Raw genomic sequence first — 57,671 nt, 5'->3', positions numbered from 1 at the left:
TTTTTTTGCCGAATCCTTTTTTGAGCATTCTCTAAAAGTTCATGTTGCTCTAAATCTAATTTGGGGGTATTTTTATTTTTGGAAAACATCGCTCTTCCTATCTTTGATTCAAAGATACAGGAAATGTGTTTTACTCAATAAACTATGGAAAAATTTAGAAAGGAATTTCCCGTTTTAAGAAAAGGTATTTATGCAAATACAGCAGTTTACGGTTTGTTGTATGAATCGTTATTAGATTGGAGACAAGAACACGATCTTGACTTTCTGATTCACGGTAGCGATATGCGAGATAAAACATTAAAATTGTTGTCTGATACAAGAACAGTTATAGGTGCGTTTTTTCACTGCAAACGTGAGAATGTAGCATTGGTCAATAATTTTTCTACGGGGCTAAATGTCTTGTTAGAAGGTTTACATCCGAAGAAAAAAATACTTCTTATTGAAAATGATTACCCTTCTCTTAATTGGGGTTTTGAGAACCGTGGTTTTGATATTCATTATCTTAAAATGGTCTCTGATTTAGAAGACCGCATTCAAGAAACAATTGAGAAGGAACATATAGATGTACTAGCTCTAAGTCTAGTGCAATGGTTAGATGGTTTTTCTATTGAATTAGAGTTCTTAAAGCGATTAAAAAGTAAGTTTCCAAATATATTGATTATTGCAGATGGCACTCAGTTTTGTGGTAGTATGCAATTTGATTTTGATAACTCAGGTATCGATGTGTTAGGAGCAAGTGCGTATAAATGGTTGTTAGCTGGTTATGGTAACGGATTTATGCTTTTTTCTGACCGTGTTAAAGAGGAGATTTCTATTAAAAATATTGGCTTTAATGCTGCAAATGGAGATTTAGATAAAAGGAATTCAATACGGTTTGCTAAATTATTTGAACCAGGTCATTTGTCCTCCTTGAACTTTGGAAGTTTGAAATTTTCATTGGAACATTTAACAAAAATAGGGATGGACAAAATAACGGACCAAAACCGAAAATTATCAGAAAACGCAAAAAGTGAATTTCAGGCATTAGGACTTTTAGATGAGAAATTTAAAGAAAGAAAATCCCATAGCACAATCTTTAATATTAGAGCGGATGATTCAATCTTTCAACATTTATTGGCTAATGATGTCTATTGTGCGCAAAGAGGGCAAGGTGTACGTTTAAGTTTCCATTTTTACAATACCGAAAATGAAATCGATTCTATTGTAAAAATCTTAAAAACAACTAGATAGCTATTCTTAAAAATCATTTTTAGTAGGGTTTAATTCTAAAGCAACTATAAAAAGGCCTCATTTTTTATCAATTTCATAAAAATGCCTTAAGTGTTGGAAATGAGTATTTTATTGTACTAGTTTTGCAGTAAATTTTAAAATTAATATCATGGCAATTGCAAAACAATATTTAAAAACAAAACCTGTGTGTAAGGTAACTTTTACAGTTCCTGCAGAGGAAGCAAAAAAAGTAGCCGTAGTCGGTGACTTTAATAACTGGAGCCCAAAAGCTAGTGCATTGAAAAAATTAAAAAACGGAACTTTTAAAGGAACTTTTGATCTTCCTAAAGAAAATTCTTTTGAGTTTAAATACTTGGTAGATGGTAACTTCATAAACGAGACTGAAGCTGATCGTTATCAGTGGAATGATTATGCAGGTTCTGAGAACGCTGTTTTAGAATTATAGTATATTGGTTATCTAAATATAATCAAAAAGGCGCGTTATTTCATGTAGTGCGCCTTTTTTTATTTTTATAATTGACTGATTTTCAGTGTAAACTATTATCGATTTGCTTTTAACAATCTTAGATAAGATTCTGTTAATGTAAAAAAATAAACAGAAATATCGTTTTGAAAAAATCAGAAAGAGGTATTAGGTATAACAATAATTTAATCTTTTATATAGCAACAATCCCTTTTATATGAGGGTGTGGGTTATAGTCAACTAATGTGAAATCTTCAAACTTGAAATCAAAAATATCTTTTACTTCAGGGTTTATTTTCATTTTTGGTAAAGGTCTAGGTTCTCTGCTTAATTGTAATTCAACCTGTTCCATATGATTATTATAAATATGAGCATCTCCAAAGGTGTGTATGAAATCACCCGCTTTAAGTCCGCAAACTTGAGCCATCATCATTGTGAATAGGGCATAAGAAGCAATGTTGAATGGCACGCCTAGGAAAATATCTGCGCTTCTTTGATATAATTGACAGGAGAGTTTTCCGTCTGAAACATAGAATTGAAAAAAGGCATGACATGGAGGTAGGGCGGCTTTTCCATTCGCTACATTTTCTGAAAAAGATTTTGAGGTGTCAGGCAGTACACTAGGGTTCCAAGCAGAAACCAACATTCTTCTGCTGTTTGGGTTTGTTTTTAATGAATGAACAACTTCTTTTATTTGATCAATTTCATCATCGTTCCAATTACGCCATTGGTGTCCATATACAGGTCCGAGATTTCCATTTTCATCTGCCCATTCATTCCAAATTCGTACACCATTCTCTTGTAGGTATTCTATATTAGTATCCCCTTTTAAGAACCACAGCAATTCATATACAATAGATTTTAAATGTAATTTCTTGGTAGTAACCATAGGGAAACCTTCACTTAAATCGAATCGCATTTGATAACCAAATACACTTTTAGTTCCAGTTCCTGTGCGGTCACCTTTTTGGTTGCCTTCTTCAAGAACATGTTTTAAAAGGTCGTGGTATTGTTTCATATAATCGTTTGTATTAGCATCAAAAATGAATTTTCGATATCACAAAAATACAGTTAACGTAAATTTTCGAAAAAGAATTATTGAACGGGTTATAAGAATTTATTAACCAAATCAAGAATAAAGATTTATAGCTTAATTATTTTATGAGTTCCAATTACGTCTTCCTGACTAATAATTTCAACAAAATAAACGCCTGAAGCTAGAGTTGATAAATCAATAGTTAAAAAGCGCTGGCCTTGAAAGTTTTTGGTAAGCACTAATTTTTTCGAAGAATTCACCAATGTTAATTCAATGCTGGATTTAATCTCTCCAAGGTCAATTATTATAGTTTCTGTTGTGGGATTAGGATATGCAATGATTTTATCGGAAATAGAATAGGGCACAAGAATATTATTGGTAAATAAAGCACCAGGAGATATGCAATCAACTATGAATTCTTCATTATCTGCTGTACCATCGTCGTCAGCATCTAATCGCCAAATTGTTTCCGGGTTTATTTGTTCATTTTCGTCATCGCAGTCAATTTTATCAGAAGGTGTAAGGATATAGTCAATACCGGGACTTTTGCAACTTTCAATAGTTTCGGAAGTGGTATAGCCGTCACCATCGGCATCCGAATACCAAGTAGAAACTTCAAATACATTTGGGTCGTTATCGTCACAGTCCGTTAAAGGCTGTATATTTTGAGTATATCCGATTCCGGGAGAATTACAGCTTTGTATTGTTGGTGCAACAGCGTAACCATCACCATCTTCATCAAGATACCAAGTAGAAACCTCAAATACATTTGGATTGGTATCGTCACAATCGTTTTGAGAGGTCACCATCTGGACATATCCAGTTCCTGGGCTTGCACAACTTTGTACAGAGATTCCAGTTGCATGTCCATCCCCATCTGCATCCAAGTACCATGTCGATACTTCAAATACATTTGGGTCGTTATCGTCACAGTCCGTTAAAGGAAGTATATTTTGAGTATATCCAGACCCTGGGGAATTACAGCTTTGTATTGTTGGTGCAACAGCGTAACCATCACCATCTTGATCAAGATACCAAGTAGAAACTTCAAATACATTTGGATTGGTATCGTCACAATCGTTTTGAAAGGTCACCATCTGGACATATCCGGTTCCTGGGCTTGCACAACTTTGTGCAGAGATTCCGGTCGCATGTCCATCCCCATCGGCATCCAAATACCAAGTAGAAACTTCAAATATATTTGGATTGGTATCGTCACAGTCCGTTAAAGGAAGTATATTTTGAGTATATCCAGACCCTGGTGAATTACAGCTTTGTATTGTTGGTGCAACAGCGTAACCATCACCATCTTGATCAAGATACCAAGTAGAAACTTCAAATACATTTGGATTGGTATCGTCACAGTCCGTTAAAGGGAGTACATTTTGCGTGTATCCAGGCCCTGGTGAGTTGCAGCTTTGCATTGTTGGTGCAACAGCGTAACCATCACCATCTGCATCCAAGTACCATGTCAATACTTCAAATACATTAGGATTGGTATCGTCACAATCGTTTTGAGAGGTCACCATCTGGACATATCCGGTTCCTGGGCTTGTACAACTTTGTACAGAGATTCCGGTCGCATGTCCATCCCCATCTGCATCCAAGTACCATGTCGAAACTTCGAACACGTTAGGGTCGTTATCGTCACAGTCCGTTAAAGGCAGTATATTTTGATTGTATCCTATTCCGGGAGAATTACAGCTTTGTATCGTTGGTGCAACAGCGAAACCATCACCATCTGCATCTAAGTACCATGTCGATACTTCAAATACATTTGGATTGGTATCGTCACAGTCGGTTAATGGGAGTATGGTTTTTGTATATCCGGTTCCTGGGGAGTCACAACTTTCTACTGTTGGGGCAACGGCATAGTTGTCACCATCGGCATCCATGTACCAAGTTGAAACTTCAAATATATTAGGATTGGTGTCGTCACAATCGTTTTGAGAGGTCACTATCTGGACATATCCAGTTCCTGGGCTTGTACAACTTTGCACAGAGATTCCGGTCGCATGTCCATCCCCATCTGCATCCAAGTACCATGTCGAAACTTCGAACACGTTAGGGTCGTTATCGTCACAGTCCGTTAAGGGAAGAATGGTTTTTGTATATCCGGTTCCTGGGGAGTCACAACTTTCTACTGTTGGGGCAACGGCATAGTTGTCACCATCGGCATCCAAGTACCATGTCGAAACTTCGAACACGTTAGGGTCGTTATCGTCACAATCCGTTAAAGGGAGTACATTTTGCGTGTATCCAGGCCCTGGTGAGTTGCAGCTTTGCATTGTTGGTGCAACAGCGTAACCATCACCATCCGAATCCAAGTACCAAGTGGTTACTTCAAACACATTTGGGTTGTTATCGTTGCAATCGTTTGTTGAGATTATTGTTTGAACATACCCGGTTCCTGGGCTTGCACAGCTTTGTACTGAGATTCCGGTTGCATGTCCGTCGCCATCGGCATCCAAATACCATGTCGAAACTTCAAATACATTAGGGTCGTTGTCATTACAGTCCGTTAAGGGAAGAATGTTTTGCGTATAGCCCGTTCCTGGGGAATTGCAGCTTTCTACAGTCGGTGCAACGGCATAGTTGTCGCCATCCGAATCCAAGTACCAAGTGGTTACTTCAAACACATTTGGGTCGTTATCGTTGCAGTCCGTTAGGGGAAGTGTGCTTTGCGTATATCCTTGTCCAGGGCTATTGCTGCTAATAACAGTAGGGGGTATGGCATATCCATCACCGTCCGCATCTAAATACCATGTATATTCGGTTGTGGTTCCTAAATTTGAATTCAATGCGATGACGATACTTGTGTCCTTATCAAAGGCAATTTCGGTTCCTGAAGCATCGGTTTGCGTTGTTGAACTATTTGAGCCATTTGGATGTTGAATTGACATGAATAAGAAACGAAAATCCGGAGAAAAGGTTATGCCGGTAGGTTCTGCGCCTGCGGGTACTATCCCAAAAACTTCAACTTTTGGGTTGGTCTGGGTATGTCCGTTTTTAACGACCCATATATAATTATTTTCACCATCATTAAGTACCCAAAGATTACCGTCATTATCGAAAGCTAGATTATCATTACCATAGCCCCAATTTACACTAGTTGTGCCACTGGTATGAGTGATATTGTAGGTTGTATTACCAACATAGGTTTCCATATTGATTACAGTTGTTCCGCTGATTGGATCAGAATCTTGAAATCGATATACTTGGTCTTCGCTTTTTACGGCAAAATAAATGAAGCCGTCTGGTCCTATTTCTACATCTTCTATACCATTAAAAACAGTAGCTCCTACTGCAGTGCTTTGGTTGACAGTCGTGTTTCGTTCCTCTTTTGTAGTATTGTTTAATAGAATCCAATTTCCTGGTCCGTTTTTAGATCCTTTATATACATAAAGTTTACCGCTACTTAAATCTTGTTCGGCATCAGCAACAAATTTATAAAGATACCCTACTGCAGCATCTGCGCCTTGGTAAGCTGTTCTTCTATTATTATGAATGACTAAATTTTCATGTTTAAAATTTCCTAAGGCCCATCGCTTATCGATTACGGTTTTGGTTGCAGGATTTATTTCAACGGCCCAACCTAAATCATCATAACCATCTGCATTGCTATCCAAAGGAAAACCGTATTGATTGGCAATTTCTTTTGAGGTATATTCCTCACAACTAATTATGGTATTCCAGGGTGTAACCGTTCCAGAGCAGTTAGCAATAGTTAGAGCTACGGAACTAAAATCTACACTTGCTGATAATGATGTAGACCACAATTTGGTGATTGAATTAAAGTTAATATCCAAAATGGAAACGGCACCTGGAACATTTTCCGCATTAATACTTAAATAGCCATTCTCACTGCTACCTCCAATGGGAACATAACCAGTAAAATCTGTATTTCCAGGTAATGTTCCACCTTGTGTTAAAGCATCACCTCTGCTGATAATAGACTGAAACGTATGAGTAGAGGGAATTACAAAATCGGAATTTTGGGATACAGGATTAACAGAAATGAAATCTCCTATGTTTTGAGCTATTCCACTTAGGGGTAGCAAGAGGAAAATTATAAAATAATACTTCATTCCAATTATAAGATTTTGCTTCAAATACCTTTGTTAAGGTACTGAAAAGTTAAAATTTAATAAGGGGAATGGAAAGTTATTTAATAATAATGAAGTAAATCATTTACATCGATTAAGTACATATAAAGAATGCTAAAAATGCATATGTCTTTGATAATTAGTATAATGATTATTTATTTTATGTATTTATCCTAAAATCATACCTGCAATGGTGGCAGAAAGTAAGGATGCCAAAGAACCTCCTAAAACAGCTTTCATTCCAAATTCTGATAAGGTTTTTCGTTGTCCTGGTGCAAGTGAACCAATACCTCCTATTTGGATACCTATGGAAGCAAAGTTAGCAAAACCACAAAGCATATAGGTGGCCATAATTACTGATTTATTGTATTTTAAATGCGGTAGAGTGGCTAAATCTTTTAATTCTGCCAGCTGAATATAGCCCACAAATTCACTAGCAACCAACTTGATGCCCAATAACTGACCCATTAGCATAATATCCTCATTGGCAACACCAATCAACCACATTAGTGGTGCGAAAATGGTTCCTAAAATAGCTTCGAGAGAAAATTTTTCATAAGAGGTATTCTCGGCTATCCAAGAATTTAAATTCGTAAAGTCTCCTGTCCATTCTAGTATACCATTGACCATGGCAATGATAGCGACAAAAACTAAAAGCATTGCACCAACATTAACGGCTAATTTTAAACCCTCGGTTGTTCCATTTGCAATGGCATCTAATACATTAGAACCAATTTTTTCTGATGAAACATGTATGTCACTATTTACTTCTTCGGTCTGAGGATATAGCATTTTTGAAATTACAATAGCGCCAGGTGCGGCCATTACAGAAGCAGCTAATAGATGTTTAGCAAAAACCAATTGTAATAGCTCGTCTTCACCTCCTAAAAAACCGATGTATGCAGCCAAAACCGCACCTGCTACGGTGGCCATACCTCCAATCATTACAAGAAGTATTTCTGAGCGCGTCATTTTCTCCAAATAAGCCTTTATAAGTAAAGGTGCTTCAGTCTGACCTAGAAATATATTACCAGCAACAGAAAGACTTTCTGGTCCTGATATCCCTAAGCTTTTAGACAATAACCAAGCTAGGCTTTTAACCACTTTTTGAATTACGCCTAAATAGAATAATAAAGAGGTAAGAGCAGAGAAAAATATAATTGTAGGTAACACTTGAAACGCGAATATATAGCCAAAGGTACCTGTATCTACAACAAGACCTTCAAACAGAAACTTGCTTCCTGCGCGGGTAAACTCTAAGATACTAACGAATATTCGTCCAATCTGCTCAAAAACTAATTGAACAAAAGGAACTTTTAGAACACCTATAGCAATTATTAATTGAAGTGCTAATCCTATACCGACAGTTTTCCAATTAATAGCTCTTCTGTTAGAACTGAATAAGAAAGCGAGAAGTAGCAAAACAAACATGCCTAAAACACCTCTTCCTAGGCTATTAAGGGAGAACCCGTCATTTGGTTCCATTTCCATTACATTGGCTGTTATGGCGTCATCAACCAAGGTAGTATCAATACTGTTTTCCAGTACTTGTGTCACTTCTAAGTCTTGAGCAAATGTTATTGAGGTAAGTACTAGTGCAAAAAATAGCAACCATTTGCCCTTTATCATAAACTGTAATTTAGTATTTAGTTGCGCTTAGAGATTTCATCTCTTAATTTCGCCGCTTTTTCGTAGTCTTCATTGGCGACTGCCTTTTTTAATTCGGCCTCAAGTTCATCTATCGTTAGTTCTGTATATCCGTCGGAAGCTCCAGATTCTATTTCTATAGTTTCACCTTCTTGTAGAATTTCGTCTACCATTATACTATCATCGCTTTCTTTTTTTTCTTTGTCCTTTGAGGAGAATTTTAGAAAAATCCCAGCTTTATCCAATATAGTCTTGTAGGTGAAGATAGGAGCATTAAAACGTAAAGCTAATGCTATGGCATCACTTGTTCTCGCATCTATAATTTCTTCGATACCGTCTCTTTCACAAATGATGCTAGAATAAAAAACGCCATCCACTAATTTGTGAATAATAACTTGTTTGATAACAATATCGAACCTATCAGAAAAATTCTTAAAAAGGTCATGTGTTAAGGGTCTTGGAGGCTTTATTTCTTTTTCTAAAGCGATTGCAATAGATTGAGCTTCGAAAGCACCAATGACTATTGGTAATTTTCTATCACCATCTACCTCATTCAAAATAAGTGCATAGGCACCATTTTGAGTTTGGCTATAGGAAATACCTTTTATTTTTAAACGTACTAGACTCATATATCTTTAACTAAAAAAGGCTGTTCAAAATACTTGGGGCTCCAACTATCTGAACAGCCCTTTAAGGGGCACAAAATAACAAAAAATTAACTGTTTTGAGCTTTAAAAACCTTTAATTTTTCAATCAATTGTGGAACTACTTCAAAGGCATCGCCGACAATACCGTAATCTGCAGCCTTAAAAAATGGTGCTTCTGGATCATTATTGATAACAACTTTTGTTTTTGAAGCGCTTACTCCTGCCAAATGCTGAATTGCTCCAGAAATACCAATAGCGATGTAAAGATTACTTGCAACGGGCTTACCCGTTTGACCAACATGTTCGCCATGTGGTCTCCAACCAAGGTCAGAAACTGGCTTAGAACATGCTGTAGCAGCACCTAGTATATCGGCAAGTTCTTCAATCATTCCCCAATTTTCTGGACCTTTCAATCCTCTTCCTGCAGATACCACAATATCGGCATCTGCAATTGTAGCTTTACCTACAACTTTGTCGATTTCTACTGATTTAGTGTTGTTCGTGTTTTCATCCGAAGTACTACTAATTTCTTCTACCGTGATATCGGTCTTGCTTTCATGCGCACCAAATGCATTGTTGGATACACCAATAATTTTAATATCAGTATCAATATGAGTGTGGGCAAAACCTTTATTACTGAAAGCGGTTCTTTTTACCATGAATGGGGAGGTACTTTCAGGGGCTTGTACCACGTTAGGTGCGTACCCAGCAGATAATTTCGCGGCCAATAATGGAGCTAAATATTTGGTATCAGTGCTAGAGCTAAGAATAACAACCTTGGTATCTGTACTTATAACAGCTTGTGCAATGGATGCAGCATAAGCGCCGGCGTTAAATGTAGTTAAAGATTCATCTTTAACATTTAAAACCTTAGAAACACCATAATTACCTAGTATTTCATTATCGGTGCTATTGAAGGCAACTGCAGTAACAGTGGTTCCCATCATTTTTGCAACAGCTGATGCGTAAGAAGCAACTTCAAGTGCGTTCTTTTTAAATTTTCCTTTTTCTGATTCTGTATAAACTAAAACTGACATTTTTCTTTCTTTTTAATTAGTAGCCGACTTGCGGGATATTAAATGACTTTAGCCTCATTATGTAGTAGGTCAATCAATTGGTCTACACTGTCGGCAAGTTTAACTTGGCCTTTTGCTGCTGGTTTGTCAAATTTTTTGTCTTCAGTTGCTTTAATACCATCTACAGGTTCTAAAACACTCAAGGTTTTTTTTCTAGCCATCATAATTCCACGCATATTTGGTATACGTAAATCACTTTCTTCCACTAAACCTTTTTGTCCTCCAACAACTAGAGGTAGTGAGCTACTTAATTTCTCTTTACCTCCATCAATTTCTCTTACAGCCGTAACTTTGTCTCCATCAATTTCTAGGTTGATGCAAGAGTTTATAAAATTCATGTTAGATAGTGAAGCCAAAATACCAGGCACCATACCACCATTATAGTCAATGGATTCTTTACCGCCTATTACTAGGTCATAACCTCCGTTTTTAACAACTTCGGCCAATTGTTGCGCAACATAAAAACCATCGGTAGGTTCAGCGTTTATTCTAAATGCCTCGTCTGCGCCAATAGCTAATGCTTTACGCATTGTAGGTTCAACACTTGGGCCGCCAACGGTTGCGATATGTACCGTAGCTCCTTGTTTTTCCTTAAACCACATGGCTCTTGTTAATCCGAATTCATCATTTGGGTTAATAACAAATTGCACGCCATTGGTGTCGAATTTAGTATCACCATCGGTGAAATTTATTTTAGAGGTGGTATCTGGAACATTACTTATACAAACTAATATCTTCATGTGTAAAAACTTTAATTCAATGACGACGAAGATAACTATTTAATTCTAAATTTACTATGCGTGCATAGTAAATTTTATAACTTTTTTTAAATACAGCGTTCTATTAATTGACATTATATTTCCTATTTTTGCTTGCTTTCTAGCATATAACAAAGATTAATATTTTCGATAGATGAAAACACTACAATTTAGAGAAGCGATAGCCGAGGCGATGTCCGAAGAAATGAGAAGGGACGAGTCTATCTATTTGATGGGTGAAGAGGTAGCAGAATATAACGGCGCCTATAAAGCTTCCAAGGGTATGTTGGATGAATTTGGACCTAAAAGGGTTATAGATACACCAATTTCAGAACTTGGCTTTGCAGGTATAGGAGTTGGCTCTACCATGACAGGGAATAGGCCGATAATTGAATTCATGACTTTCAACTTTGCGTTGGTAGGGATAGATCAAATTATAAATAACGCTGCTAAAATAAGACAGATGTCTGGCGGACAGTTTCCTTGTCCTATAGTCTTTAGAGGGCCAACTGGTTCAGCAGGTCAATTAGCGGCAACGCATTCCCAAGCCTTTGAGAGTTGGTATGCCAACTGTCCTGGTTTAAAGGTTGTAGTACCATCTAATCCGGCTGATGCAAAAGGATTGTTAAAAGCTGCTATCCGCGATAATGACCCAGTCATTTTCATGGAGTCTGAGCAAATGTATGGTGATAAAGGTGAAGTTCCAGAAGGAGAATATACCATTCCATTAGGTGTTGCTGATATTCGTCGTGAAGGTAAAGATGTTACGATAGTTTCTTTTGGTAAGATTATTAAAGAAGCTGATAAAGCAGCCGATGAACTAGAAAAAGAAGGTATTAGTTGTGAAATAATAGATTTACGAACCGTTAAGCCATTAGATTATGAGGCTGTTCTTAAATCTGTAAAAAAGACAAACCGTTTAGTGGTTTTGGAAGAAGCATGGCCATTCGGTAATGTTGCCACTGAAATTACATATCATGTTCAAGCCCATGCTTTCGATTATTTAGATGCGCCTGTTGTTAAAATTAATACAGCTGATACTCCCGCACCCTACTCGCCAGTTTTATTTGAAGAGTGGTTGCCGAATTATAAGGATGTCGTTGCGGCTGTTAAAAAAGTGTTATATAAATAAAATACAATTTTGTAAAAGTACCTTAGCTTCTCCGACCAAGTCTGGAGAAGCTTTTTTTATTGATAGGTAATTTGATTTAAAAAATGCAAGACAATCAAAATTTTTGATGAAAGATATATTCTTTTTAATAGTTAGTTTTAGTTTTTTTATCACTCACGCTCAAACCAAAGTGGGGGGTATTGTAATAGATGAACAAGGCGAACCAGTGTCGTTTGCCAATGTTTTTTTTAAGAATTCTACAGAGGGTACTATTACCAATGATGATGGTAGGTTTTATTTAGAATCTGAAAACGATTATTCCACCGCAATCATATCATTTATAGGATATACAGAATATGAGCTTGAACTTACTTCTAAAGTAATGTATGATTTAAAAATTAAACTTGCTGAGTCGGCCGAGCAACTAAATGAGGTAGTATTAATAGCTGGTAAACAGTCTAAAAAGAATAATCCGGCTGTAGATATTCTTCGTAAAATTTGGGCAAAGAAAAGACAAAATGGGGTTAGACAATTTAACCAATATGCTTTTGACAAATATGAAAAGGTTGAGTTTGATTTAAATACGATAGACAGTTCCTTAATAAAGAGTAAATTATTTAAAGGACTAGAATTTATATTTCAAGATTTGGACACTTCTAGGATTACGGGGAAAACCTATTTGCCTATTTTCTTGAATGAAACCTTTTCTAAAGTCTACGGTGATAATAAATTGAATGAGGAAAAGGAAGATATTTTAGGGAATAAGAATTCAGGTTTTGAAAACAACCAAGCTATCATTGCCTTTGTTAAGGATTTATATCAGGAATATGATGTTTATAATAATTACCTGAAATTTTTTGATAAGAGTTTTACAAGTCCATTGTCTAGAACAGGTGTTGATACTTATAATTATGCATTACGCGATAGCGCATTTATAGAAAACAAGTGGTGTTATAATATAGTATACTATCCCCGACGTAAAAATGAATTGACTTTTAAAGGAGATTTTTGGGTCAATGATTCCACGTACGCCATTAAAAATATTAATCTTCAGGTTACAAAAAGCGCGAATATAAATTGGGTTAAAGAAATCTACATAGAACAAGATTTTGAAGTATTGAATGATTCGGTATTTCTGTTGAAGCGAGATTATATGTTGAGTGATTTCAGCTTTAATAAAAAAGAGGAGTCTAGAGGCCTGTATGGTAAACGAACTACGGTTTACGATAATTACGAATTTAATAAGCCTAAGCCAAGGGAGGCTTATAGAAAAGAACGCAATCCATTAGACGTTAACCAAATAGTAAAGGATGATGCATTTTGGGAGAAAAATAGACTAGAAACCTTAAATAAAGATGAAAAAGGAATCTACAAGTTATTAGATACGTTAAAGACGGTGCCTAAATTTAAATCATATTATAACTTCGTAAGTATTTTAGGGTCTGGTTATGTTGAAATGGATAAATGGAATCTAGATTTAGGTTCTGTCTATGATTTTTTTGGATATAACAGTGCTGAAGGTCCTCGGGTAAGAGTCGGAGCAAGAACATACTATGGGCAAAATGATCCTTGGCGAATTGAGGGTTATACGGCCTATGGATTTAAGGATCATAAATTTAAACATGGTCTTGCAGGTAAATTTTTAGTTGATAGAAACAGTAGATTAATTGTATCAGGAGGAAACAGGAGGGATATTGAGCAACTTGGTGTTAGTTTAACGGCAACAAATGATGTTTTGGGACGTAGTATCGCCTCATCCTCGTTATTAACGGTCGGTGCAAATAATAGATTGACAAATATAAACCTTAGTGCTCTTAAATTCGAAATTGAACCGCTAACTAATTTTAAGTTTTCAGTAGGGGGTACCTTTAGAACATTAAGTTCTGCTTTGCCAAATGATTTTAGTTTAGATTATGTGGATCTACAGTCACCTACAGGGGTTTCATCGGAAATACGGCAATTCGATTTCAATGCACACATTCTATATACTCCAGGTAAGAAGACCATTGGTTATGGTGTTGAGCGCCGTGATGTTAATGATACCTATAGTAACATATTGCTAAATTTTACTAAAGGGACAAAGGGTGTTCTTGACAGTGATTTTGACTATAGTAAATTGCAATTTTCGTATAGCCAACCTTGGCAGTTAGGTGGTTTTGGTCGGTTGTTAAGTACGGTGGAACTTGGTAAAACCTTCGGAGTAGTGCCTTTAGGGCTTTTAAGTGTAGTGCCAGGGAATCAAACTTTTTTCTCAAATTATGGGACGTTTCCAAATTTAGATTTTTACGAATTTGTGACTGATACATATGCTGCGGTTCATTTACAACATAATTTTAATGGGCGATTTTTCTCAAGAATACCATTTCTTCGAAAATATAATCTTAGAGAGATTGTAGCAATACGTGGGGTGTGGGGTGATTTATCTGATGCTAATAAAGCATTGAGTGCACCTGCTACAGCAAATACACCATTGCGTGCACCATCAGAAAAGATATATTATGAATATTCTTTCGGAATAGGTAATATTTTCAAGATCTTTAGACTGGATTTTAATTTTAGAGGTAATTATTTAGATAATCCAGATGCAAGGCCGTTCGGAGTTACCGGAACGTTTGGATTTGTCTTTTAATTCATTTACTTTTTACAATTATAACAAAGAAGTACCGTTTCATAGACAACTATAAATTAAACAACTTAAAATATGGCAGCAGCTAAAGGATTGACCTTTGATGTGTTAATAGAGATTCCGAAAGGAAGTAGAAATAAATACGAATACGATTTTGCATTACATAAAATACGATTTGATCGAATGCTTTTTTCTTCCATGATGTACCCTGGTGATTATGGGTTTGTTCCAGAAACTTTGGCCTTAGATAAGGATCCACTTGACGTTTTGGTAATGGGAACGGAACCAACCTACCCAATGACAGTGATGGAAGTGAAGCCAATAGGTGTGTTTCATATGACCGATGAAAAAGGGCCAGATGAGAAAATTATCTGTGTGCCTGTTTCTGACCCAATTTGGAGTAACAACAATGATATCAGTGATTTAAATCCGCATAGATTGAAAGAAATTGAACATTTCTTTCAAGTATATAAAGATTTAGAAGAGAAAAAAGTAGATACTGGCGGTTGGGGAGATGCTAAAGAAGCGATAGAAATATACCACCAATGTGTGAAGAGATATAACGAAAGTGAGCATAAAGCAAAGCGTACTTTTGTGATTTAAATAATTTCAATTAATATTAAAGCCACTTTTTGTATTAAAAAGTGGCTTTTTTTATTCTATTCTAATTTACTACTTTAGCCGCGCTAATTTTATAACTAAACAAACAACAGATTAAATGGAGTCACTAATGATTTATATGCCAATAGTAATGGCTATTTTAGGCCTAATTTATATGGGTATCAAGAGGTCTTGGGTAATGAAACAAGATGCCGGAGATGGAAAAATGAAAGAAATATCAGATTACATTTATGAAGGCGCATTAGCTTTCTTGAGTGCAGAATATAAGCTTTTGTCCATATTCGTAGTAATAGTAAGTATTTTACTTACTATAGTTTCATTTGTAGTACCAACAACACATTGGTTAATTGTAGTAGCGTTCATTTTTGGAGCTATTTTTTCAGCCTTTGCTGGAAACATAGGTATGAAAATCGCTACTAAAACGAATGTTCGTACTACACAAGCCGCCCGTACAAGTTTGCCTAATGCATTGAAAATTTCATTTGGTGGTGGAACCGTTATGGGTCTGGGCGTTGCAGGTTTAGCAGTTCTTGGTCTTACCATATTTTTCATTCTATTCTTCCAATTTTTTATGGGAGGTGTTTGGACTACTACTATGGATATGACTATTGTACTTGAAACTCTTGCAGGTTTTTCATTAGGTGCTGAATCTATTGCATTGTTTGCACGAGTAGGTGGTGGTATTTATACGAAAGCTGCTGATGTAGGTGCGGATTTGGTAGGAAAAGTTGAAGCGGGTATACCAGAAGATGATCCTCGTAATCCAGCTACTATCGCAGATAACGTTGGTGACAACGTAGGTGATGTTGCAGGTATGGGAGCAGATTTGTTCGGGTCATATGTTGCTACGGTTTTAGCTGCTATGGTTTTGGGCAATTATGTAATAAAGGATATGGGTGGTAGTATTTCTGATGCCTTCGGGGGTATTGGTCCTATTTTATTGCCAATGGCAATTGCCGGTGCAGGTATCATTATATCAATTATCGGTACCATGTTGGTGAAAATAAAAAGTAACGATGCTAAAGAAGCCCAAGTTATGGGTGCGTTGAATATTGGTAACTGGACATCAATTGTTCTTGTTGCTATTTCTTGTTTTGGATTGGTGACTTGGATGCTGCCAGAAACTATGCAAATGGAATTCTTCGGTGAAGGTATATTAGAAATATCTTCAATGCGTGTATTTTATGCCACTTTGGTTGGTTTAGTAGTGGGAGCCGTTATTTCTTCTGTAACTGAATATTACACAGGATTAGGAAAAGCTCCTATTTTAAAAATTGTACAACAATCTTCTACAGGAGCTGGTACGAATATAATTGCAGGTTTGGCGACAGGTATGATTTCTACTTTCCCATCTGTATTGTTATTTGCGGCTGCTATTTGGTCGTCTTACGCATTTGCAGGTTTTTATGGTGTGGCGTTGGCGGCATCAGCAATGATGGCAACTACTGCTATGCAATTGGCTATTGATGCATTCGGACCAATATCCGATAACGCTGGTGGTATTGCAGAAATGAGTGAGCAAGAACCTATTGTAAGAGAAAGAACAGATATTTTAGATTCTGTAGGTAATACTACGGCTGCAACTGGCAAAGGTTTTGCAATTGCTTCTGCAGCATTGACTTCTTTGGCATTGTTTGCTGCTTATGTAACATTCACTGGTATTGATGGTATTAATATATTTAAAGCTCCGGTATTGGCGATGTTATTCGTTGGTGGTATGGTGCCAGTAGTATTTTCTGCTTTAGCCATGAATGCTGTTGGTAAAGCTGCAATGGAAATGGTTCAGGAAGTTAGACGTCAGTTTAAAGAAATTCCTGGTATAATGGAAGGTACTGGTAAGCCAGAATATGATAAATGTGTTGCTATTTCAACGCAAGCTTCTCTTAGAGAAATGATGTTGCCAGGTCTATTGACTATTGGGTTCCCGTTATTGATTGCTTTCGCACCATTGTTATTTGGAATGAATAAATTGGCTATCGCTGAGATGTTAGGTGGTTACATGGCTGGTGTTACTGTTTCAGGTGTATTATGGGCTATATTCCAGAATAACGCTGGAGGTGCCTGGGACAACGCTAAGAAATCTTTTGAAGCAGGTGTTGAGATTAATGGTGAAATGACTTATAAAGGTTCTGAAGCTCATAAAGCTGCAGTAACTGGTGATACTGTTGGTGATCCTTTTAAAGATACATCAGGTCCTTCAATGAACATCTTAATTAAATTAACTTGTTTAATTGGGTTGGTAATCGCTCCAATATTGGGCGGACATGCTGAAGAAGGTGTAGCTGTAAATACTAATACAAAAGAGATTACTGTTGATTTAAATGTAGAAAATAACGATTTGGCAGAAGCTACCGTAACATATTCTACTATAGTTAATGGTGAAACGGTCACTGAAGTGAAAACTTACAACGGAACTAAGGCAGAGGTTGAATCTCAATTAAAAGCCTTTGAAAATGTGAACCTTGATAAAAAAGGAACTGCAACAGAGGTGACTATAGAAAAAGTAGAAATTAATAAATAGGTGGCTATTAAATTTTTAAAAAAACCATCAGCATTCAGCTGATGGTTTTTTTATGCTTTAACTTATTGTAATTTAAAAGTGATAGGAATGCTAAATGATACTTTTACGGCGGTGCCTCGTTGTTTACCAGGAGTCATTTTTGGTAGTTTTGAGAGAATTCTAACAGCCTCACTTTCTAATAACTCATGAGGACCTCTTTTTTTAATCGTACCGATGCTTCCGTCTTTGTTAATCATGAATTGCGTATTCACCCTACCTTGTTGTCCCATTTCTTGAGCTAATTCTGGGTACCTGAAATTTGTTCGAATATGCTTTTGCATCATGTCATTAAAACAAGCTCTCTTGTCCTTTTCATTTTCACACCCAGGAAAAATAGGAACCTCTTCTATGGTAGTCCAAATCACTTCTAGATCATCAGGTATATCAATAACTTCAATGTTTGAGGCTTCTAAGATTTCAGTGTCTGTAGTGGCTTCGGTTGTTTCTATTATTGTTTCTACAATTGGGTCGTTATCTTCGACTATTTCTATCTCTGTTGGCAAAATTGGAGGTTTTGGTGGTTGAATTATTTCTAACTCAAAAATGGGAGCTTCTTCGATAATAGTTTTATCTACCTTATTAAGGCCGATGTCAAAGTCATAAACATTATCGTACGTTTTCCATTCTAAGGCTACAAATACCATGGCCAATACTAGTAGTAGTCCGAATACGAAATACAAACTACTTTTTTTGTTGAGATCTTGCTGTGGATTTTTTTTTGGTTCCATAATTTAGAAATTTAGACTTGTTAAAAACAAGTTGGGTTATTATTCTTTTTTCTTTCATAAAGCTATTCTATAGAAAGAGGTTGTGAAACTGGCAATGAGTCAATGGTGGTTTTCACTGAGGGAAATGTCTTTTAAGTTTTATTAGTACTATACTAATCGGTTTATCTAGTGATTTAAAAGTGGTATTTGTTCAAATAAAAATTTTAAAGGTTGTCGAAAGACCGTAATTTTAACGCCATGGGTATTTTTAAGAAAGACAAACTTCAAATTATCAACTTTCAGTCATACGGCAGTGCAAGCCGGCTGTATGTACGTGGTCGCGCTATTGAGGATGAAAATATAGATTTAGACCGAAAAGGTATTTTCAATTTGATGGGGAATACTTGGAAGCGGTTTGAAACGGATGAAGTTAGAAATACAGCTCTTAAAATTACTTTTGCAAACGGTGAAACGGTAGAAGGGACTACTGATGATGATGGGTATTACTTAATTGATAAAAATATTGAGGGACTTCAAAACTTGGCGAATGATGAAGGTTGGCTGAACTTTGAACTATCATTCAATGATACGAATTTAAAAAGGGAGATAGTATTACAAAATCGATTTCCAGGTGAAATGCTAATTCCCAGTGAGCATGCTAAATTCGGAGTCATTAGCGATATAGACGATACCATTTTGCACACTGGAGTAGTTTCTTCATTGAAATGGAAGGTAATCATTAATACCATGTTTAAGCGGGCCACCAAACGCAGACAACTTGAAGGGGCTTCGGACTTTTACATGAAACTCCATAATGGGAAAACAGGAAGTGAAGCAAACCCTTTATTTTATGTGAGTCATAGCCCTTGGAATTTATACCGATATCTTGAACTCTTTTTAAAAACGAATAACTTTCCTAAAGGCCCTATACTATTGCGAAGTATGGCCAGTTTTAGAATGCGTAAAAAGAATGATGAAAAACCGCAAAAGCAAAGAGAAATCAGTAATCTACTAAATGCGTATCCAAATTTGCCATTTATACTAATCGGTGATAGTGGAGAAAAAGATGGAGATATTTATCAAGAAATTTCCAGCTTGTTTCCAGGAAGGATAAAAGCAATATACCTGCGTAGCGTAAACCATTCAAAACGTATGAAAAGGATTGAAAATCTATTTGTAGACTTCAAGGATATTCCTTTTTTAATGGTAAATAAAACAGAGGAGGCGATAGCGCATGCTAAAGAAAATGGATTTATCTAAAAACTATCCGTTTGCAATATTTTGAATAGATATCCACCTGTTTTCATCAAAATCGTTTAACGCATTAATTAATTGAAAGCTTTCGAATAAGTGAATAGAATCTGCTTTAATAGGGGCTTCTGTAATTATCTCTTCTGTAAGAAGCCTTGTTCTGCAAGTACCTTGTAATAGGGAGGTAGAAGGTGTTATTATTTTATGGCCATCAGTAAAAAGTATATTGGAGTAGGTCGCATCGGTAATGAATCCGTTCTTAATTATTAAAACATCCTCAAAATCTCCTTTTTGTAGATAAGAGTGGTTTAATTGTTTTCGGTCAGTATATTTTAATCGGTAGTCTATTTCATCATTTTTTAATAACAATAGGCTTGTGGGAATCTTGTTGACGTATTCAGAAACTGTCCATTTTACACCAATTTCATTGTATTCGATTCTTAATTTACATTTGAGAGATGTGTCAATCAGCGGTAAATTTAGGTTGTCAAATAAAGAATATTTTGCTTCGAAACCAAAAAGGGCATAAAAAGACGATTTGAACCTCGACTCATGGTAAGTGCCATTTTGAATCTCACCATTCGCAATACATACAGATTCAAATAATGGGTACATATATCTTTTCTAATAGTTCCTGATATTCTTCTTCTAGACTACTTAAGTGGGTTATACCGCCGCCACTTTTGTAATATAGTTGTCCGTCAATTTGTTCAATATACCGAATACTAACTGCACTATCCATTTGGTTGCCATCGAAGACTCCGAAAATACCAGTGTAAAATCCGCGTGGCATAATTTCTACACGCTCAATAATATCTATTGTTTTCTTTTTTGGAGCTCCACTTATAGATCCGGCCGGTAAGGTTTTTAGTAGTAAGTTAGCAAAATTATCTTTCCAGTTATTGGGCAGTTCGCCTTGTATCTCGGTGCTTGTCTGCAGGAGTTCTTGATTGCCTTTTTTTATTTTTTCAATATATCTATATTTATTGACCTTTACTTTTTTTGCAATCATAGAAAGATCGTTTCTAATGAGGTCTACAATAGTATTATGTTCGTATAATTCCTTTTTATTAGAAAGCAGTAATTCTTTTGCGTTCGGTATAGCGCTATTTATAGTCCCTTTCATGGGGTACGAGAAAATAGTATCGTTCTTAATTTTTAAGTAGCACTCTGGTGAAAAAAGCACAAATTTATCTTTGTATAAAAGCTTATAAGGCGCTGACGCTTTATGATAAATCTCTTTTAAATTTGCTGGTGTATTTAATATAGTTGGAAACGTAAGATTTAATAAAAAGCTATTGCCTGTATTCAATTCCTTTTTAACCTCGTTAAAAGCTTTTTGATAAATTTCTTTTGATATTGGCTCAGGGTGTAAGTCTATTGGCCTCTTGTCTTGTGGTTTGGAAACTAGGTGATTATCGTTGCCTTTTCCTTTAATATTAAAATAGATGTTTTGTTCGGCTGCTTCTTCAAATGAATACACCAGTTTTTTAGACTTATTGAAGTCTATTATGAATAAAAATGGTTGTTCGTCGTGAAGAAAGTCGGTAACGTTCTTTTCAAAATCTTTCAATGAAATTGAGCTTAGAGGAGAGAAGTTTAAAACAAACCGTTAATTTCAGCGTCTATTTTGTTGAGGATAGTTCCTAAATCTTCAGGGTTGTCAACGAAATCCAAATCATCAACATCGATGATAAGCAAGTTTCCTTTTTGGTAACCGTGAACCCATGCCTCATAGCGTTCATTCAATCGGCTTAGGTAGTCAATGGAAATAGTGTTTTCATATTCACGCCCACGCTTGTGAATTTGTTTCACTAGGTTCGGTATAGAACTTCTTAAATAAATAAGAAGATCTGGCGGTTCAACTAAACTTTCCATAAGGTCGAATAAACTAGAATAGTTTTGGAAGTCACGATTGGTCATTAGTCCCATAGCGTGAAGGTTAGGAGCGAAAATATGCGCATCCTCATAAATTGTTCTATCCTGTATAACATCCTTACCACTTTCTTTGATCTGTAATATTTGACGGTACCTACTGTTCAAGAAGTAGATTTGAAGATTAAAACTCCATCGTTCCATTTGATTATAAAAATCATCTAGATATGGATTCTCAACAACATCCTCAAAATGCGCTTCCCACTTATAATGTTTTGAAAGTAATCTGGTTAGGGTTGTTTTACCTGCACCAATATTTCCAGCCACGGCAATATGCATTTTGAGTCTATTTAACGGTTAGATTAATGAAAATTATAACGCACAAGATACAAAGTAAATTAAGCATTAAGAAAAATAGTAGATGAAATGCAGCTATAAATAAACACACCTAAAGTTATGTCAATATTAGTATAAATACTATTCTTTAGGTTTTTATACAAACAATTTTCATACTTTTGAGTCGTTATTAAAGAGGAAGGATTTGTCTGATTGCAACCTCGGGGCCTTAAGCTAGTTTTAAGGGTAAAAATGCTAAAGCAGTTTAATCCAAATTTTATTTGGATTCTCATTTCGAGATTCGTAAACTTCTCCCTGAAAATCACCAAATCCATTACTGTTAAAAAAAATTGTAATGGCTTATTTATTTACATCAGAATCTGTTAGTGAAGGACATCCGGACAAAGTTGCGGATCAAATCAGTGATGCGTTATTAGATAATTTTCTGGCATTTGATCCAGAAAGTAAAGTTGCTTGCGAAACCTTGGTGACTACGGGTCAAGTAGTATTGGCTGGGGAAGTGAAGAGTGACACCTATTTGGACGTTCAAAATATTGCCCGTGAGGTAATCAATAAAATTGGGTATACGAAAGGAGAATATCAGTTTAGCGGCGATTCTTGTGGTGTTATCTCATTGATTCATGAGCAGTCTCAAGACATCAACCAAGGTGTTGATCGTGGCTCAAAAGAAGAGCAGGGTGCTGGTGATCAAGGTATGATGTTCGGATATGCTACAAGCGAAACCGAAAACTATATGCCTTTGGCCTTGGATATTTCCCACAAAATTCTGCACACATTGGCGGAAATTAGAAGGGAAAATAAAGAAATCACCTATTTAAGACCTGATGCTAAGTCACAGGTGACTATTGAATATTCCGATACCAACGAACCACAACGTATCGATACAATTGTTGTTTCGACTCAGCATGATCCTTTTGATAAAGACGATGAGAAAATGCTGGCTAAAATTAAGTCAGACATTATTTCTATTCTTATCCCAAGAGTAAAAGCACAATTACCTAAGGAAACTCAAAAGTTGTTTGATGATCAAATCAAATATCATATTAATCCAACAGGTAAGTTTGTAATTGGTGGCCCTCATGGCGATACTGGTTTAACTGGTCGTAAGATTATCGTTGATACTTATGGAGGAAAAGGAGCACATGGTGGTGGAGCTTTTAGTGGTAAAGACCCAAGTAAGGTAGACCGCAGTGCTGCGTATGCTGCAAGGCATGCTGCAAAGAATTTAGTTGCTGCCGGTGTTGCTGATGAAATTTTAGTACAAGTGAGTTACGCAATTGGGGTAGTAGAGCCGACCTCTATTTTTGTTGATACCTATGGAACTTCAAAAGTAACGTTGAGTGATGGTGATATTGCCAAAAAAGTAGCTCAGTTGTTCGATATGCGACCTTTTGCTATTGAGGAGCGCTTGAAACTACGGAATCCAATTTATTTGGAGACCGCTGCTTACGGACACATGGGTAAAGAACCCGTAACCATTACAAAAGTTTTCGAATCTCCATACAATGGTCGTATAGAACGCGAAGTAGAACTGTTCACTTGGGAAAAGTTGGATATGGTAGACAAGATTAAAAAAGCATTTAGTTTATAACTTCATAGTGTTCTAGCCTCAGGGCAGAAGGCTTTTATAAATAATTTGATATTGCGAGGTACGAAGCAACCTAACTTCTGAGGTACGATACTCAGGGTTTGCTTCGTACTTCGCAATTGCATTTACAGCTGCGTCATGAATCCTGACAGCCGTATGGCAGGTGTAGTCAAAATACAAGGTCAATTGCGAGATAAACATTCTTCAAAATCTCATTATCGAATTTATATTAATAAGCTTTTATATGTTCAAAAATTTACACACAAACAGTTTAAGATACTTACACAACAACTTTGAATAGCTACACCACAAAATTATATTTGTAGGAAAAAGATTACATATATTTAAATTGTAATTAATGGTGAATCCCAAATCTCGCCACCTAAAAAGATGAAAAATATAGTAATAGTACAATCGAAAAACAGACAGAAATAAGTTCAAGTTGAAGCCCCAAACGTCAGCTAAATTTTAATACTGTTTAAATATGTGGAATCTTTGAAAAACCTATTTAGAAAATAACTTAACCTACGAATGCCATGCTTAAACCCTACAAAGTACCCTTAGCTATTTTGCTATACATTCTATTGCAATCTTGCTCAAAAGAAACTGACCTAATTTCTGAGTTTGTTGTTTTAGATACTGCAAAGACCGAGTATCGCTCAATGAAATTTAATCTAGATTTTGAAATTGAAAAATCTAAAATGGCTAGTAAAACAGTGAGTGTATTTCCCTTTTTCGACTAAATATCGACCCTGCCTAAAAGCCCTTTAAATGAAAAATCAAATACTCCAAGATTCTAAAAATCAAGTATACAGGAACGATTTCTTTTCAGGAATTTTAAGATTGACAAAGAAGTTATTCATGATTTAAATATAAACGTCATTGCGAGCAATTCTACCATCAAGTAGAAATGGAGAAGCAATCTCTCTCTTAGAGACACGCCATTTAATTTGTTATTTACATTGAGGGCAGTCGAAATGCTTTTGGTAGTTTTTATATCGTAATTCCGGTCATGTTAAAATCTAAATAATCGAGTAAACTTTCTTAGATTTAAGACTTCAAACACTTAAGACATGCCAAAGTTTACCATCAAACACCTTTTTACGCTTATTTTTATTTCTTCGCTGATTATTTCCTGTAGAAAAACACCTAAAGTAGCGGATGCTGAAATCTCCGAAACCTTTGTTGCGGATAACTACATTAAAAAGGAGGTAGATATTGTCATGCGTGACGGCATAAAACTCCACACTACAATATATTCCCCAAAGGATACTTCAAAAAAATATCCTATTATCATGCAGCGAACGCCTTACAGTTCGCAGCCATACGGAGCGGGAAAATTCAAGGAGAAAATCGCTCCAAATATTCATATGATGCAAGATGGGTATATAGTGGTCTACCAAGATGTTCGTGGTCGCTGGTTAAGCGAAGGGCACTATGAAAATATGCGTGCATATCATCCCAATAAAAAATCAGATCAAGATATCGACGAAAGTTCCGATACTTATGATACGATAGACTGGCTGGTAAATAATGTGGATAACAACAATGGGAATGTGGGTATTTGGGGAATTTCCTATCCCGGTTTTTATTCCACTTATGCGGTGGTAGATGCTCACCCGGCGTTGAAGGCAGCCTCTCCGCAAGCGAGTATAGCTGATTTCTTTTTTGATGATTTTCACCACAACGGAGCGTATTTATTGAGCTATTTTAGGGCGACTTCATTGTTTGGAACACCACGCCCCAATAACGACCAACCTATAGACACTGCTTGGTATGTATTACCAGAATTACCGACCGAAGATCAGTACCAATTCTTTTTGGATGAAGGTCCGTTAAAAAATTTGGATAAGTTCTTTGAATATGAAACTGCCGATACACCACGTATGGCAAAAGAAGGCGTGACCGATGATTATTTTTGGAACGAGTTAAAAGAGCACCCTAACTACGACGAACTTTGGCAGAGTAGGGGATTGATTCAGCATTTGAAAAATGTAAAGCCTACAGTGGCTACGATGGTCGTTGCAGGCGAGTTTGATGCGGAAGATTTATATGGACCGTTAGAAACCTATAAGAATATTGAGAAGTACAACGCCGATAATTATAATACCTTGGTTTTCGGACCATGGGATCACGGCGGATGGGCACGTAGCAAAGGTCAAAATACCGTTGGCAACTACTATTTCGGGGATTCCATTTCTGAGTTTTTTCAAGAAAAGATTGAAACCAAGTTCTTCGACCATTTTCTAAAAGGAAAAGGAGATAAGAATAGTGGGTTACCAGAAGCCTATGTATTTGATACTGGAAGAAAAGACTGGAAAACATATGATACTTGGCCACCAAAAGGAATGGTTAAAAAAGACATGTACTTATCAGCAGACCAAGAATTGACTACCGAACCCAAAAAGGTAGAAGGCATTCAATTTGTAAGTGATATTAAAAAACCGGTGCCGTATTCAGAAGATATCAAGACCGTGTTTACCCCAAGAAAATATATGACCGATGATCAGCGGTTTGCCGCTCGCCGTAGTGATGTATTGGTGTTTGAAACCGAAGTCATGGAAAATGACCTAACCTTAGCAGGAGATATTCTAGCCAAGTTAAAAGTAGCGACGACAGGTACTGCAGCAGATTGGATTGTAAAAATAATAGATGTGCACCCAGCCGATGAACCTGCTTATGAAGGCATGCAAGACCATTTAAAAATGAGCAATTACCATTTAATGGTGCGCAGCGAAGTATTACGTGGGCGTTTTAGAAATAGCTTCTCCAACCCTGAACCTTTTGTGCCGAACCAAAAGACCGATGTTACTATTAAACTGCAAGATGTTTTCCATACCATTAAAAAGGGGCACAAGTTACAGGTGCAAGTACAGAGTTCCTGGTTCCCGCTCATAGATTTGAATCCACAGACCTATGTGGAGAATATCTTTGAAGCAGATGAGGCGGACTTTAAAACTCAAACCCATACCGTATTTACAGATTCTAGTATTGAGTTTTCGGTGTTGGAGTAGTGAGCATAGTGAGCAATGAGTGCTAAATAAAATTTTAATCTTAATTCAATTTGGATAATCAAAATAAGGTAATTGAAAAGTTTATTACTGAAATGGTTAATAGTAAGTTAGATTTCGACTTACTTCAGGTTGCTAGAATAAAGCCGTTTTTTGAGGACGAACTAACAGTATTGGATAACCTAAAAGAGGTAAGAACTGAAATATGTTATTGTATTTTCTTTGGGCTTAATCAAGCGGCTATTACTTTAACAAACCATTTATTAGAAGACACGTTGAAAACGGGATTACTTTATTCTGAATATGGTGTAAAGCTTTTAAATGATTTGAATGACATGGATACTTTTTATAAAGATGGACTTGATAAATACAATGGTTTGGATTTGAGTGGAACTATCAATAGATCTTGTAGTAAAGGGTTAATTTCAAAAGAAGAGAAGAAAATATTGCACGAATTTAGAGAACGTTTAAGAAATGGTTTTTCTCATTCAGATTCTAGAAAAATTTTTAAGGATATAAAAGTGCCATTTTGGATGGGTTCTTTCAGGGATATAGATGAAGAAAAGTTAAATTTTAAGGAATGTAGTATTTCTGATATCCCTCAATTTCAAGGGCTTGCAAAATCTGAATTAGCTAAAAATCATTCATTTCACTATTTTAATTGCGTTTATGGCATATTGAAGAAAATCGAAAAAAAATTAAGTTGAATAATCTTGACAGCTTAATTATTTTCTTTTGGATAAGTACTTTAAAAATGCCATTACATTAAGTGTAAATTAAACTCACCAATCAATAAGAAAATCAACAACAAAAATGAATAAACTAATCTTAGCCATAGTAGGTGTTTTATTTCTTTTGCCAATAACCGCAGAAGCACAAAAAAGCAAAACCAAACGGCCTAATATTATTTTCATTATGTCAGATGATCATGCCTATCAGGCGATAAGCGCTTATGATGATAAGCTGATTCAGACACCAAATATAGATCGTTTGGCAAAAGAGGGTATGCTGTTTACGAATGCCAGTGTTACCAACTCTATTTGTGCACCATCTAGAGCTACAATTCTAACAGGTAAGCACACGCATATCAATGGAAAAGTAGATAACTATTTTCCGTTCGATACTACGCAAGTCACCTTTCCACAAATATTTAAAGAGAACGGCTATAAAACCGCCATGTTCGGGAAGCTTCATTTTGGCAATAATCCAAAAGGGGTAGATGAGTTTATGATCCTACCGGGTCAAGGTAATTATATTAACCCCGATTTTATCGTAACCAATGGCGATACGATCACCAAGCAAGGCTATGTAACCGATATCATTACCGATGTATCTCTCGATTGGTTAAAGAAAGAAGCTGCAGACCACAAACCATTTATGATGATGTATTTGCACAAAGCACCGCACCGCCCATGGTGGCCAAGAGCCGATAAGTTTAAGGAATTTACCAAGAAAACATTCCCTGAACCAGAAACGCTTTTTGACGATTACAAGAATAGAGGTTCAGCGGCAAAAACAGCTGAAATGAATTTGTTGACCCATATGATGTACAGTCATGATAGCAAGATTAGACCAGAGACCTTGGCTAAAATGGAGGGCAAGGTTTTTCCGGTCGTGGAAGAATATCCGAACGGATTTTATGGCCCATATAATCGTGCTACGGTAGAGCAAAAAGCATTGTATGACCCGGTGTTAGATTCCATTAATGATTTCTTCTATGAGAACTGGCCTAAAATGACCGATACCGAGAAAATGAAATGGAAATACCAACGCTATATGCAAGATTATTTGGGCAGTATTTCTTCGGTGGATGACAATGTAGGTAGACTTTTAGATTATTTAGATGAAAGCGGACTGGCAGAAAATACGATTGTTATTTATACATCCGATCAAGGTTTTTACTTGGGTGAACATGGTTGGTTCGATAAGCGATTTATTTATGATGAATCTTTTAAAACTCCATTGTTAATACGTTGGCCAAATGTGGTGAAACCAGGTTCTGTAGAAAATGAAATGGTGCAGAATTTAGACTTTGCACAAACCATGTTAGAAGCTGTGGGCATTACACCACCAAATGATATGCAAGGAGAAAGTTTGATTCCGCTTTTGAAAGGAAACAAAAAAGACTGGACCCGTGATGCAGTGTATTATCAGTACTACGAATATCCATCGGTACATATGGTAAAACGTCACTACGGCATTGTAAACAAGGAATTTAAGTTAGTTCATTTTTACTATGATGTTGACGAATGGGAATTGTACGATAGGTTAAAAGACCCTAATGAAATGAACAATGTATACAACGACCCAGCCTATGCCGGAACCGTTAAAAAATTGAAGAAAGATTTAATCGCATTACGTATAAAGTACAAAGACTCCCCAGAGCAAGATCAAAAATATATTGATAAGTATAAAAGTGCGGGCATGATAAAATAGAAAATTTACAGTTGACAGTTGTGGGTTGTTGTAAAAATATCAGTTCGAGTGCTCTTGATCTAATTGAAAATTAGGTCAGGAGTGTGTCGAGAATATTATAGGTCAGATACGTAGGTCAATTGTTAGTAAATAATTAACCTAACAGTAAGCAAGTTTCTCAATACAATTTTTCCTTCCCAAAAGGGTTACAAAAGACATTCGAAGTGATATTCGTGGTTAAGAAGTTTTTCTAATGGATAAACAAAAAACTAGCGATATTGATCGATTATTTACACAATTAGTTATAAACAGCCCCTTAAACTAAACAACTTGTGATTTTACATAAATTTTTCTAAATCATTAGGTTTTTAAAATTCTCTGCCCTTATATTTGCAAGGCAAAGTTCAAACACATATTGAATAGTTATCAAGAAAGGTGGAGGGATTAGACCCTTTGAAACCTTAGCAACCCTTTGTTCTATACAAAGAAGGTGCTACATTCTACCCTTACGGGAAGGATAACAGTAATCGATTTTTTTTCGATATTACTTTCTTATAACTTTTTGATTTTACCTACCCACATTTTATGTCGGTCGAGGATGAGCTTTTTAATTATTTAAATAATATTTAAAAACAACAAAATCATGAGTAATCACAAATTAGCAACAAACGCATTACACGCAGGGCACGACACGACTACTAATGGTGGTACAAGAGCAGTGCCTATTTATCAAACATCATCCTATGTATTTAAGGATACGGATCATGCCGCCAATCTTTTTTCGTTAAAAGAACTTGGTTTTATTTACACCCGTTTAAACAATCCTACCAATCAAATTTTGCAAGACAGATTAGCTGCTGTAGAAGGTGGTATCGGTGCGGTGGTATTCGCGTCGGGTACGGCAGCTATCTCAACAGGATTATTGACTTTGTTAAAAGCAGGTGACCACATCGTGGCATCGAGTAGTTTATATGGTGGTACGTTTAATTTATTGAATGTAACCCTACCAAGGTTCGGTATCACAACTACTTTCGTTGATGCTTCGGATGCCAAAAACTTTAAGGATGCGGTACAAGATAATACGAGAGTATTTTTCGTAGAATCTTTAGGGAATCCGAAATTAGATGTATTGGATTTGAAAGCAATTTCAAAAGAAGCAAAAGCAGCTGAAGTACCTTTTATTGTAGATAACACTGTAGCTACTCCAGCATTGTTGAATCCGATTGAACACGGTGCCAACCTGGTAATTCACTCTTTGACAAAATATATTGGCGGACAAGGAACTTCATTAGGAGGTGCCATTGTAGATGCCGGTACTTTTGATTGGACCAACGGAAAGTTTCCTGAGTTTACAGAGCCATCTGCCGGATATCACGGTTTGGTGTATAGTGAAGCTTTAGGTGCAGCAGCTTTTACCTTTAAATTGATTTTAGAAGGTCTGCGTGATTTTGGTGGAGCATTGAGTCCGTTTAACGCTTTTCAAATTATACAAGGTTTAGAAACATTACCGGTTCGTATAAAACAACACAGTGCAAATGCACTGGAACTGGCTACCTGGTTAGAAGGTAGAGAAGAGGTGGAATGGGTAAATTACCCAGGACTTAAAAGTAATAAGTACAATGCATTAGCGAAAGAATATTTACCAAAAGGACAAAGCGGATTAGTTACCTTTGGTGTAAAAGGGGGCTTTGAAGCTGCGAAAAAAGTAACCGATGCTACCAAAATATTTTCGTTGTTAGCGAATATCGGTGATACCAAGTCATTGATTATTCACCCTGCAAGTACAACGCATCAACAATTGACTGCAGAGCAGCAAGAAAACGCTGGAGTAGGTCAAGATTTAATTCGTTTGTCAGTTGGTTTAGAGGATATAGAGGATTTAAAAGCCGATTTAGAGCAGGCATTTGCAAGTCTTTAAATAGGAGCTTTAGTATTAGTAATCGGTCACTTTGGCTCCGCTCAGTGTCCGATTGGCCAGAAAAATTTTATTTATTTTGGTGGCTGAGCGGAGCCGAAGCCACAAATTGATTTCGAAATAGATGCTACATCAATTACAAATTAAAAAATATAAGACCCTAAACGGTGCAACCCAAGATATTCAATTGTCTTATCAGTTGTTCGGGAAGAAATTACATACGGCGCCCATAATTTTAGTGAATCATGCCTTGACCGGTAATTCTAACGTTACTGGTGAAGAGGGTTGGTGGTCTGCCCTTATCGGAGAAGAGAAATGTATCGACACTCAGAAGTATACCATATTAGCATTCAACATTCCTGGTAACGGACATGATAAGTTTGTCATTGAAAACTACAAGGATTTTGTAGCGGGAGATGTAGCAAGAATATTTTTATTAGGTTTAGAACTACTAAAAGTAGAGCGTTTGTTCGCCATCATCGGAGGGTCATTAGGTGGCGGAATTGCTTGGGAAATGGCAGCTTTGAATCCGAACTTGGCTGAGCATTTAATACCAGTTGCGTCCGATTGGAAATCTACCGATTGGTTGATTGCCAATTGCCAGATACAAGAACAGTTTTTGGTGAATTCGAAACAACCCGTTCATGATGCGCGTATGCATGCTATGTTGTGCTACCGCACGCCGGCATCCTTTAAAGAGCGTTTCAAAAGAAGCACTAATGAGGAGCTTAAGGTTTTTAATGTAGAAAGCTGGCTGATGCATCATGGCGATAAGCTTCAAGAGCGTTTTCAGTTATCTGCGTATAAGTTGATGAACCAACTATTGAAGACCATTGATGTTACAAGGGGAGGAGAACAGAATTTTATCAAACTTCAGAATAGTAATACCAATATTCATATTATTGGTGTGGATTCTGATATGTTCTTTACTGCACAAGAAAATAAAGATACGTTCAAGCAATTGGCGCAAGCGAAAAGCAATGTTACGTATGGTGAGGTACAATCGTTACACGGTCATGATGCATTTTTGATCGAGTTCGACCAAATGGAAAAATTGCTGACGGGTATTTTTAATACCAATGGCAACATCAAGAAAATTAAAATCTTGAAGTTTGGAGGTAAGTCATTGAGCAATGGTGAAGGACTTGAGCGCGTGTTAGATATTGTCAAGAACAAAGTAAATAATGATGAGAACATTGCCATTGTATTATCCGCAAGAGAAAAGGCAACGGACCAGTTAGAATCTATTTTAGAAAAAGCTGCCAAAGGAAAAGATTATAAAACTGATTTCGAAGCGCTAGAAAAGTATCAAAAACATACTTACACTAATGTTAGTTTATCAGCGGAGTTTAAAGGTTTGGCGAAGTTGTATGAAGGTGTATCGTTGTTGGGAGACTATAGTGCCAAAATTAAGGATGAGGTGTTGGCGTATGGGGAGCTTATTTCTGCGAAACTAGTGACCAAATTATTGATAGGAAAAGGAATAAAAGCCAAAATGGTAGACACCCGAGATGTTATCAAAACTGATAATACGTTTGGTGATGCTAAAGTTTTAGAGGCTGAGTCGAAAGAAAGGGTTTTGTTGAAATTTGCAGAAATTCCGAAAGATACCGTGGCTGTTATTACCGGGTTTATTTCTTCTACCTTAGATGGTGAGACGACCACATTAGGAAGAAATGGAAGTAACTATTCCGCAGCGTTATTGGCGAATTTTTTAGATGCCGAAGAATTACAGAACTATACCCATGTAGATGGTATTTATACGGCAAATCCTGATTATGTGCCAGAGGCGAAAAAGCTAGCTAACCTTTCTTATGCAGAAGCTAATGAGCTTGCAAATTTTGGAGCGACAATTTTACACGCTAAGACCATTATTCCGTTAATAGAAAAGAATATTCCGTTGCGTATTTTGAATACGTATAATGATGATAATGAAGGGACTTTAATTAGTGCGAAATCGAGCAAAGAAGGTATAAAGTCACTTTCTGTGATTGAAGATGTTGCCATGATCAATATCGAAGGCCGTGGATTGTTAGGCAAGGTCGGTGTTGATGCGAGAATATTTAAAGCTTTAGAAGCTAGCAATATTAGTGTAAGCATTATTTCTCAAGGTTCTTCGGAAAGAGGAATTGGCTTGGTGGTAAAAAAGGATAAAGCTAAGAGAGCAAAGTTGGCCTTAGAGAATGAATTTAGTCACGATTTTGAGTCGCAAGATATCAATATGATTACGGTGATGGATGATGTTTCAATTATATCAATAGTAGGGCAAGATTTAAGTACATTTCATAATCCATTCAATGCGCTGATAAAAAATCAAATTGTTCCCTTATTATTCAATAATACGGTGTCAGGTAAGAATGTAAGTTTGGTCGTTAAGAAATCTGATTTATATAAGGCCGTAAATGTTATGCACGGTCAGGTTTTTGGAATCAGCAAAAAAATCAATGTGGTCATTTTTGGTCATGGTAATGTTGGTGGTACATTGATAGATCAAATATTGAAATCTGCCAAAACAATTAAGGAACGTAAGAAGTTAGATCTTCGAGTATTTGGTATAGCGAACTCCAAAAAGATTTTGTTGAATGAAAAGGGCATGACCAAAAATTGGAAAACGAATCTTAATCAAAATGGTAAATCCTATAAAATTCAAGATGTTTTCGATTTTGCAAAGCGGCATCATTTAGAGAATTTAATTATTATAGATAATACGGCAAGTCAAGATTTTGTAGCTAATTATTTTGACTTTGTAGAGCATGGTTTTGATATCGTGTCTTCCAATAAAATTGCGAATACATTGCGTTATGATTTTTATCAATTATTACGAGAAGAATTACAGAAGAACCAAAAGCAATATTTGTATGAAACCAATGTAGGTGCTGGTCTTCCGTTAATCGATACGATAAAATTATTGCATTTATCCGGTGAAAATATTACCAGAATTAAAGGGGTGTTTTCAGGTTCGTTAAGTTATATTTTTAATACATTTTCTGAAATCGATTTACCGTTTTCGTCCATATTAAAGGATGCCATGCAACAAGGTTTTACAGAACCTGACCCAAGGGAGGATTTATCTGGTAACGATGTTGGTCGTAAATTATTGATTTTAGCGCGTGAACTCGATTTACATAATGAGTTTTCAGATATTCATATTGATAACCTTATCCCGAAAAAGTTACAAGATGGGAATGTAGATTTCTTCATGGAACATTTAGAGGTGTTGGATGCAAAGTTCAATGAGATTAAAAAGAATCAAAAGCCAAATCATGTACTTCGTTATGTAGGTGATTTGCATGGAAACCTGCAAAAGGAAAAAGGGGTTCTAGATGTGAAACTGATATCCGTACCAAAAGAAAGTGCTTTGGGGCAGGTGAAAGGTTCAGATTCTATTATAGAAATTTATACGGAATCGTACGGCGAAAATCCGCTTGTAATTCAAGGTGCTGGTGCTGGTGCAGCGGTTACGGCAAGGGGTGTATTTGGTGATATATTGAGGATAGCGGAGAAAGGGTGATTTAATGTTAGAGGGTAGGAGTACGAGCTGCTAAATAATGGAAAAGTAAATTGAGAATAGAGTTAAAAGATGAAAGAGAACAATAATAAATTTGAAACAAACGCAATACGTACGCAATTAAAACGAAGTGAGAATCTGGAGCATTCTGTTCCTTTGTATTTGACCTCTAGTTTTGTTTTTGAGGATGCAGAAGATATGAGGGCATCATTTGCAGAGGAGAAAGAGCGTAATATTTATTCGAGATACTCTAATCCGAATTCATCTGAGTTTATAGAGAAAGTATGTCAGATGGAAGGTGCAGAAAACGGCTTTGCATTTGCATCGGGTATGGCCGCTGTTTTTTCAACCTTGGCTGCGTTATTGGATAGTGGAGACCATATCTTATCTGCTAGAAGTATATTCGGTTCAACGCATTCATTGTTTAACAATTTCTTTCCAAAATGGAATATTGATCATTCGTATTTCAAGATTGATGAATTAGAGACGATTGAGAGTCTTATAACTCCGAATACTAAAATACTTTATGCAGAAACACCTACGAACCCGGGAGTGGATGTATTGGATTTGGAAGAATTAGGTAAGATTGCTAAAAGAAACAATCTTATTCTAATTATAGATAATTGTTTCGCTACACCTTATTTACAGCAGCCAATAAAATTCGGTGCCGATTTAGTTATCCATTCTGGTACTAAGTTGATGGATGGTCAGGGTAGAGTTTTGGCGGGTATTACAGTGGGTAGTGCGGATTTGATGGATAAAGTATATCGTTTTTCTCGAATTACTGGTCCGGCGTTATCACCGTTTAACGCATGGGTGCTATCCAAAAGTTTGGAAACCTTGGCCGTACGGGTAGATAGGCACTGTGAAAATGCATTAAAATTGGCGGAATATCTTGAAGGAAACGAAAATGTAAATTGGGTCAAATATCCATTTCTAAAATCACATCCTAAATATGAGATTGCTAAAAAGCAAATGAAGGCTGGTGGTTGTGTAGTCGCATTTGAGGTAAAAGGCGGTTTAGAAGCGGGTAGGGAGTTTTTCGATTCCATTAAACTATTGTCCCTTTCTGCTAACTTGGGCGATTCTAGAACTATAGTTACCCACCCGGCATCAACAACGCATAGTAAATTAAGTGTTGAAGAACGAGCAGCAGTAGGTATATCTGATGGAATGGTGCGTATATCGGTCGGGTTGGAACATATAGATGATATTATTGGAGATATTGAACAGGCATTGGGTTAAACTCAAAATTAATCATAAAAAAACCCGGTACATACCGGGTTTTTTTTATATACTAAACTGGTAGCAGTTTATTTTGTCAATGTCATATTATACGTAGCACTAACGCTAGTTGTTACTCCAAAGAAATCTACAGTCTCATCCATTTTATATCGAAGTGACATTTTAGAATCGGTAAGTTCGGTTATCGTGAAACCAACTTCTTCTACACCGGTTCCAAAATAAAGTGTGCTACCATCTAATCTCCATTCGTCAGATTGAAAAAAATCTTCACCTGCTTCTTCCTGTGTTGTAGTTTCACCCATAACGGTGGTAGTTAATACGGTAGTGTATGACCCTTCACTTGTTACAATTTGAGGTTCCTCTGAAAACGTTACAACGGTGTCAAAATCCTTTCCTATTGCATCGAAAGTGGTAGGAATCGAAGTTCCTTCAAAATTCGTGTCAGACCTTCCGTCAGTTGTCTCTAGTGCTGTCAAATTCCAAGAACCTGCAATTTTAGATTCACTTGCATCAGAAACACCATCTTCATCTTTAGAACATGACGAGAATACAAGGGTAAATACTGTGAAAATAGATAATAAGAATAATTTTTTCATGAATTTTTTTTTTTGTTTGAATCTTATAAACGTTGAAATTGTGCCTTAAAGTATTTCGGCATTATTTTTTTATTTGGCTATCTTAGCATCATGCTCTCCAAAAAGACAAAATACGGGTTAAAGGCCCTTGCTTATTTAGCTTCACAGAAAGATAAAAAGCCTGTACAGATTTCAGAGATTGCTGAGAAGGAGAACATATCTCAAAAATTCTTAGAAAGTATTCTTTTAAGTCTCAGGAAAACAGGATTTCTAGGATCAAAAAAAGGTAAAGGTGGAGGTTATTATCTTTTGAAGACGCCAGAAGAAATTTCGATGACCGATGTAATGCGGGTATTAGAAGGCCCTATAGCAATGGTGCCCTGTGTTAGTTTAAATTTCTACGAATCTTGTGATGATTGTCCTGATGAACAAGCATGTTCAGTACACAAACTAATGCTACAAGTACGTGATAGTGCTTTAGAGGTGTATCGAAAAAACACCTTAAGAGATATTATCTCCTAGATATCTCACTTTAATTAAATTTTACCAATCTGGATAAATGTAATTCTGCGAATTATTAAATTTTCAGGTCATTTTATTAATAATCTACTAAATCTATAGAGTAAATTAAATTTATATCTGTTTTAGGCGACCTACTTTGAAAATAAATTCTATTTTTGAAAACTCTATTAAATTAGTAGGGTAATAAAAATTAAGGTAAAAGATGATTGCAGATCAACTTATTTTAAATAATAAAGAGAACAAAACAACGTATCAGGACGATAAAACATCTGAAAAACCTATACGGAGTATCGCCAAAGCTTTTAGTTGGAGAGTAATAGGTACTATAGATACCTTAATAATATCGTATATACTTACTGGTGAATTTTCGGTTGCTGCCTCAATAGCATCGATAGATTTTGTTACAAAAATGATATTGTACTTTTTTCATGAGCGTTTTTGGAATTTAATTAAGTGGGGCAAATAATAAAGATATAATACTATGGCAATAACAGCGTCACAAGTTCAAAAATTGAATGTTCAGTTTAAAGGTATTCCACCAGAAGAAATTATTTCTTGGGCAGTGAAACATGGTAAAACTCCGGTAGTGACTACCAATTTCAGACCTTATGAAGTTGCAATATTACATGCGGTATCTCAGGTTAGTGGCGATATTCCTGTAGTTTGGTGTGATACAGGCTACAATACGCCTAAGACTTATAAACATGCTGAGGAATTGATAGAAAAATTGAGCTTGAATATCAAGTTGTATGTCCCAAAGCAAACAACCGCACATAGAGATGCGGTAATGGGAATTCCACAAATTGATGACCCTCGACATGTCGAATTTACAGAGCAAGTGAAGTTGGAACCTTTTAAAAGAGCAATGTCAGATTTTAAACCAGATGTTTGGTTTACCAATCTGAGAAAAGGACAGACTGCCTTGCGTGATAGTTTAGATATTTTAAGCTTGAGTAAAGACGGCGTTTTAAAAGTGAGTCCGTTTTACCATTGGAACGATACACAGTTAGATTCCTATTTAAAAAAATATAAATTACCTAACGAGCATAACTATTTTGACCCTACAAAGGTGCTGGAGAACAGGGAATGTGGATTACATAGTTAATAAGCGGGAAGAGAAGAATAAAGATAATTTATCTAAAAAAGCATAATGAGTAATACAAGCACGGAAATGGAAGTAACACCATCCCAAAAACTTTTAAAAGATACATCCCATATAAATGCGCTTGAGAATGAAGCTATTTATATCATTAGGGAAGTTGCTGCTCAGTTTGAGAAGCCTGTTCTTTTATTTTCTGGGGGTAAAGATTCTATCACATTGGTTCGTTTGGCACAAAAGGCCTTTTGGCCTTCAAAAATTCCTTTCCCTTTAATGCATATTGATACAGGTCATAATTTTCCTGAAACTATAGAATTTAGAGACCGGTTGGTAAAAGAATTGGGCTTGGAGTTAATTGTACGTAATGTGCAAGATTCTATTGACCAAGGTAAAGTAAAAGAGGAATCAGGTAGGTATTCAAGTAGAAATAGCCTACAAACAACCACTTTGTTAGATGCTATCGAAGAGTTTAAGTTCGATGCTTGTATTGGCGGTGCACGTAGAGATGAGGAGAAAGCAAGGGCTAAGGAACGAATATTTTCAGTTCGTGATGATTTCGGGCAATGGGATGAGCGTAATCAGCGCCCAGAGTTATTTGATATGTTGAATGGTCAAATTGAACTAGGTCAGAATGTTCGTGTATTTCCAATATCTAACTGGACAGAATTAGATGTTTGGTCCTATATCAAAGATGAGGCCTTTGAAATTCCGTCAATTTACTTCGCTCACAAACGTAAAACTTTTTTTAGGGATGGAATGATTTGGTCTGCAGAAGATGATATTGTTTTTAGAGAAGACGATGAGATTGTAGAAGAACGCTTGGTTCGTTTTCGTACGGTAGGTGATATGTCTTGTACGGCTGCAGTCTTATCCGATGCCGCAAGTATTGATAAAGTAGTGGAAGAAATTAGAGATTCTTCAATATCGGAACGTGGGGCACGTATCGATGATAAGCGCTCTGAGGCAGCCATGGAAAAAAGAAAACAACAAGGATACTTTTAGAAAAAGGCAGTATTCAGTAACAGTAAGCAGTCTTAATTTGATTCAACTGGCAACTGTAACTGCCAACCGAAAACTAAACAAAAATGGAAGTACTAAAAATAGCAACGGCAGGTAGTGTAGATGATGGTAAAAGTACCTTGATTGGAAGAATACTGTACGATACAAAATCATTGACTAGCGATAAATTAGCCGCGATTGAAAAGACCAGTAAGCAAAAGGGATATGATTATTTAGATTTCTCTTTAGCGACAGATGGTTTGGTAGCAGAACGGGAGCAGGGAATTACTATTGACGTAGCCCATATCTATTTCTCTACAGCAACAAAAAGTTACATCATTGCAGATACACCTGGGCATGTAGAATATACGCGTAACATGGTTACGGGAGCTTCTACTTCTCAAGCGGCGATTATTTTAATCGATGCGCGTAAAGGCGTTATAGAGCAAACAAACAGACACTTTTTTATTAATAATTTATTACGCATTAAGGATGTTGTAGTGGCGATCAATAAAATGGATTTGGTCGATTATTCTGAAGAAACGTATAATGCGATTAAAGCCGATTTTGAAGAATTGATGGCAAAACGTGATTATCAAGATCAGAAGATAACCTTTATACCAGTGAGTGCTTTAAAAGGTGATAATGTGGTAAATAAATCTGAAAAGATGGCTTGGTATAAAGGTCAGTCGCTTTTAGAACATTTTGAAGCGTTGGATAGAAAAGACATTTTCAATGTAGGTACACCACGTTTTCCGGTGCAATACGTTATTCGACCTAAAACAGATGAACATCACGATTTTAGAGGATTTGCGGGTAAAGTATATGGTGGTGAATTAAGTGTAGGTGATGAAGTGGTTGCGCTTCCCTCACAAACACGTTCTAAGATAAAGGATATATACTTCTATGATAAGAAGTATAAAACTGCCTCAAGAAGGTCGTCGGTAACCATCACTTTAGAGGATGAAATTAATTTGAGTCGTGGTGATATGTTAGTGAAGGTAGATGACTTGCCTACTGTTGACAAGCAATTTACAGCCACTATCTCTTGGATGGATTCATTGCCTTTAGCAGCTGGAAATAAATATATCGTTCAGCATGGTGTTAATAAAGTATTGGCAAAGGTTGAACAGGTTCATCATAAGATAGCGCCAGATTATTCTGGTATAGATAATGAAACTGAATCGTTGGGCATGAATGATATTGCCCAAGTAAGTTTCCGTTTAAATAAACCTATTTTTTATGACCAATTTAAAAATCATAGAACAAACGGTTCGTTTATCTTAATAGATACAAAATCAAATAGTACCGTAGGAGCAGGTTTTATTAGTTAATAAACGTATTGAAGGGTTTATAATAACCAAAATATTGGCTTTTAACCTATTTAGTCTATAGGTAAAATGGAAATTTGATAATAGTACAGATTACTCAGTACCAAATACTAGAAAAAGAATGCAGAGTTTTAGAACAGAAATAGAAAATCAGGTAGTTGCCAAAGATATTCTTGAATTAGAACGTAAGATTCATGAGTTTCATGGCGGCAAATTAGATGAGGAAAAGTTTAGAAGTCTTCGTTTGGCACGTGGTGTTTACGGTCAACGTCAAGAAGGGGTTCAAATGATTCGTATAAAATTACCTTATGGTAAGGTTACTTCTAAACAGTTATTGCGTATTTGTGATGTTTCCGATGAGTATTCTACAGGAAGACTTCATATTACGACGCGCCAAGATATTCAGATTCATTATGTGGATTTGAACAGAACTCCTGAGCTTTGGTCACAATTGGAAAAGGATGATATTACACTTAGGGAAGCCTGTGGTAATACGGTTCGTAATGTAACCGCTAGTGAAACGGCAGGTATAGACGTTGATGAGCCTTTTGATGTTTCTCCTTATGCACATGCGTTATTCCAATATTTTCTACGTAATCCTGTGAGTCAAGAAATGGGTCGTAAGTTTAAGGTTTCGTTTTCTGCAAGTGATGCCGATACCGGACTTTCTTACATGCATGATTTGGGTTTTATTGCGAAGCTTCAAAATGGAGAGCCAGGATTTAAAGTAATGCTAGGTGGTGGTTTAGGTTCTCAACCTAGACATGCCGATGAATTATACAGTTTCTTGCCAGCTGACCAAATTATTCCTTTAATGGAAACGGTAGTACGTGTTTTTGACCGTTATGGTGAGCGTAAGAGTAGGGCTAAGGCTAGAATGAAATTCTTGTTGAAAGATTTAGGATTAGACGGATTCAAAGAATTATTGGCTGCGGAGAAAATAGCGGTTCCTTTTGATTCATTTCCGATTGATGCAGATGCATATCCAAAAATCAAGGTTTCTACTTTGGAAGTTCCAAATGTAGAGATAGTCGATGCTAAAGAATTTGAGCAGTGGAAATCTACAAATGTGGTGCCACAGAAACAATCAGGCTATGTAGCTATAGGTGTCAAGGTTTTATTAGGAGATTTTTATACGGATAAAGCTAGATTATTGGCAGGTTTAGTTCAAAAATATGCTGCCGGAGAAATTCGATTATCGTTGCGTCAGAACATTTTGATTCCTTTTGTGAAAGAAGAAAATATTGAATTTTTCTATACTGAATTGAAAAAGTTAGGCTTTACAGAGGTAGGCTATAATAAAGCGTTGGATATTACAGCTTGCCCAGGTACAGACACCTGTAATTTAGGTATTGCAAGTAGTACAGGTATTGCAGAAGAATTGGAACGTGTAATCAAAACAGAATATCCAGACTACATAAATAATGAAGATGTCGTTATAAAAATCAGCGGATGTATGAATGCTTGTGGTCAACATAATATGGCCAATATTGGTTTTCAAGGTATGTCCGTTCGTACTAAAGATAAATTAGTTGCACCTGCACTTCAGGTTTTATTAGGAGGTAGCAACGACGGAAATGGTCAAGGGCGTTTTGCTGATAAAGTAGTAAAAGTACCGAGTAAAAGAGGTCCGGAAGCATTACGTTTAATTCTAAATGATTTTGATGCTAATGGTGGCAATTTATCGTTCCCAGATTATTATGCAGAAAAAGGACAAATGTATTTCTATGATTTTCTAACACCATTATCTTCTGTTGATGATTTAACGGCAGATGATTTTATTGACTGGGGTAATTCAGAACGATACGAAAAGGCTATTGGTGTTGGTGAATGTGCCGGTGTGGTGATTGATTTGATTGCGACTTTACTTTTTGAAAGTGAAGAAAAAATTGAAAATGCCCAAGATATGTTCGATGCCGAGAAATGGTCGGCCAGTATTTATCATGCATATTCATCTATGGTGAATTCGGCAAAAGCGATGTTGACTTCAGAAAACACTAAAGTCAACACGCATGTGAGTATTATCAAAGACTTTGATGAGAAGTTCGTTGCCAATGGTAGAATAGATGTCGCTGGAGGATTTGAAAATATGGTGCTTCAATTGAATAAAAACGAACCAACAAAAGCCTTTGCAGAATCGTATTTGAGTGATGCAAGGTTATTTTTAGAAACTGTTGCAAAATTCAGACAACAAGAATTAGCAGAGGTGTAATATGCATATCAATAATTTATCCAATCAAAAAACAATCAGTTCAATAGTCGACGCTCCCCTCCATAGGGCGGGGAGGTTGACTGTTGTAGGTGCAGGGCCTGGCGATATAGAACTCATCACTTTAAAAGCCATCAAAGTTTTAGAGAATGCAGATGTGGTGTTGTATGATGCTTTGGTTAATGAAGAGTTGCTTGAATATTCAAAAAAAGCAGAATTGATTTTCGTTGGTAAACGTAAAGGATGTTATGCCTATCAGCAAGAGCAGATCAATGAACTTATTGTAAGTAGGGCTAAATCACACGGACATGTGGTACGGTTAAAAGGGGGGGATCCATTTGTTTTTGGTCGTGGATCTGAAGAAATGGAGTATGCAGCATCGTTTGGTTTAGAAGTAGCCATGGTACCTGGTATTTCATCAAGTTTGAGTGTGCCGGCTTATCAAAATATACCGGTAACAAAAAGAGGAGCATCAGAAAGTTTTTGGGTGATTACCGGAACGACAAAAGAACATATATTATCTACAGATGTTGCCTTGGCAGCAAAGAGCAGTGCAACCGTAGTGATTTTAATGGGAATGTCTAAACTATCTCAAATAGTAGCATTATTTAAAAGTGAAGGCAAATCCGACAGACCAATTGCTATCATTCAAAATGGTACTCGGGAAAATGAAAAATTAGGGATAGGCACCATAGAAAACATTGTAGAGGTTGTGGAAAAGGAAAAATTATCCAATCCGGCAATTATAATCATAGGTGAAGTTGTAAAACATCGTGAAGCCCTATTGGAAGCAAAACAAAACTATTTAGTTGAAAGCGGTAATGTTGGGTTCAGCATGGTTGAAACAGCAAGTAGTTAAGAGTTAGAATTTAGAGTTATAAGTTGAAAGTTAAATAAAGTGTAACGGTAAGGAGGTAATTTTGGAAAACTCTATGCCAGCTACTCAGTACTAAAAGAAAATTATGATTAAAACAGATATGCTCATCATAGGAGCGGGTCCAACCGGATTATTTACGGTGTTTGAAGCGGGATTATTAAAATTGAAAACACATTTAATTGATGCATTACCACAACCAGGTGGTCAGTGTTCAGAGATATATCCTAAAAAACCCATTTATGATATACCCGCATTTCCAGAAATTTTGGCAGGTAAATTGGTAGATAATCTTATGGAGCAGATTAAGCCTTTTGAGCCTGGTTTCACATTGGGAGAAAGAGCCGAAACGTTAGATAAATTAGATGATGGATCATTTGTAGTGACTACGAATAAGGGAACGCAACATAATGCACCTGTGGTAGTTATTGCTGGAGGATTAGGTTCTTTTGAACCAAGAAAACCACCCATTTCTAATATTGTAAATTTTGAAGATACTGGTGTTGCCTATATGATTAAGGATCCTGAGGTATATAGGGATAAACGAGTGGTCATTGCCGGTGGTGGCGATTCTGCTTTGGATTGGGCTATTTTCTTAACCGATGTAGCGTCAGAAGTGACGTTAATTCACAGAAGGGATGAGTTTAGGGGAGCATTGGATTCCGTTGAAAAAGCAGCTGAACTTGCCAAATTGGGTAAAATTAAATTAGTGACTAAAGCAGAGGTAAAGGAGTTACATGGTAAGGAGCATCTTGAAGCTGTGATTCTTAAACATACAGATAAAGAAAAGGAAGACACGTATTTAGAAGTAGATCATTTTATTCCCTTATTTGGACTTTCTCCTAAGTTAGGACCAATAGGTGATTGGGGATTAGAAATCGAGAAAAATGCGATTAAGGTGAACAATGCAAAAGATTACCAGACCAATATACCTGGGGTGTATGCGATTGGTGATGTGAATACATATGAGGGTAAGTTGAAATTGATTTTATCTGGTTTCCATGAGGCAGCAGTAATGTGTCAGTTTGCTTATCAACAAATTAATCCTGGAAAACGTTATGTGATGAAATATACTACCGTAGGTGGTGTAGAAGGATTTGATGGTTCTAAAAAAGAAGCTAAAAAAGAAGTTGTACAAAGTATCGCTTAAGGCTTTAGTACAATAAAAGAAACCTCTGATTCTTTAATGTTTTAGAGGTTTTTTTATGACGTATAATCAAAATTCCTCAAGCCAAAAAGTATATGGATTTTTTTGGATTTGACCTGGTAGTGCCGTTACTTTGCAATTCGTTCATAAATAGATTGAAACGTTATCAAGAAAGGCGGAGGGACTAGACCCTATGAAACCTTGGCAACCCTTTTCTGAACGGATAAGAAGGTGCTACATTCTATCCCTTTTTTTGGGGACAGATAACTCAAGAAAGAACACTTTCCTATCCTTTACTTCCTTGATATCATATTAAATTTTTATGAACATAGAACTTTTTACAGCGTAAAATGAAGGATATAAAGGAAATTTTAAAAGAACGAATTTTAGTGTTAGATGGTGCAATGGGCACTATGCTACAACGCTATAAATTTCAAGAAGAAGATTTTAGGGGAGAACGCTTTAAAGAATGGGAACACCCTTTACAGGGTAACAATGATTTATTGTCCTTAACACAACCCGAAGCAATTGCCGATGTTCACCGCAAGTATTTTGCGGCCGGTGCAGACATTGTTGAAACCAATACCTTTTCAGGCACTACTATTGCCATGGCAGATTATCATATGGAAGATTTGGTATATGAATTAAATTATGAATCTGCCCGTATCGCTAAAAAGGTTGCCGATGAATTCACAAAAAAAGAACCAAATAAACCTCGTTTTGTAGCTGGGAGTATTGGACCGACGAACAAAACGGCAAGTATGTCACCAGATGTAAATGATCCTGGTTACAGAGCCATTTCTTTTGACGAACTAAGAATAGCTTATAAACTGCAAGTTGAAGCATTATTAGATGGTGGATCAGACTTATTACTGGTAGAAACAATTTTCGATACCCTTAATGCAAAAGCAGCTTTATTCGCTATTGAAGAAGTAAAAGAAGAACGAAATATAGATGTTCCTATCATGGTTAGTGGAACGATTACCGATGCATCGGGTAGAACATTATCAGGACAAACAGCAGAAGCATTTTTAATATCAATTTCCCATATTCCTATATTATCGGTCGGCTTTAACTGTGCTTTAGGAGCCAGTCAATTAGTGCCGCACTTAGAAGTGTTGGCTACAAAAAGTGAACATGCAGTTTCTGCACATCCAAATGCCGGTTTGCCTAATGCTTTTGGGGAGTATGATGAAACTCCGGATCAAATGGCAGAACAAATTAGGGAATATGTCGAAAAAGGACTGGTCAATATAGTGGGAGGCTGTTGTGGCACCACACCTGAGCATATTACAGCGATTGCCAAGGTGGTAAAAGATTTCAAACCTAGACAATTTCCTGTTTTACAATAAGATCATTAGAAGTTATGAGCGGAAAAAACGAACAACGATTTCTAAAGTTAAGTGGCCTTGAGCCATTGATTGTAACCCCTGAAACGAATTTTATTAATGTTGGTGAACGTACCAATGTGGCTGGTTCAAAAATGTTTCTTCGATTGATAAAAGAAGAAAAATTTGAAGAAGCTTTGGTTGTAGCTAGAGAGCAAGTAGAAAATGGTGCACAGGTTATCGACATTAACATGGATGATGGTCTGATTGATGGGAAAGAGGCCATGGTCAAGTTTTTGAACCTGGTCATTGCCGAGCCTGATATTTCTCGAGTTCCTATTATGATCGATAGTTCTAAATGGGAAATCATTGAGGCTGGTTTACAGGTTGTGCAAGGAAAATGTGTCGTGAATTCCATTAGTTTAAAGGAGGGTGAAGAACAATTTATGCATCAGGCTAAATTGATTAAACGCTATGGTGCCGCTGTAATAGTTATGGCTTTTGATGAAGTAGGCCAAGCCGACAATTATGAACGTCGAATCGAAATTGCTAAGCGTTCATATGATGTGCTAGTTGATAAGGTTGGTTTCGCACCAGAGGATATCATTTTTGACCTTAATATTTTCCCTGTTGCTACGGGTATGGATGAGCATAAGCTCAATGCCCTAGATTTTATAAAAGCTACTAAATGGGTACGCGAAAATTTACCGTATGCAAGTGTCAGTGGTGGGGTAAGTAATGTTTCCTTCTCATTTAGGGGAAATAACCCTGTTCGTGAGGCGATGCATTCAGTATTTCTATATCATGCCATAAAAGCGGGTATGAACATGGGTATCGTAAACCCGAGTATGTTGGAGGTGTATGATGATATTCCTAAGGATTTACTGGAACGTGTAGAAGATGTTATCTTAAACAGAAGGGATGATGCAACCGAGAGATTACTTGATTTTGCAGAATCGGTGGTTGGAAAAACAAAAGAAAGTAAGATTGATTTGTCATGGCGAGAGGAGCCATTGCAAAATAGAATTACACGTGCCTTAGTAAAGGGTATTGACCAATATATAGTTGAAGATGTAGAGCAAGCGAGACAAGAAGCCGATAAGCCAATTGAAGTTATTGAAGGAAATTTAATGACTGGTATGAATGTGGTAGGTGATTTGTTTGGAAGCGGAAAGATGTTTTTACCACAGGTAGTAAAGTCTGCTCGGGTCATGAAAAAAGCGGTGGCGTATTTGTTGCCGTACATCGAAGAAGAGAAATTATTGAATCCGCAAGAAGGGGATTCTGATAATGCCGGTAAAATTCTTATGGCAACCGTAAAAGGAGATGTTCATGATATTGGTAAGAATATCGTTGGTGTTGTTCTAGCGTGTAATAATTATGAGATTGTTGATTTAGGGGTTATGGTGCCACCAGAAAAAATAATCGCAGCAGCCATTGAGCATAATGTAGATATTATTGGCTTAAGTGGATTAATAACACCGTCTTTGGATGAAATGGTGCATTTGGCCAAGGAGATGGAGCGAAAGAATTTTAAAATTCCGTTATTGATTGGTGGTGCAACAACCAGTAAAGCGCATACAGCAGTAAAAATAGATACGCAATATAAAGAAGCTGTGGTTCATGTAAACGATGCTTCAAGGGCAGTTACCGTAGTAGGCGATTTGCTTCAAAAAGAAACGTCTCTCGGGTATAAAAAGAGAATTAAGGAAGATTATGATGTATTTAGAACCAAGTTTTTAAACCGATCTTCCAGTAAAACATACAAAACGATTGCTGCTGCGCGCAGAAATAAGTTTAAGATAGATTGGAGCAAAAGTGAAATTTTTAAGCCCAACAAATTAGGAATTCAAGTTATTGAAGATTTAGATTTAAATCTATTGGTGCCTTATATCGATTGGACTCCATTTTTTAGAAGCTGGGAATTGCATGGTAAATATCCCGCAATTTTAACTGATGATGTAGTAGGGGCCCAAGCCACAGAATTATTTGCTGATGCACAAAAAATGTTGAAGCAAATTATTTCTAATAAGCAGTTGAAGGCCAAAGGAATTTTTGGATTGTTTCCTGCCAATACCATAAATGAGGATGATATCAATGTTTCCTTAAGCGCAGTTAAAGGCCGAGAGGAAGAGGGTTATATATTCCGCACCCTACGTCAACAATTACAAAAAAGAGAAGGAGTCGCTGATTATGCATTGTCCGATTTTATCGCACCAAAAGAATCTGGAAGGGAAGATTATATAGGGTGTTTTTGTGTGTCCACAGGTTTTGGTACTGCTGAGTTGGCTGGCCAATATGAAAAGGATTTGGACGATTACAATTCTATTTTAGTAAAAGCATTGGCAGATCGATTGGCAGAGGCTTTCGCCGAATACTTGCATAAAGAAGTCCGTATGAAACATTGGGGCTATGCGGACAATGAAGATTTGAGTACTGAAGAATTGATTCATGAATCGTACAAAGGTATTCGTCCGGCGCCGGGGTATCCTGCTTGTCCGGATCATTTGGAGAAATTGACCATTTGGGATATTTTAAAAGTTAAGGAAACAATAGGTGTAGAACTAACGGATAGTTTGGCGATGTGGCCAGCGGCATCAGTTAGTGGGTATTATTTTGGAAATCCTGAAGCACGTTATTTTGGTTTAGGTAAAATAAAGGAAGACCAAGTGAAAGACTTTGCAGAGAGAAAGGGAATAGATTTCGAAAAAGCTGAGAGATGGTTATCTCCAAATATTGTAGATGCCTAATTTGCGTTAGGGATTGAAGTGGCATCTTTTTCTATTTTTACTCATGTTTGCTAAAATGAAAATAATATTTAGAAATAGAAAAAATATAGCGTAAAGCCCGACCATTTGGTAACGCCCAAAAAAAGGAATAAAATAAAAGTTTAGAAGTAAAGTCGATTACATATAAAACGGCCAACTTAATTTAGAATGAAAGTAACAGACCATATCAACAACGCACAAGGAAAGACCTTATTTTCTTTCGAAATTGTACCACCTGTGAAAGGGCGAAATATACAAGAACTGTATAATAACATAGACCCATTGATGGAGTTTAAACCTCCGTTTATTGATGTGACCACATCTAGGGAAGAGACTATTTATGTGCAGAAAGAGGGGCTTTTAGATAAGCATACCACACGTATGAGACCGGGTACGGTTGGTATTTGCGCGTCTATTCAGCATAAATATAATGTAGATACAGTACCACATGTAATTTGTGGTGGATTCACCAAAGAGGAAACCGAATACATGTTGGTCGATTGTCATTATTTGGGTATAGAAAATGTTATGGCCTTACGTGGCGATGCACGGAGCGAACAGAAATATTTTGAACCTACCGATGGCGGTCACCCATTTGCAATTGATTTGGTGAAGCAGATTCATGATCTGAATAGTGGTAAATATTTACATGAAACGGTAGAGACCGACCATACAGGTGAATTTTGTATTGGTGTAGCGGGCTACCCAGAAAAGCACTTAGAATCACCTTCCTTACAATCAGATTTGAAACGATTAAAGGAGAAGGTAGATGCTGGTGCCGACTATGTAGTAACTCAAATGTTTTTTGATAATAAAAAATATTTTGAATTTGTAGAAGCTGCAAAAAATATAGGGATAACAGTTCCGATTATTCCAGGAATAAAGCCTATTGCGGTAAAACGTCATTTACAGTTGTTACCACAAGTTTTTCGAATTGATCTTCCACAAGATTTAATTGATGCAGTTGATAGTTGTACTTCAAATAAAGATGTGCGTGCTGTTGGCATAGAGTGGGCCATTCAACAATCGAAAGAGTTGAAAGCAGCTGGTGTTCCTGTATTACATTACTATTCTATGGGTAAATCTGATAATATTAAGGCTATTGCAAAAGAGCTTTTTTAAGTTAAGAACTACATTTAATGTACAACGTTAAAGGGTCATTTTTATGCCTTCTCTTTACTTTGTACTCATTACTAATTAGTTAGTTTTGCATTTCATGAATTTTAAGTTTCTTTTCTTCTTATTCTTTGCTATTACCTTTTGCTTTTCACAAGAAAGTCCGGAGCTTAAGAAATATACCCTAGATGCAAATCAATTTTACGGATCTATAATTCTGCATAATCCAGATATTTCACATTTAATAAATGCACATCCTGGTGGTATAATTTTAAGTTATAATCGTAAAACCTACGGTTCTGAAGAATGGGAGGAATTGTATAATTATCCAGATTTGGGCTTTTCTTTCATTTATCAAGACATGAATTATGAGACCTTAGGAAAGAATTATAGCTTATATGCCCATTATAATTTCTATTTTTTTAAACGAAATATACAGCTAAGGGTAGGTCAAGGAATTGCTTACACAAGTAATCCGTATGATAAAACAACCAATTTTAGGAACAATGCCTATGGGTCCGATTTTTTGAGTTCTACCTATTTAATGTTCAATTACCATAAGGAAAACATTTTTAAAGGATTAGGTTTTAAAGCGGGTATTTCAATAATTCACTATTCTAATGCTAATTTTAGGGCACCTAATACATCTACAAATACCATGGCGTTAAATGCAGGTCTTGTATATGACCTTAATGGCGGAACTGAAATTGAATATGTACATCGAGAAAAAGAAAAAGTCACAGAACCTGTGCGATACAATTTTGCGCTTAGAACCGGATTGAATGAAAGTGATGTTATTGATTCTGGTCAATATGGTTTTGTTGTATTTTCCGCTTATGCCGATAAGCGCCTTGGAAGAAAAAGTGCTATTCAAATGGGAACAGATGTCTTTTTCTCAAATTTTTTAAAAGAATTGATTCGGTATCAAAGTATCTCGTTTCCTGAAAATAAGGTTGCAGCAGATGACGATTATAAAAGGGTAGGCGTTTTTGTAGGTCATGAACTGTTCATTAATAAAATGTCCATAATATCTCAATTAGGATATTACGTGTATTATCCTTTTGACTTTGAAGGGCGTATGTATAATCGTATGGGACTAAAGCGTTATTTTGGTGATAAGGTTTATGGGGCAATAACCTTGAAATCGCACGGGGCAAAGGCAGAAGCCGTTGAACTTGGTATAGGAATAAGATTATAAGATGTCAAAAATTAGAAATCGTATGATAGTATTTAGACAAATCGAGTTAGCCTTTAATAAAGGCAGGCGCAGTAGAGACCATTTTGTTTTGTTTACTTTTCTATTCTTAAGTATATCCTTCAATTCCTGCGACTCTGAAAATGCATCGGATTGTTTTCAAGATACCGGAGAAATTGTAAGGAATGAAGTTGAGGTACAGGATTTTGAAAAGATTACTGTTTTTGAAAACGTAACCTTAGTAATAAAGCAAGGTGATACACAAAAGGTAGAAATTGAAACCGGTGAAAATTTGCGAGATGAAGTGGCAGCCGTTGTAGAAGACGGAAGATTGATTTTGACAGATACGAACGACTGTAATTATGTGCGTAAGTATGGAGCTACCGTTGTATATGTTACCACTTCAAATTTAACCGAAATACGCAGTAGTACAGGTTTTCCTATTCGTAGTGATGGTGTTTTAAGCTTTGGGAGTTTAAGCTTATTTTCTGAAAGTTTTACAAATCCTGAAGCGGAGACTACGGATGGGGAGTTTAATCTAGATTTAGATGTCTCATCTTTAAGAATTACGGTAAATGGAATTGCCTATTTCAATTTAAGGGGAAATGTCGAAAATTTCAATATCAATATTGCAGCCGGAGATTCTAGAATAGAGGCAGAAGAGTTGGTTGCCCAAAATATAAATATTAATCATAGAGGCTCGAACGATGTACTTATTGATCCCCAGTTAAAAATTTCGGGTGTGCTTCGAGGAACAGGCGATGTTTTAAGTTATACCAGACCTGTTGAGATCGACGTTCAAGAATTGTATAATGGCAGACTTATTTTTGTGGAATGAATCCCTTACTTAGATACCTGAAAAATGTATTTGCTGCTAAACGGGATTTAGCCGAAAATCTAGAATTGATGGGCATGGTAAAAGCAGATTCGCTTTTACAAGATATGTATGCAAAAAATAAGATTCCGGGGTTGGCAATTACCGTTCTAAAAGAAGGAGAGACCATTTTTCAAAAAGGTTTTGGTTATGCCGATATAGCGCAACAACAGTTTATAGATCCACAAAAATCTATCTTTAGAATAGCTAGTGTTTCCAAACCTATTGCTGCAACGGCATTAGCACATATGGTACAAGATGGGATACTAGATTTAGATGAATCTTTCTACACCTATCTTCCAGATTATCCTAAGAAAAAATGGGATTTCACCATCCGACAATTGGCAAGTCACACAGCAGGTATACGAGTGTATAAAGGAAAGGAATATGGGCTGAACGAACCTTTTTCAATCAAAGAAGGTTTAGGGGTATTTAAGAATGACCCGTTAGTTTTTGAACCTGACACTGAATATTTATATAATAGTTTTGATTGGGTAATGATTTCTGCGGCAATGCAAGAAGCAAGCGGTATCCCCTTTGAGAAATATGTTCAAGAAAAGGTGTTGAATCCCTTAGGGATGCAGAATACCTTTTGTCCAAAATGTCATCTTGAACACAGTAAAAAGATTGATGGTACTAAGCTGAAAGAGAGTACTGAATTTAAAGCACCTGAAAATATAGTTAATTTTTACACGAAGTGTTTAACGGGTTTTAGAAAGGCAATTCCTGTAGATAATTTTTACAAACTAGCAGGAGGCGGTTATCTTTCCACATCAGCGGATATTGCCAAATTCGGACAAGCCTATTTAAATAAGGGAATTGAGGTTAAAGCACAAATCCTTAATCAATTTTTAACTTCTCGAGAAGTTCATGGTAAACCAACGTACTATGGTTTGGGTTGGCAGGTAAGTGAAGATGCTAAAGGAAGAAAATTTTACGGCCATATAGGTAACGGAGTAGGAGGCTATTCTAATTTCTTTGTCTATCCAAAAGAGCAACTCGTATTTTCAATTTTAATTAATTGTACAAACCCTATAATACAACCGGAGCTAGATGCTGTTATTGATTGTTTTTTCAATTTACCAAACGAGTAATGATTACTTTGTTTTTGAAGTAGGTGAAAAATGGAGGCATGAAATATAGTATACATTTTAAATTAAATGAGTCAAATGGTTCAGCTGACATAAACTACTGAATTAATTTCACAGAAAGATAAATACAATTGAAGTTGTCAAAAACTTAGGAGATGTTCAAGAAAATAATTGGTCTATTCTATTTTATTACCAGCCTAGCGCAAATCAATAGAGTTATAATTTACACAAAAACCATATGTTTTGGTAAGGTAAATGTTAATTTAAAAAAAATATTCTCATAGATATCAGTTTTTAAATATAATTACTACATTAGCCGAAGTTTACAAGAGCAATGACAAAACAATATTTCTGGACAGGTTTTTATTTCTACTTCTTTTTTAAGAGAGGTACGGGACTGTTCTAGCATATTTTAAAAATAAAATAGAATTAAGTTCCGATATATATCGGAACTTTTTTTTTTGAAATTAATTAAGTAAAAGTGAGTTTAAAAATAGCGATACAGGGAATTAAAGGTTCCAATCATCACCAAGTAGCAAAAGATTGTTATGGAGATGATATAGAGCTCGTTGAATGTCTTTCGTTCGATGAGTTGGTAGATAAGTTATTGTCGAAAGAAGCGGATCAAGGAGTGATGGCTATAGAGAATTCGATTGCCGGATCAATTATCCCAAATTATGCACTTGTCAACCATAACGACTTGCATATTATAGGCGAATATTACTTGAACATTCATCATAATTTGATGGTGCTGAAAGGGCAAAAAATTTCAGATATTTCTGAGGTAAGTTCACACCCTATGGCATTGTTGCAATGCAAGGAGTATTTTAGACAGTATCCGCATATTAAATTGGTAGAAGATGTTGATACTGCTGAAACTGCAAAGCGAATTCAAGAACAAAAATTAGGTCATGTAGCAGCAATCGCACCTAACGTTGCGGCAGAATTATATGGTTTGGACATCGTAGCAAAAGAGATACAGACCATTAAAAATAATGCAACCCGTTTTATCATTGTACAAACAAAAAACGATGCGTTGCCAGAGGCCGAAATTACGAAGGCTTCTATACGGTTTATTACCGACCATAAAAGGGGCAGTTTAGCAGCAGTACTTAATGTTATGAGCGATTGCAGATTAAATTTAACGAAAATACAATCATTGCCAGTTATAGAAACACCTTGGAAATATGCCTTTTTTGTTGATGTAACTTTTAACGATTTTGCAGATTTTACAAAGGCAAAAAGGCTATTGAACATCATGGCAGAAGATTTTAAGGTTTTGGGTGAATATAAAAATGTGAGACAATGATACGAACGGCCGATAGGTTGAATACCGTACAGGAATACTACTTCTCAAAAAAGTTGAGAGAAGTACGTGGCTTAATGGCACAAGGTAAACCTATCATTAATATGGGGATCGGGAGTCCAGATTTAGCGCCGTCAGAACACGTGCTAAATGCAATACAGGAAGCAGTGTTCGAAAATGGTGCGCACCAGTATCAAAGTTACCAAGGCTTACCTCAATTAAGAGAGTCTATAGCTAATTTTTATAAAAATAGATTTGATGTAACAGCAGATCCTGCCACTGAAATTCTCCCCTTAATGGGGTCTAAAGAGGGCATTATGCATATTAGTTTAGCCTTTTTAAATGCTGGGGATGAGGTGTTGATTCCGAATCCAGGATACCCGACATATACATCGGTAACGAATTTGGTAGGGGCTGTGCCAATATATTATGACCTTATCGAAGAAAATGGCTGGTTTCCAGATTTAAAGGTATTAGAAGATCAAGACTTGTCGAAAGTCAAAATTATGTGGTTGAGTTATCCGCATATGCCAACAGGTGCTACCGCAACAAGAGAACAATTTGTTAAAATTGTTGCCTTTGCCAAAAAGCATGATATTCTTTTGGTAAATGACAATCCATATAGTTTTGTGTTGAATACAGATCCAGCAAGTATTTTAAGTATCCCAAATGCAAAAGAGGTGTGTTTAGAACTGAATTCTTTAAGCAAAACCTTTAACATGGCTGGTTGGCGCGTAGGTTTTGTTCTGGGTAGTGAAGAACATATCAATGCTATTTTAAAAGTAAAGAGTAATATGGATTCTGGTATGTTTTACGGCATTCAGAAAGGAGCTATAGCAGCGTTAGAAAGTAGTGATGATTGGTTCGTTGAATTGAACAAGGTGTATGGTAAGCGTAGAGAGTTGATTTTTCAATTGGCAGATACACTTGGTTGTTCTTATGATAGAGATGCTGTTGGCATGTTCGTTTGGGCAAAATTACCTGAAGGTAGTGTGGCATCCGAAGCTTTTATAAATGACATATTATATAAAAAAGATTTATTTATAACACCAGGAACCATATTCGGGAGTAATGGAGAGGGCTATATTAGGTTTTCTCTTTGTATTACTGAGGATAAAATAAAAGAGGCAATCGCAAGATTTTAGTTTAATGAATGTATTTGTAATCGGTATAGGTTTAATTGGAGGTTCTTTAGCGAAAGACATAAAGTCTACGCAAGAAGAGGTTACCGTATACGGCATTGATTCTAATGCCACACATTTGGCAGAGGCCGAAGATTTAGGAATTATCGATAAGAAAGCGAGCTATCAAGATTTGCAATTGGCAGATATGGTGATTGTAAGTATTCCGGTAGATGTAATGGTTACAGAGCTTCCGAAAATATTGGATGCAGTTCATGAAGATTGTGTTGTTTTTGACGTGGGCTCTACCAAATCATTAATTTGTAAAACGTTGGAGAGCCATCCCAAGAGAAGAAATTTCTTAGCCTGCCACCCAATATCAGGAACAGAGTTTTCTGGTCCATCGGCAGCGATAAATGATTTGTTCAGAGATAAGACGAATATAATATGTGAAGTGGAGCTGACTGCTTTTAAGCTACAAGAAAAAGCATTGCAGTTTTTTCAAGCTATAGGTATGCGTATTCGCTATATGAACCCCGAAGCGCATGATAAGCATATCGCCTATGTATCTCATTTATCGCACATCAGTGCTTTTATGTTGGGTAAGACAGTAATTGAGAAAGAGAAAAACGAGCGAGATATTTTTGATATGGCGGGCAGTGGATTTGAAAGTACGGTGCGTTTGGCAAAAAGTTCACCAGCCATGTGGACACCTATTTTTAAGCAAAATAAAGAAAATGTAGTCGAAACATTAGACGAGTACATACATAATCTTACAGCATTTAAAGAATTACTGCTGCAAGACGATTACGAAGGTATTTACAATGAAATGAACAATACCAATAAGATTAAAGGAATATTAAAAGGAATACCGTTAAACAAGAAATAGAATAATTAAAATGGAAAATTCAAAACAAATGAGAACATGGTTGGATGATTTAAAACTAGACCATCCACTAGTAATAGCAGGGCCATGTAGTGCGGAAACAGAGGAACAAGTGTTAGGAATAGCACACTCCCTAAAAGATACCGATGTAAATTATTACAGAGCAGGTATTTGGAAACCCCGTACTCGCCCAGGAAATTTTGAAGGTGTAGGCGCATTGGGCCTTAAATGGCTTCAAAAAGTTAAGGCTGAAACAGGTATGAAAACTGCTACTGAGGTAGCAAATCGTGCGCACGTAGAATTGGCTTTAGAGCATGATGTCGATTTATTATGGATCGGTGCAAGATCAACAGTTAGTCCGTTTATAGTTCAAGAAATTGCAGATGCATTAAAAGGAACCGATAAAATCGTATTGGTGAAGAATCCGGTAAATCCAGATTTAGCTTTATGGTTAGGAGCTGTTGAACGTTTGGCTACTGCAGATATTAAAAATTTAGGAGTTATTCATAGAGGTTTCTCAACATACGAGAAAACTAAATATAGGAATATTCCAGAATGGCAAATGGCGATTGATTTGCAGACTAAATTTCCAGATTTACCTATAATCAATGATCCATCTCACATTACAGGAAATAGAGAAATGATTTTTGATGTATCACAAACAGCTCTAGATCTTAATTTTGACGGATTGATGATTGAAACTCATCATGATCCAGATAATGCATGGAGTGATGCTGCACAACAAGTAACGCCAGCCAAGTTAGTTCAGATTATGAGAGATTTGAAAATTCGTAAAGAAGATAACACTGAGGCTGAATACAATGCGAAATTGAACAATCTAAGAGCGAATATTGATATTTTCGATAATCAATTGATCGAAACTTTAGGTAAGCGTATGAAAACTTCAGATGCTATCGGTGAACTTAAAAAAGAGAAAAACGTAGCAGTATTGCAAAGCACACGTTGGAACGAAATTTTAGGAGCAATGATTCTTGAAGGAGAAAGTAAAGGACTAAGTGAAGAATTCGTTCTTCGTATGTTCAAAGCAATCCACCAAGAGTCTATTCGGCACCAAGAGAAGATTGTAAATTCTTGAGCATAAAAAAAGCCCGGTCAAATAGACCGGGCTTTTTTTATCTTAATGTCCCGTCCTGAAATAAGTTGACACAAAATCGACTTATTTATGAAACATTCGATTATTACGGTAAACAAGCGTACTCAACGCGATTATAATTTGGGCTTTAAATTAAGTGTAGTCCATCAGGTTGAAAAAGGCGAGATGACTTATAAACAAGCGCAAAAGTCTTATGGTATTCAAGGCAGAAGTACCGTTTTGGTTTGGCTGAGAAAACATGGTACATTAGATTGGAGTAAACCTTTACGCCATCAAATGCCAAAATCAAAAGAAACACCTGCCCAAAAAATCAAACGCCTGGAGAGAGAGCTTTCCGATGAAAAATTGAGGAACAAAATTCTC

General features: G+C 36.4%; 45 protein-coding genes, 1 pseudogene and 2 riboswitches (1 of these 48 running past the window's edge). Of the genes and pseudogenes, 34 read left to right on the top strand and 12 right to left on the bottom strand.

The window, feature by feature from the left end; translation table 11 throughout:
- Positions 1-89, bottom strand: the 5' portion of a protein-coding gene (locus BMY56_RS16490) for a 2TM domain-containing protein (RefSeq protein ID WP_091626787.1). It extends 301 nt beyond the left edge of the window; only the first 89 of its 390 coding nucleotides appear in the window; the start codon lies at positions 87-89; its stop codon lies beyond the left edge, outside the window.
- Between the two features lie 55 nt (positions 90-144).
- Between BMY56_RS16490 and BMY56_RS16485 the strand changes: the two genes are divergently transcribed.
- Both BMY56_RS16485 and BMY56_RS16480 read left to right on the top strand, forming a co-directional pair.
- Complete coding sequence (locus BMY56_RS16485; RefSeq protein WP_091626785.1) at positions 145-1,230, top strand: aminotransferase class V-fold PLP-dependent enzyme; 1,086 nt, start codon at positions 145-147, stop codon at positions 1,228-1,230.
- 148 nt (positions 1,231-1,378) lie between these two features.
- A complete protein-coding gene (locus BMY56_RS16480; RefSeq protein ID WP_091626782.1) occupies positions 1,379-1,675 on the top strand; it encodes an isoamylase early set domain-containing protein in 297 nt (98 codons plus the stop codon).
- A gap of 211 nt (positions 1,676-1,886) precedes the next feature.
- Here the strand turns inward: BMY56_RS16480 and BMY56_RS16475 are convergent, their stop codons facing one another.
- The 6 genes from BMY56_RS16475 to BMY56_RS16450 all read right to left on the bottom strand — a co-directional run bounded on the left by BMY56_RS16475 (position 1,887) and on the right by BMY56_RS16450 (position 10,945).
- Positions 1,887-2,711 (bottom strand): thymidylate synthase, encoded by an 825-nt coding sequence (locus BMY56_RS16475; protein WP_091626779.1) that lies wholly within the window; start codon positions 2,709-2,711, stop codon positions 1,887-1,889.
- Between the two features lie 125 nt (positions 2,712-2,836).
- A complete protein-coding gene (locus BMY56_RS16470) occupies positions 2,837-6,817 on the bottom strand; it encodes an alkaline phosphatase PhoX (RefSeq protein ID WP_091626777.1) in 3,981 nt (1,326 codons plus the stop codon).
- Positions 6,818-7,003: 186 nt separating this feature from the next.
- Complete coding sequence (locus BMY56_RS16465; RefSeq protein WP_091626775.1) at positions 7,004-8,464, bottom strand: NupC/NupG family nucleoside CNT transporter; 1,461 nt, start codon at positions 8,462-8,464, stop codon at positions 7,004-7,006.
- Between the two features lie 17 nt (positions 8,465-8,481).
- Entirely contained in the window at positions 8,482-9,111 is a 630-nt protein-coding gene (locus BMY56_RS16460; RefSeq protein ID WP_091626773.1) for a bifunctional nuclease family protein, read from the bottom strand.
- 86 nt (positions 9,112-9,197) lie between these two features.
- Positions 9,198-10,166, bottom strand: a complete 969-nt coding sequence (locus BMY56_RS16455) for an electron transfer flavoprotein subunit alpha/FixB family protein (protein ID WP_091626770.1) — start codon at positions 10,164-10,166, stop codon at positions 9,198-9,200.
- Between the two features lie 38 nt (positions 10,167-10,204).
- A complete protein-coding gene (locus BMY56_RS16450; protein ID WP_091626767.1) occupies positions 10,205-10,945 on the bottom strand; it encodes an electron transfer flavoprotein subunit beta/FixA family protein in 741 nt (246 codons plus the stop codon).
- Positions 10,946-11,117: 172 nt separating this feature from the next.
- Between BMY56_RS16450 and BMY56_RS16445 the strand changes: the two genes are divergently transcribed.
- The 4 genes from BMY56_RS16445 (at position 11,118) to BMY56_RS16430 (ending at position 17,842) form a co-directional block, all read left to right on the top strand.
- Positions 11,118-12,095, top strand: a complete 978-nt coding sequence (locus BMY56_RS16445) for a pyruvate dehydrogenase complex E1 component subunit beta (protein ID WP_091626763.1) — start codon at positions 11,118-11,120, stop codon at positions 12,093-12,095.
- A gap of 106 nt (positions 12,096-12,201) precedes the next feature.
- Positions 12,202-14,703, top strand: a complete 2,502-nt coding sequence (locus BMY56_RS16440; protein WP_091626760.1) for a DUF5686 family protein — start codon at positions 12,202-12,204, stop codon at positions 14,701-14,703.
- Positions 14,704-14,775: 72 nt separating this feature from the next.
- The gene (locus tag BMY56_RS16435) at positions 14,776-15,303 is read left to right on the top strand and encodes an inorganic diphosphatase (RefSeq protein ID WP_091626757.1); all 528 of its coding nucleotides are present in this window, start codon (positions 14,776-14,778) and stop codon (positions 15,301-15,303) included.
- A gap of 115 nt (positions 15,304-15,418) precedes the next feature.
- Positions 15,419-17,842: a sodium-translocating pyrophosphatase gene (locus BMY56_RS16430; RefSeq protein WP_091626755.1), complete on the top strand. Its 2,424-nt coding sequence runs from the start codon at positions 15,419-15,421 to the stop codon at positions 17,840-17,842.
- A gap of 62 nt (positions 17,843-17,904) precedes the next feature.
- Here BMY56_RS16430 and BMY56_RS16425 read toward each other — a convergent pair whose 3' ends face one another.
- On the bottom strand, positions 17,905-18,609 hold the full coding sequence (locus tag BMY56_RS16425) for an energy transducer TonB (protein WP_091626752.1): 705 nt from the start codon (positions 18,607-18,609) through the stop codon (positions 17,905-17,907).
- A gap of 210 nt (positions 18,610-18,819) precedes the next feature.
- On the opposite strand from BMY56_RS16425, the gene BMY56_RS16420 reads away from it, so the two are divergent.
- On the top strand, positions 18,820-19,848 hold the full coding sequence (locus BMY56_RS16420; RefSeq protein WP_317040637.1) for an App1 family protein: 1,029 nt from the start codon (positions 18,820-18,822) through the stop codon (positions 19,846-19,848).
- 3 nt (positions 19,849-19,851) lie between these two features.
- Here BMY56_RS16420 and BMY56_RS16415 read toward each other — a convergent pair whose 3' ends face one another.
- Genes BMY56_RS16415 through BMY56_RS16405 form a run of 3 tightly spaced genes read right to left on the bottom strand, consistent with a single transcriptional unit; the run spans position 19,852 to position 22,053 of the window.
- Positions 19,852-20,454 carry an aminotransferase class IV gene (locus BMY56_RS16415; protein WP_091626747.1) on the bottom strand — a complete coding sequence of 201 codons (603 nt, stop codon included), beginning with the start codon at positions 20,452-20,454 and terminating at the stop codon, positions 19,852-19,854.
- A complete protein-coding gene (locus BMY56_RS16410; RefSeq protein WP_245737263.1) occupies positions 20,438-21,412 on the bottom strand; it encodes an aminodeoxychorismate synthase component I in 975 nt (324 codons plus the stop codon). The genes BMY56_RS16415 and BMY56_RS16410 overlap by 17 nt, the downstream gene beginning before the upstream one ends.
- A 26-nt stretch (positions 21,413-21,438) precedes the next feature.
- Complete coding sequence (locus BMY56_RS16405; protein WP_091626741.1) at positions 21,439-22,053, bottom strand: deoxynucleoside kinase; 615 nt, start codon at positions 22,051-22,053, stop codon at positions 21,439-21,441.
- A gap of 352 nt (positions 22,054-22,405) precedes the next feature.
- Here BMY56_RS16405 and metK point away from each other — a divergent pair, with 352 nt between their 5' ends.
- From metK to BMY56_RS16365, 8 genes are all read left to right on the top strand, one after another.
- Entirely contained in the window at positions 22,406-23,662 is a 1,257-nt protein-coding gene (gene metK / locus BMY56_RS16400) for a methionine adenosyltransferase (RefSeq protein WP_091626738.1), read from the top strand.
- A gap of 533 nt (positions 23,663-24,195) precedes the next feature.
- Positions 24,196-24,402, top strand: coding sequence for a hypothetical protein (locus BMY56_RS16395; RefSeq protein WP_091626735.1), 207 nt, complete (start codon positions 24,196-24,198; stop codon positions 24,400-24,402).
- Positions 24,403-24,732: 330 nt separating this feature from the next.
- Complete coding sequence (locus tag BMY56_RS16390; RefSeq protein WP_177170990.1) at positions 24,733-26,673, top strand: CocE/NonD family hydrolase; 1,941 nt, start codon at positions 24,733-24,735, stop codon at positions 26,671-26,673.
- Between the two features lie 50 nt (positions 26,674-26,723).
- The gene (locus tag BMY56_RS16385; protein ID WP_091626733.1) at positions 26,724-27,377 is read left to right on the top strand and encodes a hypothetical protein; all 654 of its coding nucleotides are present in this window, start codon (positions 26,724-26,726) and stop codon (positions 27,375-27,377) included.
- A gap of 106 nt (positions 27,378-27,483) precedes the next feature.
- A complete protein-coding gene (locus BMY56_RS16380; protein ID WP_091626730.1) occupies positions 27,484-29,106 on the top strand; it encodes a sulfatase family protein in 1,623 nt (540 codons plus the stop codon).
- Positions 29,107-29,505: 399 nt separating this feature from the next.
- A riboswitch (SAM riboswitch) is annotated at positions 29,506-29,609 on the top strand.
- Between the two features lie 119 nt (positions 29,610-29,728).
- Positions 29,729-31,003 carry an O-acetylhomoserine aminocarboxypropyltransferase/cysteine synthase family protein gene (locus BMY56_RS16375; RefSeq protein WP_091626727.1) on the top strand — a complete coding sequence of 425 codons (1,275 nt, stop codon included), beginning with the start codon at positions 29,729-29,731 and terminating at the stop codon, positions 31,001-31,003.
- Positions 31,004-31,124: 121 nt separating this feature from the next.
- Positions 31,125-34,511, top strand: a complete 3,387-nt coding sequence (gene thrA / locus BMY56_RS16370; RefSeq protein ID WP_091626725.1) for a bifunctional aspartate kinase/homoserine dehydrogenase I — start codon at positions 31,125-31,127, stop codon at positions 34,509-34,511.
- Positions 34,512-34,580: 69 nt separating this feature from the next.
- On the top strand, positions 34,581-35,753 hold the full coding sequence (locus BMY56_RS16365; protein WP_091626722.1) for a trans-sulfuration enzyme family protein: 1,173 nt from the start codon (positions 34,581-34,583) through the stop codon (positions 35,751-35,753).
- A 68-nt stretch (positions 35,754-35,821) separates the two neighbouring features.
- Here the strand turns inward: BMY56_RS16365 and BMY56_RS16360 are convergent, their stop codons facing one another.
- Positions 35,822-36,349 (bottom strand): hypothetical protein, encoded by a 528-nt coding sequence (locus BMY56_RS16360; protein WP_091626720.1) that lies wholly within the window; start codon positions 36,347-36,349, stop codon positions 35,822-35,824.
- 90 nt (positions 36,350-36,439) lie between these two features.
- On the opposite strand from BMY56_RS16360, the gene BMY56_RS16355 reads away from it, so the two are divergent.
- The 19 genes and pseudogenes from BMY56_RS16355 to BMY56_RS16265 form a co-directional block, all read left to right on the top strand.
- Positions 36,440-36,850 (top strand): RrF2 family transcriptional regulator, encoded by a 411-nt coding sequence (locus BMY56_RS16355; protein ID WP_091626717.1) that lies wholly within the window; start codon positions 36,440-36,442, stop codon positions 36,848-36,850.
- 202 nt (positions 36,851-37,052) lie between these two features.
- A complete protein-coding gene (locus BMY56_RS16350) occupies positions 37,053-37,316 on the top strand; it encodes a DUF2061 domain-containing protein (protein WP_091626714.1) in 264 nt (87 codons plus the stop codon).
- 15 nt (positions 37,317-37,331) lie between these two features.
- Complete coding sequence (locus tag BMY56_RS16345) at positions 37,332-37,955, top strand: phosphoadenosine phosphosulfate reductase domain-containing protein (RefSeq protein WP_091626711.1); 624 nt, start codon at positions 37,332-37,334, stop codon at positions 37,953-37,955.
- A gap of 66 nt (positions 37,956-38,021) precedes the next feature.
- A complete protein-coding gene (gene cysD, locus BMY56_RS16340; RefSeq protein WP_091626886.1) occupies positions 38,022-38,951 on the top strand; it encodes a sulfate adenylyltransferase subunit CysD in 930 nt (309 codons plus the stop codon).
- An 83-nt stretch (positions 38,952-39,034) separates the two neighbouring features.
- Positions 39,035-40,282 carry a sulfate adenylyltransferase subunit 1 gene (locus BMY56_RS16335; RefSeq protein WP_091626708.1) on the top strand — a complete coding sequence of 416 codons (1,248 nt, stop codon included), beginning with the start codon at positions 39,035-39,037 and terminating at the stop codon, positions 40,280-40,282.
- A 118-nt stretch (positions 40,283-40,400) separates the two neighbouring features.
- Positions 40,401-42,491, top strand: a complete 2,091-nt coding sequence (locus BMY56_RS16330; RefSeq protein WP_091626705.1) for a HEPN domain-containing protein — start codon at positions 40,401-40,403, stop codon at positions 42,489-42,491.
- 1 nt (position 42,492) lies between these two features.
- Entirely contained in the window at positions 42,493-43,347 is an 855-nt protein-coding gene (cobA, locus tag BMY56_RS16325) for a uroporphyrinogen-III C-methyltransferase (protein WP_091626702.1), read from the top strand.
- A 103-nt stretch (positions 43,348-43,450) separates the two neighbouring features.
- On the top strand, positions 43,451-44,512 hold the full coding sequence (locus BMY56_RS16320; protein ID WP_091626700.1) for an NAD(P)/FAD-dependent oxidoreductase: 1,062 nt from the start codon (positions 43,451-43,453) through the stop codon (positions 44,510-44,512).
- 157 nt (positions 44,513-44,669) lie between these two features.
- Positions 44,670-44,779: riboswitch (SAM riboswitch) on the top strand.
- A gap of 80 nt (positions 44,780-44,859) precedes the next feature.
- Complete coding sequence (locus BMY56_RS16315; RefSeq protein ID WP_091626697.1) at positions 44,860-45,861, top strand: homocysteine S-methyltransferase family protein; 1,002 nt, start codon at positions 44,860-44,862, stop codon at positions 45,859-45,861.
- 14 nt (positions 45,862-45,875) lie between these two features.
- Complete coding sequence (gene metH, locus BMY56_RS16310; protein ID WP_091626694.1) at positions 45,876-48,587, top strand: methionine synthase; 2,712 nt, start codon at positions 45,876-45,878, stop codon at positions 48,585-48,587.
- A 186-nt stretch (positions 48,588-48,773) separates the two neighbouring features.
- Complete coding sequence (gene metF, locus BMY56_RS16305) at positions 48,774-49,727, top strand: methylenetetrahydrofolate reductase [NAD(P)H] (protein WP_091626691.1); 954 nt, start codon at positions 48,774-48,776, stop codon at positions 49,725-49,727.
- Positions 49,728-49,821: 94 nt separating this feature from the next.
- A complete protein-coding gene (locus BMY56_RS16300; RefSeq protein ID WP_091626689.1) occupies positions 49,822-50,919 on the top strand; it encodes an acyloxyacyl hydrolase in 1,098 nt (365 codons plus the stop codon).
- 22 nt (positions 50,920-50,941) lie between these two features.
- Complete coding sequence (locus tag BMY56_RS16295; RefSeq protein WP_091626883.1) at positions 50,942-51,754, top strand: head GIN domain-containing protein; 813 nt, start codon at positions 50,942-50,944, stop codon at positions 51,752-51,754.
- On the top strand, positions 51,751-52,884 hold the full coding sequence (locus BMY56_RS16290; RefSeq protein WP_091626686.1) for a serine hydrolase domain-containing protein: 1,134 nt from the start codon (positions 51,751-51,753) through the stop codon (positions 52,882-52,884). The genes BMY56_RS16295 and BMY56_RS16290 overlap by 4 nt, the downstream gene beginning before the upstream one ends.
- 478 nt (positions 52,885-53,362) lie before the next feature.
- On the top strand, positions 53,363-54,190 hold the full coding sequence (locus tag BMY56_RS16285) for a prephenate dehydratase (protein WP_091626683.1): 828 nt from the start codon (positions 53,363-53,365) through the stop codon (positions 54,188-54,190).
- On the top strand, positions 54,187-55,332 hold the full coding sequence (locus BMY56_RS16280) for a pyridoxal phosphate-dependent aminotransferase (protein WP_091626681.1): 1,146 nt from the start codon (positions 54,187-54,189) through the stop codon (positions 55,330-55,332). Before BMY56_RS16285 ends, BMY56_RS16280 begins: the two co-directional genes overlap by 4 nt.
- Before the next feature lie 4 nt (positions 55,333-55,336).
- Positions 55,337-56,197, top strand: coding sequence for a prephenate dehydrogenase (locus BMY56_RS16275; protein ID WP_091626678.1), 861 nt, complete (start codon positions 55,337-55,339; stop codon positions 56,195-56,197).
- A 10-nt stretch (positions 56,198-56,207) separates the two neighbouring features.
- The gene (locus BMY56_RS16270) at positions 56,208-57,290 is read left to right on the top strand and encodes a bifunctional 3-deoxy-7-phosphoheptulonate synthase/chorismate mutase type II (RefSeq protein ID WP_091626675.1); all 1,083 of its coding nucleotides are present in this window, start codon (positions 56,208-56,210) and stop codon (positions 57,288-57,290) included.
- Between the two features lie 87 nt (positions 57,291-57,377).
- Positions 57,378-57,671, top strand: a pseudogene (locus tag BMY56_RS16265) (IS3 family transposase); the annotation flags it as partial.

Origin of the sequence: Maribacter orientalis, assembly GCF_900109345.1 — a bacterium.
GTDB lineage: Bacteria > Bacteroidota > Bacteroidia > Flavobacteriales > Flavobacteriaceae > Maribacter > Maribacter orientalis.
Note: the sequence above shows the minus strand (reverse complement) of the source record. Positions and strands in the feature narration are given on the sequence as shown.

What these genes read in the sequence shown, in the direction of transcription:
- BMY56_RS16485 (WP_091626785.1), top strand. Translation starts at nt 145, where the DNA reads ATGGAAAAATTTAGAAAGGAATTTCCCGTTTTAAGAAAAGGTATTTAT.
- BMY56_RS16480 (WP_091626782.1), top strand. Translation starts at nt 1,379, where the DNA reads ATGGCAATTGCAAAACAATATTTAAAAACAAAACCTGTGTGTAAGGTA.
- BMY56_RS16475 (WP_091626779.1), bottom strand. Translation starts at nt 2,711, where the DNA reads ATGAAACAATACCACGACCTTTTAAAACATGTTCTTGAAGAAGGCAAC.
- BMY56_RS16470 (WP_091626777.1), bottom strand. Translation starts at nt 6,817, where the DNA reads ATGAAGTATTATTTTATAATTTTCCTCTTGCTACCCCTAAGTGGAATA.
- BMY56_RS16465 (WP_091626775.1), bottom strand. Translation starts at nt 8,464, where the DNA reads ATGATAAAGGGCAAATGGTTGCTATTTTTTGCACTAGTACTTACCTCA.
- BMY56_RS16460 (WP_091626773.1), bottom strand. Translation starts at nt 9,111, where the DNA reads ATGAGTCTAGTACGTTTAAAAATAAAAGGTATTTCCTATAGCCAAACT.
- BMY56_RS16455 (WP_091626770.1), bottom strand. Translation starts at nt 10,166, where the DNA reads ATGTCAGTTTTAGTTTATACAGAATCAGAAAAAGGAAAATTTAAAAAG.
- BMY56_RS16450 (WP_091626767.1), bottom strand. Translation starts at nt 10,945, where the DNA reads ATGAAGATATTAGTTTGTATAAGTAATGTTCCAGATACCACCTCTAAA.
- BMY56_RS16445 (WP_091626763.1), top strand. Translation starts at nt 11,118, where the DNA reads ATGAAAACACTACAATTTAGAGAAGCGATAGCCGAGGCGATGTCCGAA.
- BMY56_RS16440 (WP_091626760.1), top strand. Translation starts at nt 12,202, where the DNA reads ATGAAAGATATATTCTTTTTAATAGTTAGTTTTAGTTTTTTTATCACT.
- BMY56_RS16435 (WP_091626757.1), top strand. Translation starts at nt 14,776, where the DNA reads ATGGCAGCAGCTAAAGGATTGACCTTTGATGTGTTAATAGAGATTCCG.
- BMY56_RS16430 (WP_091626755.1), top strand. Translation starts at nt 15,419, where the DNA reads ATGGAGTCACTAATGATTTATATGCCAATAGTAATGGCTATTTTAGGC.
- BMY56_RS16425 (WP_091626752.1), bottom strand. Translation starts at nt 18,609, where the DNA reads ATGGAACCAAAAAAAAATCCACAGCAAGATCTCAACAAAAAAAGTAGT.
- BMY56_RS16415 (WP_091626747.1), bottom strand. Translation starts at nt 20,454, where the DNA reads ATGTACCCATTATTTGAATCTGTATGTATTGCGAATGGTGAGATTCAA.
- BMY56_RS16405 (WP_091626741.1), bottom strand. Translation starts at nt 22,053, where the DNA reads ATGCATATTGCCGTGGCTGGAAATATTGGTGCAGGTAAAACAACCCTA.
- metK (WP_091626738.1), top strand. Translation starts at nt 22,406, where the DNA reads ATGGCTTATTTATTTACATCAGAATCTGTTAGTGAAGGACATCCGGAC.
- BMY56_RS16395 (WP_091626735.1), top strand. Translation starts at nt 24,196, where the DNA reads ATGCTTAAACCCTACAAAGTACCCTTAGCTATTTTGCTATACATTCTA.
- BMY56_RS16390 (WP_177170990.1), top strand. Translation starts at nt 24,733, where the DNA reads ATGCCAAAGTTTACCATCAAACACCTTTTTACGCTTATTTTTATTTCT.
- BMY56_RS16380 (WP_091626730.1), top strand. Translation starts at nt 27,484, where the DNA reads ATGAATAAACTAATCTTAGCCATAGTAGGTGTTTTATTTCTTTTGCCA.
- BMY56_RS16375 (WP_091626727.1), top strand. Translation starts at nt 29,729, where the DNA reads ATGAGTAATCACAAATTAGCAACAAACGCATTACACGCAGGGCACGAC.
- thrA (WP_091626725.1), top strand. Translation starts at nt 31,125, where the DNA reads ATGCTACATCAATTACAAATTAAAAAATATAAGACCCTAAACGGTGCA.
- BMY56_RS16365 (WP_091626722.1), top strand. Translation starts at nt 34,581, where the DNA reads ATGAAAGAGAACAATAATAAATTTGAAACAAACGCAATACGTACGCAA.
- BMY56_RS16360 (WP_091626720.1), bottom strand. Translation starts at nt 36,349, where the DNA reads ATGAAAAAATTATTCTTATTATCTATTTTCACAGTATTTACCCTTGTA.
- BMY56_RS16355 (WP_091626717.1), top strand. Translation starts at nt 36,440, where the DNA reads ATGCTCTCCAAAAAGACAAAATACGGGTTAAAGGCCCTTGCTTATTTA.
- BMY56_RS16350 (WP_091626714.1), top strand. Translation starts at nt 37,053, where the DNA reads ATGATTGCAGATCAACTTATTTTAAATAATAAAGAGAACAAAACAACG.
- BMY56_RS16345 (WP_091626711.1), top strand. Translation starts at nt 37,332, where the DNA reads ATGGCAATAACAGCGTCACAAGTTCAAAAATTGAATGTTCAGTTTAAA.
- cysD (WP_091626886.1), top strand. Translation starts at nt 38,022, where the DNA reads ATGGAAGTAACACCATCCCAAAAACTTTTAAAAGATACATCCCATATA.
- BMY56_RS16335 (WP_091626708.1), top strand. Translation starts at nt 39,035, where the DNA reads ATGGAAGTACTAAAAATAGCAACGGCAGGTAGTGTAGATGATGGTAAA.
- BMY56_RS16330 (WP_091626705.1), top strand. Translation starts at nt 40,401, where the DNA reads ATGCAGAGTTTTAGAACAGAAATAGAAAATCAGGTAGTTGCCAAAGAT.
- cobA (WP_091626702.1), top strand. Translation starts at nt 42,493, where the DNA reads ATGCATATCAATAATTTATCCAATCAAAAAACAATCAGTTCAATAGTC.
- BMY56_RS16320 (WP_091626700.1), top strand. Translation starts at nt 43,451, where the DNA reads ATGATTAAAACAGATATGCTCATCATAGGAGCGGGTCCAACCGGATTA.
- BMY56_RS16315 (WP_091626697.1), top strand. Translation starts at nt 44,860, where the DNA reads ATGAAGGATATAAAGGAAATTTTAAAAGAACGAATTTTAGTGTTAGAT.
- metH (WP_091626694.1), top strand. Translation starts at nt 45,876, where the DNA reads ATGAGCGGAAAAAACGAACAACGATTTCTAAAGTTAAGTGGCCTTGAG.
- metF (WP_091626691.1), top strand. Translation starts at nt 48,774, where the DNA reads ATGAAAGTAACAGACCATATCAACAACGCACAAGGAAAGACCTTATTT.
- BMY56_RS16300 (WP_091626689.1), top strand. Translation starts at nt 49,822, where the DNA reads ATGAATTTTAAGTTTCTTTTCTTCTTATTCTTTGCTATTACCTTTTGC.
- BMY56_RS16295 (WP_091626883.1), top strand. Translation starts at nt 50,942, where the DNA reads ATGATAGTATTTAGACAAATCGAGTTAGCCTTTAATAAAGGCAGGCGC.
- BMY56_RS16290 (WP_091626686.1), top strand. Translation starts at nt 51,751, where the DNA reads ATGAATCCCTTACTTAGATACCTGAAAAATGTATTTGCTGCTAAACGG.
- BMY56_RS16280 (WP_091626681.1), top strand. Translation starts at nt 54,187, where the DNA reads ATGATACGAACGGCCGATAGGTTGAATACCGTACAGGAATACTACTTC.
- BMY56_RS16275 (WP_091626678.1), top strand. Translation starts at nt 55,337, where the DNA reads ATGAATGTATTTGTAATCGGTATAGGTTTAATTGGAGGTTCTTTAGCG.
- BMY56_RS16270 (WP_091626675.1), top strand. Translation starts at nt 56,208, where the DNA reads ATGGAAAATTCAAAACAAATGAGAACATGGTTGGATGATTTAAAACTA.